This is a genomic window from Streptomyces sp. NPDC093109 (assembly GCF_040701725.1).
Classification (GTDB): Bacteria; Actinomycetota; Actinomycetes; order Streptomycetales; family Streptomycetaceae; genus Streptomyces.
This window is the reverse complement of sequence record NZ_JBFBEZ010000019.1, coordinates 112,898-160,047: the sequence shown is the minus strand read 5'-3', so window position 1 is coordinate 160,047 and position 47,150 is coordinate 112,898. Positions and strand designations below refer to the sequence as shown.

Below are 47,150 nucleotides of genomic sequence, written 5' to 3'. Positions count from 1 at the left end.
TTTCCCTTTCCGGCGGTTCCGACTCTATCAGATCCTTTCGGGCCTGATTCCCAGTCAGAGTGGGCTGTCATCCGGGCTGTTCGGCCCTTCCGACGAGTGAGACTTTAGCGGAATCTCGGGCTCCGACGCTAATCGGGGCCGCGTCCCTTCGAACGCGGATTCCTCATTTCGCAAACCCACACGCGAAAGCAGAGCGACCATGGTCGCTGCTTGTTGTGTGGTCCTGCGGAGTGGCTGTCCGGGGCCGACCTGGGCCGGTTCTCACGTCGGACAGCTCGGAGAACATTACGGATCCGTGTTTGCCGTGTCAACTCGGGGGTTCGGCGCTACTCTGGGGGCCATGAACGCGCGTATGTGTCGCCTTGAGTGGCGGGCCGCCTGACGGCGGCCCCTTGACGCATGTACGCGCGCAACGGCCGCCGCCTCGGCGGCCGTTCGTGTTTCTCCCTCCCCGGGAGTCCGGCCGTCGGTGGTGCCGGCCCCGGCTCCGATCACTGGAGGAAGAGGAAGAGATGACGCGGATCTTCAGCGGGATCAAACCGACCGGACATCTGACGCTGGGCAACTACCTCGGCGCTCTGCGGCGGTGGGTAGAAGTCGATCAGCACCGGGCGGACGCCCTGTTCTGCGTGGTGGATCTGCACGCGCTGACGGTCGAACACGATCCGGCCCGGGTGCGCAGGCTCAGCCGGCAGGCCGCCACGCTGATGCTGGCCGCAGGGCTCGACCCCGCGCTGTGCACCGTCTTCGTGCAGAGCCATGTGGACGAGCACACCCGGCTCTCGTATCTGCTGGAGTGCACGGCCACGGACGGCGAGCTGCGGCGCATGATCCAGTACAAGGAGAAGAGCGCGCGGGCGCGCGCTTCCGGGGAGAGTGTGCGTTTCTCCCTGCTGTCGTATCCGGTCCTGATGGCGGCCGACATCCTGGCCTACCGCACCGACGAGGTCCCGGTGGGCGAGGACCAGACCCAGCATGTGGAGCTGACGCGGGATCTCGCCGTGCGGTTCAACCAGCGGTACGGGCACACCTTCGCCGTGCCGAGGGCGACCCGGCCGGCGGTGGCCGCGCGCGTCATGGACCTGCAGGATCCGACGTCCAAGATGGGTAAGTCGCACGAGCCGGGCGCCGGAATCGTCTATCTGCTGGACGACGCGGACGTCGTACGGAAGAAGATCATGCGGGCCGTCACGGACAGCGGGCGCGAGGTCGAGTACGACCGCGAGGCCAAGCCGGGGGTGGCCAATCTGCTGGAGATCCTCGCCGCCTGCGATACGGGGTCCGGGCTGGATCCTGTGGAGCTGGCCGGGGCCTACGACTCGTACGGCGCCCTGAAGAAGGACACCGCCGAGGCCGTCATCGAACTCCTGCGGCCCCTGCGGGAGCGGCACGCGGCCCTGGCCTCGGACATCGGTGCCGTGGATCAGGTGCTGCGGGACGGCGCCGGCCGGGCCAGGGAGGTGGCCCGGCCCGTGGTCGACGCGGCCTACCGGGCCGTCGGGCTGCTGCCGGCCGCCCCCGTCGGATGAGGTGCTGAGGCGGGGCGGCCCCGCCCGGGCGGGGCCGTCTCAGCCGTTGCCCGTGGCCAGGGCGCGGCTGCGGTCGCGGGCCGCCTCGATGGCGGCGATGAGGGCCGCCCGTACGCCGTGGTTCTCCAGCTCCCGAATGGCGCTGATGGTGGTGCCGGCCGGGGAGGTCACCGCCTCGCGGAGCTTCACGGGGTGCTCGCCGCTGTCGCGCAGCATCACGGCGGCGCCGATGGCGGCCTGGACGATCAGCTCGTGCGCCTGGGCGCGGGGCAGGCCCAGCAGGATGCCCGCGTCGGTCATGGCCTCGACCAGGAAGTAGAAGTACGCCGGGCCGGAGCCGGAGAGGGCGGTGCACGCGTCCTGCTGGGACTCGGGGACGCGGAGGGTCTTGCCGACGCCGCCGAAGATCTCCTCGGCGTGGGCCAGGTGTGCGGCCAGCGCGTGGCTGCCGCCCGAGATGACGGACATGCCCTCGTCCACCAGGACGGGGGTGTTCGGCATGACGCGGACGACGGGGGTGCCGAGGGGCAGGCGCTCCTCGATGAAGGCCGTGGTGATGCCGGCGGCGGCGCTGATGACCAGGCGGTCGGCGGTGAGGTGCGGGGTGAGCTCGTCGAGGAGCCGGCCCATGTCCTGGGGCTTGGCGGCGAGGATGAGGATGTCGGCGCGCTTCGCCGCGTCGGCGTTGGTGACGGTCTCGACGCCGTAGCGGTCGCGCAGCTCCTCCGCGCGCTCGGCGCGGCGGGTGGTGGCGAGCAGATCGGCGGCTCGCCAGCCCGCGCGGATCATGCCGCTGAGCAGGGCCTCGCCGATCTTTCCGGTGCCGAGGACTGCGACTGTCTGGGGCATTGCGGGGTCACCTCGCCGGTGGGTACGGGTGCTGCTGTTCGTCCACGGCCCATCCTCGCACCGGGGTCGGACATCGGGCGTGAGGTGTCCGAGGAGCGGTACGCGGCGTGGGGCCGCGCGTCATGCCGTACGGCGGCGGAGGGTCGCCGCGCCGAGGACCAGGACGAGGAGGGCGCTCCCCGCGACGACGGCGCAGTCGCGGACGAAGTCGCCCGTGACGGTGGGGTGGCGCAGGACCTGGTTCATGCCGTCGACCGCGTACGACATGGGCAGGGCGTTGGAGATGGCCTCCAGTACGGGCTGCATGTTCGCGCGTGGGGTGAACAGTCCGCAGAGCAGGAGCTGCGGGAAGATCACCGCGGGCAGGAACTGGACGGCCTGGAACTCGGACGCGGCGAAGGCGGAGACGAACAGGCCGAGGGCCGTGCCGAGCAGGGCGTCGAGGAGCGCGACCAGGAGCAGTGGCCAGGCGGAGCCCGCGACGTCCAGGCCGAGGAACCGGACGGCGAGGCCGGTGGCGAGGGCGGACTGGACGACGGCGAGCGCGCCGAAGGCGAGGGCGTAGCCGGCGATGAGGTCCGCCTTGCCGAGCGGCATGGCGAGCAGGCGTTCCAGGGTGCCCGAGGTGCGTTCGCGCAGGGTCGCGATGGAAGTGACCAGGAACATCGTGATGAGCGGGAAGATGCCGAGGAGCGAGGCGCCGGTGGCGTCGAAGGTGCCCGGGCTGCCGTCGAAGACGTACCGGAGCAGGAAGAGCATCACGCACGGGACGGCGATCATCAGCGCGACGGAGCGCGGGTCGTGGCGCAGCTGGCGCAGGACGCGGGCGGCGGTGGCGAGGGTCCTGTGCGTCGACAGCGTGGTCATCGGGGGCTCTTCCGGGGTTCGTGGGGCGTGGGGCCGGGTGCGTCGACCAGGTGGAGGAAGGCCTCTTCGACGGTGTCCGTGCCGGTACGGGCGCGGAGGGCGTCCGGGGTGTCGTCGGCGAGGAGTTCGCCGTCGCGCATGAGCAGCAGCCGGTGGCAGCGTTCGGCCTCGTCCATGACGTGGGAGGAGACGAGGATCGTCGCGGCGCGCTCGGCGGCGATGCGGTGGAGGAGGTGCCAGAGGTCGCGGCGGAGTACGGGGTCGAGGCCGACGGTCGGCTCGTCCAGTACGAGCAGTTCGGGCGTGCCGAGGAGGGCGACGGCGAGGGAGACGCGGCCTCGCTGGCCGCCGGAGAGCCGGCCGGCGAGCGCGTCGGCGTGGGTGGTGAGGCCGACTTCGGCGATGGCGTTCGTGACCGAGTCGCGGCGGGCGGCGCGGCGGGTGCGGCCGGGGTCGAGGACGGCGGCGAAGTAGTCGAGGTTCTGCCGGACCGTCAGGTCGTCGTAGACGGAGGGTGCCTGGGTGACGTAGCCGATGCGGGCGCGCAGCGTGGCGTCGCCGGCCGGTCGGCCGAGGACGTCGAGGCGGCCGGTGACGCCGGCCTGGGTGCCGGTGATCGCGCGCATGAGGGTTGTTTTGCCGCAGCCGGAGGGGCCGAGGAGTCCGGTGATCCGGCCGGGCGGCAGGGAGAAGCCGAGGTCCCGCAGGACGGTGCGGCCACCGCGCCGCACGGTGAGGCCGTGGGCGCGGATGGCCGCCGTCGGCGTCGGCGCCGCCAAATTCATCATGTGATGAATAATGCGACCGCCGGCCGGGTCCGTCAAGGGCGTGGCCGGGCGACGGTCAGTTCCGTCACGTACGCCTCCGGGACAGTGCCGTCGGGGAACTCGGTGAGCAGCGCGGCCCGTTCGGCGGCGAGGAAGGCCGCCGTGGACCGCTCTCCGAGCAGCTGGAACACGGAGTGGCTGCCGAGGTTGGCGAGGTGGGTGTCGAGAGTGACGCGGCGGCCCCACGGCACCAGGGCCTCGGTGCGCTCCAGCGTCCCGGGGAGATCGAGTCCGCGCCCGGAGGCGCTGTGCGCGCCATGGGCGCCGTCCCGGGTCCAGCGGTGGATGCGTTCGCCCTGGGCGGCGATCCAGGGGACCTCGGCGTCCGAGATGTTCCACCAGAGCGCGAGCGCGCCGCCGGGCCGCAGGACGCGCAGGGCTTCGGGGACGGAGCGTGCCGGGTCGGTCCAGTGCCAGGACTGGGCGTACGTGATGAGGTCGGCGCTGCCGGCGGCGAAGGGCAGCGCGTCGCCGTAGCCGCGGACGAGCGGGACGCCGGGCAGGACGCGGCGCAGCCGGGCCGCCATACCGGGGCCCGGCTCGACGGCGACGGTCCTGGCCCCGCGCTCGTACAGCGGACGGGTGGCGATGCCGGTACCCGCGCCCACGTCGAAGACGTGGGCACCGCGGAGCGGACGGCCGGTCAGCTCCTCAAGGGTGTCGAAGAGCGCGGGCGGATAGCCGGGGCGGGCCGTGTCGTACTGGTCGGCCACGGCGTCGAAGGAGAGTGCGCGACGGGTCATGCGCCCATCATCCGGGCGGACGCCGTCGCCGTGAACGGCCCGGGCCGCACGCGCGCGTGGAGCACATCTCGCTCCACGCGCGCGTGGAGCGCCGTCAGGAGCAGCGCGCCGCCACGTAACCGCTCGATCCCGTGTAGACGTACGAGTCCGAGATGTACTGGCCGTTGGCGATGTTGTCCCAGATATTCGTCGTGCCGTACGGACCCGCGATCGTCTCGCCCGGCTTCTGGCAGTTGATCGACACGGTCGCGCCGTACGCCAGCACCCGGACGATCGAGTAGCCCGTACCCGGACCGCTGCGGACGTTGACCCGGTAGTTCGGGTGGACGGCGTACGTCGTGGCCGCCAGCGTGACCGTCTCCACTGCCGCCTCCGATGCCGCTGTCGCTCCCACTGCCGCTGCCGCTGCCGCTGCCGCTGCCGCTGTCACCGTCGCGTCGCTGACCTCTTCGACCGACATATTCGTTCCTCCCCCATAGAAGGTGTATGTCCTCGCGTCGGCACGCTAGCAAGCCATGGCCGGATCGCACGCACCATCGACTAGGCTCCGTGCGTCGCGCTCGCGCACGAATATCAACGGGGGTGGGCGGTGCCACCACTGCGCAATACCGGGCCGGCCCCGGAAGCGGAGCATCCAAAGTACGCCGGCGGCTATCTGCTCGAAGCGGCCCTGGGCTCCGGCGGTATGGGAGTGGTCCATCTGGCCACCTCCGCCTCCGGGTTGCGGCTGGCCGTCAAGGTCATCCATGGCCATCACGCCTCGGATCCCGAGTTCAGGGCGCGGTTCCGGCATGAGGTCGCCGCCGCGCGGCGGGTGAGCGGGGCCTTCACCGCGCCGGTCGTGGACGCCGATCCGGAGGCCGTACGGCCGTGGATGGCCACGCTCTTCATCGACGGTCCGACCCTGTCGGAGCGGGTGAAGCGGAACGGGCCGCTGGATTACGGGGAGTTGGTCAGGTTCGGCGCGGGCCTGGCCGAGGGGCTGCGGGACATCCACCGCGTCGGCGTGGTGCACCGCGATCTCAAACCGAGCAACGTCCTGCTGGCGGCCGACGGGCCCAAGGTCATCGACTTCGGAATCTCGCGCCGCGTGGACAGCGATCTGCGGACGGAGACGGGCAAGCTGATCGGCACGCCGCCGTTCATGGCGCCCGAGCAGTTCCAGCGCCCGCGCGAAGTCGGCCCGGCCGCCGATGTGTTCGCGCTGGGCGCGGTGCTGGTCCACGCGGCCACCGGGCGCGGGCCCTTCGACTCGGACAGCCCGTACATCGTCGCGTACCAGGTCGTGCACGACGAGCCGGATCTGACGGGCGTTCCCCAGGAGCTCATACCGCTGATCACGCGGTGTCTGGCGAAGGAGCCGGCCGACCGGCCGACGCCGGACGAGCTGATGACGGCGCTGCGCCTGAACGGCACGGGCGGTACGGGCGGTACAGGCGGTACAGGCGATACGGGCGGCACGGGCGGTTCTGACCGTACGAACGGCACGGACGGGGACGGTTCCGCGCGCAGCGCCGACACCGACACCAACACCCACGGCTCCGGCGCGCGCCCGGCGCACGGCGTGAGTCCCCTCGTACCGGCGCAGCGCTCTCCCGATACCGCCGAGTCCGCGCGCCCCTCGCTCGCCACCACCCACTCCCCGGCCGCCCCACCGCCCCGGACCGTCCGGTCCTCGCCGGCCCGCGCCCGCCGCCGGGTCCGCCGGATGGTCGCGGCCGGGATCGCGGCGGCGGCGCTGGCCACGGGCGGTGTGGTCGCCGTACGGGCGGCGGGCGACGACACGCCGACGGCGGTCGTCGATCCGGTCCGGCCGGCGCGGCCGAGCCAGGGCGTTCAGCCCTGGCACCGGAAGCTGCGCACCGGTGACGGCGCGGACAAGATGCCGGTCTGTTCGGCCGGAGGCACAAGCACGGGCACGGATGCGAGCACGGACGCGGACACGGGTGTCTACTGCACCGGCTCCGGCATCATGGCGGCGCGGCTCGACCCCACCGACGGAAAGGTGCTCTGGAGCGTCAAGAACACCAAGGCGGGAACGGGCACGGGCGCGGGCGCGGAGTCCGACGACGGCGCGCCGCCGGTCCTCTCCGGCGGGCTCCTGCTGGTCACCACGCCGGGCCGGGCCCGGCTGGCGGCCCTCGACCCCGCCACGGGCGCCGAGCGCTGGTCGGTCGCCCTCTCCTCGTACGCGATGCAGCGGTACACGGCCGACGCGGTGCTGCTCGTGACGTACGACGGTGAGGTGCGGGCGCTGGAGAGCGCGACGGGTACCGAGCGGTGGAAGGCCAGGCACGGCGGGATCGGCACGGTCTGGAGTACGGCGGGCGGGACGGACGGGGACGGGCCGCTGTACGCGGCGACTCCGTCGCCCGACGGCGCGACCACCGAGGTCAGCGCCGTCGATCCGGCCTCCGGCGCGGAGCGCTGGACGGAGCGGGTGACCGGCACGCTTACCCCGGCGGGCGCCTCGGCCGACGCGCTCTTCCTGCTGTCGAGCGGCACCGACGACCTGACCCGCGCGGTGGTACGGATCGACACGGCGACCCGTGCCGTACGGCGGATCCCGTTGGCCACTCCGGTCGAGCAGGCGCAGGCCACGGTGTTCGGCGACACGGTCTATGTCATGGGGTACACGGGATCGCTGCTCGCCGTGGACTGCGGCGGCGGCAGCGGCGGCAGCGCCGGTACCGGCGGCGACGGCGGCATCCGCTGGCGGCTGGAGTCCTCGGTCACCCGGGCCTCGCGCCCCACCGCGACGAAGGACCGCGTCTATGTGAGCGCGGGCGACGGGCGGCTGCTCGCCGTTGACGCCACGCGCGGGAAGCTGCTGGGGCAGACGAAGCCCCGGATGGGCTCGGACACCGGCACGGTCCCCGGGTCCCTGGCCGCACCCGTCGCCCTCGGCCGGCGGGTCTTCGCCACGGCGCCCGACGGGTCCGTCTTCGCCGTCGCCGGCCGCGATCCCGCGCGCTGGTAGCGGCCCCGGCCGGACAGAAACGCCGACCGCGCGCCTCCGTATCGGGGGCGCGCGGTCGGTGTCGTACGTGTGTGACTCAGCCGAGCCGGGAGACGTCCCGGACCGCGCCCTTGTCGGCGCTCGTCGCCATCGCCGCGTACGCGCGCAGCGCCGCCGAGACCTTGCGCTCGCGCTGTACCGGGGCGTACACGCCGTTCAACGCGTCGCGGCGGGTGGCGAGTTCCTCATCGGGGACGAGAAGTTCGATCGTACGGTTCGGGATGTCGATCCGGATCCGGTCGCCGTCGTGGACGAGGGCGATCGTGCCGCCCGAGGCGGCCTCCGGCGAGGCGTGGCCGATGGAGAGGCCCGAGGTGCCGCCGGAGAAGCGGCCGTCCGTGACCAGCGCGCAGGACTTGCCGAGGCCGCGGCCCTTCAGATACGAGGTCGGGTAGAGCATCTCCTGCATCCCGGGGCCGCCGCGCGGTCCTTCGTACCGGATGACGATCACATCGCCCTCGGCGATCTCCTTACGGAGGATCTTCTCGACGGCCTCGTCCTGCGACTCGCAGACGACGGCCGGGCCCTCGAACGTCCAGATCGACTCGTCGACACCGGCGGTCTTCACGACACAGCCGTCCACGGCGAGGTTGCCCTTGAGGACCGCCAGGCCGCCGTCCTTCGAGTACGCGTGGCCGACGTCGCGGATGCAGCCGCCCGCGGCGTCGGTGTCGAGCGTGTCCCACCGCTCGGACTGCGAGAACGCCTCGGCGGAGCGGACGCAGCCGGGGGCCGCGTGCCACAGCTCGACGGCCTCGGGGGACGGCGAGCCGCCGCGCACGTCCCAGGCCTCCAGCCAGTCCTTGATGCTCGGCGAGTGGACGGTGTGCACGTCCTCGTTGAGCAGCCCGCCGCGGTACAGCTCACCGAGGATGGCGGGGATGCCGCCGGCCCGGTGGATGTCCTCCATGTAGTACGTGCCGCCGGGGGCGACGTTCGGCGCGACCTTGGCCAGGCAGGGCACGCGGCGCGAGACGGCGTCGATGTCGTCCAGGTCGTAGTCCAGCTCGGCCTCCTGGGCGGCGGCGAGCAGGTGGAGGATGGTGTTCGTCGAGCCGCCCATCGCGATGTCGAGCGCCATGGCGTTCTCGAAGGCGGCGCGGGTGGCGATGTTGCGCGGCAGGACCGACGCGTCGTCCTGCTCGTAGTGGCGCTTGGTGATCTCGACGACCGTGCGGCCGGCGTTCTCGTACAGCGCCCTGCGGGCGGTGTGCGTGGCGAGGACCGAGCCGTTGCCGGGGAGGGAGAGGCCCATGGCCTCGGTCAGGCAGTTCATGGAGTTGGCCGTGAACATCCCGGAACAGGAGCCGCAGGTGGGGCAGGCGTTCTCCTCGATACGGAGGATGTCCTCGTCCGAGATGTTCTCGTTGACCGCGTCCGAGATGGCGTTGACGAGGTCGAGTTTTCGGACCGTACCGTCCACCAGGGTGGCCTTGCCGGCCTCCATCGGGCCGCCGGAGACGAAGACCGTGGGGATGTTGAGGCGCAGCGCGGCCATCAGCATGCCCGGGGTGATCTTGTCGCAGTTGGAGATGCAGATCAACGCGTCCGCGCAGTGCGCCTCGACCATGTACTCGACGGAGTCGGCGATCAGGTCGCGCGACGGCAGGGAGTAGAGCATGCCGCCGTGGCCCATCGCGATGCCGTCGTCCACGGCGATCGTGTTGAACTCGCGCGGCACGGCGCCCGCCGCCTTGATCGCCTCGGAGACGATCCGGCCGACCGGCGCGAGGTGGGTGTGGCCGGGCACGAACTCGGTGAAGGAGTTGGCCACCGCGACGATCGGCTTGCCGATGTCCGCGCTCGCTACGCCCGAGGCCCGCATAAGGGCACGTGCGCCCGCCATATTGCGGCCGTGGGTGACAGTGCGGGACCTCAGCTCGGGCATCGCCGTTCGCTCCTTCGACAGATCCTTCGGCAGAAAAGACTCTTTCCGAGCGTACGCCCCGGATCCAAGATCTGGACAAGGCGTCCGGAATGCGGGATGCGCGTATCAGGTCCCGGTACGGTCAGTGCTCGGTCAGATAGCGCTGGAGGGTCGGCGCCACCAGCGCGATGATCTCCTCGGGGTCCGCCGACGCGAGCGGCTCCGCCTTGATCACGTACCGCAGGAACGCCGTCCCGATCATGTGGGAGGCAGCCATCTCCGCGCGGAACTCCGGGTTCGGTACGTCCAGCTCCGCCGCGATCCGGCCGAGGAGCCGGCGCAGGACGAACGTCCGCAGGACCGTCGCCGCCGCCTCGTGGGTCAGCGCGGAGCGGATCACCGCCAGCAGCGGGGCGCGGGTCGCCGGGTTCTCCCAGACGGCGAGGAAGTGGCGTGCGAGCCGCTCGCCGATGTCGTCGCGCTCGGCAGCCAGGATCGTGGTGAGCATCAGGGCGGGCTCGAAGGAGACCTCGATGGCCGCCGCGAACATCTCGTCCTTGGTACCGAAGTAGTGGTGGACCAGCGCCGGATCGACGCCCGCCGCCTTGGCGATGCCGCGGACGGACGTCTTGTCGTACCCGCGCTCGGCGAACTGCGCGCGCGCCGCGTCGAGGATCTGCTGCCGGGCACCGGGGCCGGAGCCGGCGTCCTTGCGGGCGGGACGGCCGCGGCGGCGGGGGACGTCGCCCGGGGGGCCGTCGGGGGTGTCGCCCGGGGTCATGAGGGTTCGGACGCCCGCGACGGACGGGGTGACGGACGGGGTGACGTACGCGGTGCGGTACGGGGTGACGTACGGGGTGACGACGTACGCGCCGGAGCGGCGCCCAGATGCAGCCGGGCGAAGGCCAGCGCCTCCGCGAGATCCGCCTCGCGCTCCGCCGCCGACATCGCGCGCCGGGTGTTGACCTCGATCACCACATGGCCGTCGAAGCCGCTGCCCGCCAGGCCCTCCAGCAGCTCGGCGCACGGCTGGGTGCCCCGTCCAGGCACCAGGTGCTCGTCCTTCCCTGATCCCGAGCCGTCCGCGAGATGGACATGGCCGAGCCTGCCGCCCATCCGGTCGATCATGGACATGGCGTCGGTACGGGCGGTCGCGGTGTGCGAGAGGTCGACGGTGAAGTGCCGGTAGTCGTCCTTGGTGACGTCCCAGTCGGGGGCGTAGGCGAGCATCTCGCGGTCCCGGTAGCGCCACGGGTACATGTTCTCGACGGCGAACCGCACGTCTGTCTCGTCCGCCATCCGCCAGATGCCGGTGACGAAGTCACGCGCGTACTGCCGCTGCCAGCGGAACGGCGGATGCACGACCACGGTGTCCGCCCCGAGCCGCTCCGCCGCCTGCCGCGCGCGCTGGAGCTTCACCCAGGGATCGGTGGACCAGACCCGCTGGGTGATCAGCAGACAGGGCGCGTGGACGGCCAGGACGGGTACCCCGTGGTAGTCGGAGAGTCTGCGCAGCGCCTCGATGTCCTGGCTGACCGGATCGGTCCAGACCATGACCTCCACGCCGTCGTACCCGAGGCGCGCGGCGATCTCGAAGGCCGTCGCCGTGGACTCCGGGTAGACCGAGGCCGTCGACAGCGCGACCTTCACCGCGCTCACCGCCGGGTTGTGCACCACTGGTTCTGCCACGGAAGACAGCGTACGGGCACCTTCCGGCCGCCGGTCCTGGCGGCCCCGCCGCCGGTCTGGCTGCCGGACCGGGCGGCCGGGCCTGAACCGGTTCCTACACCGGGAGCTGGTCGAGGCGGCGCAGGATCACGCCCTCGCGCAGCGCCCAGGGGCAGATCTCCAGCGTCTCGACCCCGAACAGGTCCATCGCCGCCTCCGCGACCAGCGCCCCCGCCAGCAGCTGCGAGGAGCGGCCCTCGGAGACGCCCGGCAGCTCGGCGCGCTGGAGGGCGTTCATCGTGGCGAGCTTGGGGACCCACTCCTCCAGCGACGCGCGGCTCAGTTCGCGCTGTACGTAGAGCCCCTCGGCGGAGCGCGCGGCCCCGGCGAGCCTGGCGAGCTGCTTGAAGGTCTTGGAGGTCGCCACCACATGGTCGGGGGTGCCGAGGCGGGCGAATTCGCCGACGGTACGGGCGATCTCCGCCCGTACGTGCCGGCGCAGCGTCTTCACGTCGATGGGGTCGGGCGGGTCACCCGGCAGCCTGCCCGCCGTCAGCCGGCCGGCGCCCAGGGGCAGCGAGACCGCGGCGTCCGGCTCCTCGTCCATGCCGTACGCGATCTCCAGCGAGCCGCCGCCGATGTCCAGGACCAGCAGCTTCCCCGAGGACCAGCCGAACCAGCGCCGGGCGGCGAGGAAGGTGAGCCGGGCCTCCTGCTCGCCGGTGAGCACTTCGAGATCCACGCCGGTCTCGCTCTTGACGCGGCCGAGGACCTGGTCGGCGTTGGTGGCCTCCCGCACGGCCGAGGTGGCGAACGGCAGGACGGCCTCGCAGCCCTTGTCCTCGGCGGCCTGGAGCGCGTCGGCGATGGTCGACACCAGCCGGTCGACGCCCTCGGGGCCGATCGCACCGTCCTCGTCGAGGAGTTCGGCGAGCCGCAGCTCCGCCTTGTGCGAGTGCGCGGGCAGCGGGCGGGCACCGCGATGCGCGTCGACTGCCAGCAGGTGCACCGTGTTCGAACCGACGTCGAGGACTCCGAGTCTCATGGGCGGAACGCTACTGCGGTCGCGCGCATACGCTGGACCCGTGCCAAAGACGAAAAAGGCGAAGCCGGGCAAAGCTCAGGGCCCGAAGAAGCAGGACGAGCGGCGTCGGGAGGTCCGGGTCGCGGCTCCGGACGTGCCCGACGAGAAGGGTCTGGACTTCGCCCGCGCCTGGGTGGAGTTCCCCGACCCGGCGGACGAGGAACAGGTCTTCCGCTGCGATCTGACATGGCTCACCTCGCGCTGGACCTGCGTCTTCGGCAGCGGCTGCCAGGGCATCCAGGCGGGCAGGGCCGACGACGGGTGCTGCACGCTGGGCGCGCATTTCTCGGACGAGGAGGACGAGCAGCGGGTCGCGGAACATGTGGCGCGTCTCACGCCCGACCTGTGGCAGTTCCACGGCGAGGGGACGAAGACCGGCTGGACGCAGACCGACGACGACGGTGAGCGCCAGACGCGGCGCTGGAAGGGCTCGTGCATCTTCCAGAACCGGCCGGGCTTCGCGGCGGGCGCGGGGTGCTCGCTGCACATCCTGGCGCTGCGCGAGGGGCGCGAGCCACTGGAGACGAAGCCCGACGTCTGCTGGCAACTGCCGGTGCGCCGGACGTACGACTGGATCGACCGCCCCGACGACACCCGGGTACTCCAGGTGTCGATCGGCGAGTACGACCGGCGCGGCTGGGGCTCGGGCGGTCATGACCTCCACTGGTGGTGCACCTCGGCGACCTCGGCGCACGGCGCGGGTGAGCCGGTGTTCCGGACGTACCGGCCCGAACTGACGGAGCTTATGGGCAAGGAGGGCTACGACCGCCTGGTGCAGCTGTGCGAGCGCCGGATCGCGAACGGGCCTCCGCAGCTGGCTCCGCACCCGGCGGACCCGGTGCTTCCGCTGCTTCCCGTGCCGCCGGTGCCGCCGGCGGCTGCCGGGGCCTGACGCGCGGCGGACCAACAGCGCCCGGGCCCGACGCACCGAGGCGCTGTCAGTCCGACGGCGGCGGGTCGGCCGGGCCCGGCGCGCCGGAATCGGGCGGCGAGGGCGCGGGGCCTGACGGGTCCTGGCCCGGCGGGGACGAACCACCGGGGTCCGGCGCGGTCGCGGTGGGGTCCGCGGGCGTCGGCGGGGCCGGGTCGGTGGGGCGGGCGGTGCCGGGGCCCGAGGTGGCGGGCGGCGGGGTCGGCCCGCCGCCGGCGCCCCCGCCCGTACCGCCGGAGCCGCCGGGCCCCGCGGTGTGGCCGGGGCGGCCAGGTCCTGGCCGGCCCGTCGCCGGGGGCCTGACCCCGTACCCGTGGAGCTTGACGACCACTCCGGCCGGGTAGAGGGCGATCCGCGCGCTCCAGGGCCCTGACGGTTCGCGCCGGTGGTCGACGGTGACGCGGACGGTGGCGGACTCGCCGGGCGCGAGGGTCCCGTAGTGGCGGCTCAGGCGCAGCCAGGGGGCCTCGGTGCCGGCGGTCCAGGAGACCGGTTCGCCGCCGGACGCGCGGAGGATGATCAGCGTCGAGTCGACCGCGTCGCCGGCCGGCCGCGCCTCGACGGTGATCCGGCCGGGGTTCGGCCGGTCGGGGCCGACGGGCGGCACCCCGACGCCGTCGCTGATGATCTCGACGGAGACGCCGGGCGCGCGGCTGCCCTCGATGAAGCGGGAGCCCGTCCCGTCCCGGGTGCTGCCGGCGTTCTCGTAGTGCTCGTACGGCTCTTCCACGGGACCGTCAGGACCGTAGAGGCCGTCCGGGTCCGAGCCCGCCGGTCCGCCGGTCTCGCCCGCGGCGATCGAGGAGCCGCCGCGGCCCTCCCCGGTCTGCGGTGCGCCTCGGTACGCGGCCCAGAGCGCGAGCACGGGCGCGGCGACGACGGTCGCGACGACGGTGGTGGTCACGGCGCGCGCCCGCAGCCGGTCGCGGCGGGCCGCGCGGTCCTTGGGGTCCATGGGAAAACCGTTACGGCCGAAGCGCGGCCCCGCGGAACGGGCGCGGCCGGTCCGGGTCATGGCGGTGTACGCGGCGCTCCTGGGCGCGGTGACGAGGGGCAGCGTGGCGGTGGGCCCCGCGGTGGGCCCCGCGGTGGAGGCGGTCGCGACGGCGGCGTCCGCCGGGGTCCGAGAAGCCGATGGGGCCGATGGGGCGACCGGGACCGCCCTGGGCGCCGGGACCACCGGTCGCGAGCCCGGCCACGGGTCCGCCGCCCCGGCCCGCTCGGCGGCGCGGCGGCAGCGCGGGCAGTCGTCCACGTGCCGGACGAGTTCGCGCCGGAGCGCGGCCGAGAGCAGCACCTGGTCGTCACCGGTGAGCCGGGCGACCGACGGGCAGCCGCCGGTGTCGACGACGGCGAGCGCAGCGCGGGTGCGTTCCACCTCACAGGCGGCGGAAGCGAGGAGTTCGCGGGCGGCCGGCGGCTCCAGGGACAGGACGGCGGCGACCTCGCCGGGGCCGAGGCGGTGCCGTACGGCCAGCTCCAGGGCCTCGCGCTGTTCGGGTGTCGTCCCGGCGGCCTCGGGCCAGGCCAGCAGCGCGAGTTCGCGGTGGCGGCGCTCGGCGGCCTCGGGTCCGGCGGCGGACGTGGCCGCTGACGCGGATGACGCGGATGACGCGGATACGGCCCCGGACGCGGACCGGTCCTCGGCTCCGGCCCCTGCGGTCTCCCGCACCCTGTCGCGCTGCCCCGCGCGCCGCTCTCCACGCCCCCGCTCCGGCTCGCGGCTGCCCGAATGCGCCCCCTGACGGCCGCGCCGCCGCTCGGTCACCTTGCGCAGGCACGCCCAGCGCGCGATCGCGTAGAGCCACGCCCTGCGCTCCACCGCTTCGGAGGGGCAACGCCCGTACTGCCGCTCGGAGATGGCCAGGACATCGCCCAGCACCTCGGTCGCCGCGTCGTGGTCGCAGAGCACCGAGAGGCAGTAGGTGAACAGCCCGTCCAGATACGGCTCGTAGCGGGAGGGCGGGACCGGCGCCACCGTATGGGGCGCACGGCGGGGCGCGCGAGGTGCGCCGGTGGTGTGCGGGGAGGTGTCGGGGCTGCTGCTCATCACCCGGCGACGGTAGACAGGAGTGCCCGCACCCTTCACAGACCTTGAGTCAATTTCATCCTTACGGGTGAAGTTATGCCCCAAAAGGGGACACGGAGCCCGGCAAAGGAGGACACGCGCCCCCACCCGGGCGGGGCGCTGGACCGACTGGTCAAGCGTTGTCAGTGGGCCCCTATACGGTGACGTCATGGCTGTCCGTACGAAATCCGCGAAGGACCGGCCGTCCTACCGCTGCACCGAGTGCGGCTGGACGACCGCCAAGTGGCTCGGCCGCTGCCCCGAATGCCAGGCGTGGGGCACGGTGGAGGAGTACGGCGCGCCCGCGGTGCGGACGACGGCGGCCGGCCGGGTCTCCACCCCCGCGCTCCCGATCGGCGAGGTCGACGTCCGTACGGCCACCGCGCGCTCCACGGGCGTGCCCGAGCTGGACCGGGTGCTGGGCGGCGGTCTGGTGCCCGGCGCGGTGGTGCTGCTCGCGGGCGAGCCGGGCGTCGGCAAGTCCACGCTGCTGCTGGACGTCGCCGCGAAGGCGGCGGGCCCTGATCACCGCACGCTCTATGTGACCGGCGAGGAGTCGGCCAGCCAGGTGCGGCTGCGCGCCGACCGGATCAAGGCGCTGCACGACGATCTCTATCTCGCGGCCGAGACAGATCTCTCCGCCGTCCTCGGCCATCTCGACGCGGTCAAGCCGTCGCTGCTGATCCTCGACTCCGTACAGACCGTGGCCTCGCCGGAGATCGACGGCGCGCCCGGCGGGATGGCGCAGGTCCGCGAGGTCGCGGGCGCGCTCATCCGGGCGTCCAAGGAGCGCGGGATGGCGACGCTGCTGGTCGGGCACGTCACCAAGGACGGCGCGATCGCGGGCCCCCGGCTGCTGGAGCATCTGGTGGACGTGGTGCTCTCCTTCGAGGGCGACCGGCACGCCAGGCTGCGGCTGGTCCGCGGCGTCAAGAACCGGTACGGGGCGACGGACGAGGTCGGCTGCTTCGAGCTGCACGACGAAGGGATCACCGGACTCACCGATCCCTCGGGGCTCTTCCTGACCCGCCGCGACGAACCCGTGCCCGGTACGTGTCTGACCGTCACCCTGGAGGGCAAGCGTCCGCTCGTCGTCGAGGTGCAGGCGCTGACGGTCGACACCCAGATCCCCTCGCCCCGGCGCACCACCTCGGGGCTGGAGACCTCACGGGTCTCGATGATGCTGGCCGTACTGGAGCAGCGCGGCCGGATCAGCGCGCTCGGCAAGCGGGACATCTACAGCGCGACGGTCGGCGGGGTGAAGCTCACCGAGCCGGCGGCGGACCTCGCGGTGGCGCTCGCGCTGGCCTCCGCGGCGAGCGACACCCCGCTGCCGAAGAACCTGGTCGCGATCGGTGAGGTAGGGCTCGCGGGCGAGGTCAGACGGGTCACCGGCGTGCAGCGCAGACTCGCCGAGGCACACCGTCTGGGCTTCACCCACGCCCTTGTTCCGACCGACCCGGGGAAGATCCCTGCCGGTATGAAGGTCACAGAAGTCGCCGACATGGGCGACGCTCTGAGAGCGTTGCCGCGCCGGGGTAGGGCGGACGCCCCACGGGACGACAACGCTCGCCGGTAGACTTTGCCCTGGTCTCGCCCATCCGTACGAGCCGGAGGAGTGCAGTGGCAGCCAACGACCGGGCATCAGCTCCCGGAAAATCCGGCGCGGGCTCCGGCAACGAAGCGCTGATGCGCGCCACGCTGAGCGCTGTCGCGCCCGGTATGGGGCTGCGCGACGGGCTGGAGCGGATTCTGCGCGGCAACACCGGCGGTCTGATCGTCCTGGGTATGGACAAGACCGTCGAATCGATGTGCACGGGCGGCTTCGTGCTGGACGTGGAGTTCACCGCGACGCGCCTGCGTGAGCTGGCGAAGCTCGACGGTGCGCTCATTCTCGACAAGGACATCACCAAGATCCTGCGGGCCGGCGTCCAGCTGGTCCCGGAGTCCTCGATTCCCACGGAGGAGACGGGCACCAGGCACCGCACGGCGGACCGGGTGTCGAAGCAGTGCGGCTTCCCGGTCGTCTCGGTGTCGCAGTCGATGCGGCTGATCGCGCTGTATGTGAACGGTGAGCGCCGGGTGCTGGAGGAGTCGGCGGCGATCCTGTCGCGGGCGAACCAGGCCCTGGCGACGCTGGAGCGCTACAAGCTCCGGCTGGACGAGGTCGCGGGCACGCTCTCCGCCCTGGAGATCGAGGACCTGGTGACGGTCCGTGATGTGACGGCGGTGGCGCAGCGGCTGGAGCTGGTGCGCCGGATCGCCACGGAGATCGCCGAGTACGTGGTCGAGCTGGGCACCGACGGCCGGCTTCTCTCGCTCCAGCTGGAGGAGTTGATCGCGGGCGTGGAGCCGGAGCGGGATCTGGTCGCGCGCGACTACGTTCCGGAGCCGACGGCGAAGCGGTCCCGTACGGTCGAGGAGGCGCTCGACGAGCTGCACGCGCTGACCCATCCCGAGCTGCTGGAACTGCCCAATGTGGCGCGGGCGCTGGGCTACAGCGGTTCGCCGGAGACGCTCGACTCGGCGGTCTCGCCGCGCGGTTACCGGCTGCTGGCGAAGGTGCCCCGGCTTCCGGGCGCCATCATCGAGCGGCTGGTCGAGCACTTCGGCGGGCTCCAGAAGCTGCTGGCGGCGAGTGTGGACGACCTCCAGACGGTGGACGGTGTCGGCGAGGCGCGGGCCCGGAGCGTGCGCGAGGGGCTGTCGCGGCTGGCGGAGTCGTCGATCCTGGAGCGGTACGTGTAGCGGGCGCGTGGGCGCGTGCGTGCGTCAGGCGTCAGGTGCGTACCTGTGCATGAGAACGCCCCGGCCGGATCGAAGGATCCGGCCGGGGCGTTCTTACGTGTAGTCGTCAGTACTTCCAGCCGTCAGTCCTTCTCCAGGCGGATGGACGCCCGGCCCTGCTTGACCGTCGCGCCCGCCGTCTCGGCCTCCACCAGATAGGTGCCGGTGCCGACCGTGCCGGGGGCCTTGGTGGCGTCGCAGTTGGTCGTGCTCTTCCTGCGGTCCCAGGTGACGGTCCGGGTGATGGTGCCCTTGGCGGGTACCTCGAAGAGGGCGGTGCCGGTCTTCGGGCAGTCCTTGGAGGTCCAGACCTCGTCGTCGTCCGCGTTGGTGATCGTCAGTACGACGGCCTTCGGCCCGAAGTCGGCCTTGCAGCTGGTGTCGGAGGTGTTCATGACGGTCAGCCGGAACGCGGGCTTCTCACCGGGCGCGTAGGCGACCTTGGTGGCGGCGAGGCGCAGGGTGAGGGAGTCGGGGGCGCAGTCGGGGAGCGCGGAGCCGGTCGCCACCTGGCGGCCCGACCCGGTCGAGCCCGTGGACCCGGCGCCGGCCGAGCCGGTGCCCGTACCGCTCGTACCGCCCGAGGTGCCGTCGCCGGAGTCGCCACCGCTACCGCCACCGGAACCGGCGTTGCCGGGTTCCGACGAGGCGCCGCTGTCGCCGGAGCCGCCGCCGGAGCCGTTCTTGCCGCCGTCCTCACCGGCACCGGCACTGGCACCGCCGTCGCCGGAGCCGCTCGTGGCGTCGTCGCCGGAGCCGCCCGCGTCGTCACGGCCGCCGGGCTGCTGGCTGATGGCCGGACCGGAGCCGGAGGGGCCAGGGCCGATCGTCTTCGTGGGGTGCGCGCCGTCGGTGGTGTCGCCGGTCTTCTTGCTCCCACCGCCACCGATGCTGACGACCCATACGACCAGCAGGGCGAGCAGCGCGATCAGAGTCGCCGCTACAGCCCTCCGTCGCCAGTAGATGGTGGAGGGAAGCGGCCCGACCGGATTGCGCAAAGATCCCACGGCTCAAACTCTACGAGAGATCGGCGCCAACTCCCGCCCCCCATGCCGTCCGTCTTCGCAAGTTTTACGGATCATCATTCCGGCGAAGCGGCACCGGTGCCCCGCCGACGCTCCGTCAAAACCTTCTGAGGGACCGCGCATGCGGGGAACGCTTGGCGAACTCTGTACGTTCTCCCCATGGACAGCAGCGCAACCGCCGATCTCTATCGGGACATAACCGACTTCGCCCGCACGACCCCCTCCTGGTTCCAACACCTGGCCGAGCTGTGGACGGAGGCCGGACTGCTGTTGTTCGGCGTCATCTTCATCGTGCTCTGGTGGTCCGCCCGGCCGACCGGCTCACGCGCCGTGGCCGTGGCGGTGCTCGCCCCGCTCGCGACGGCCGTCGCGTACGTGTGCAGCGAGGTGCTCAAGACCGTCTTCACGGAGGACCGGCCCTGCCGGGCGGTCGCGGGGGCCGGGGCATCGCTCGTGACCTGCCCCCCGGCCGGTGACTGGTCGTTCCCCAGCAACCATTCGACGATCGCCGGCGGCGCCGCGATCGCGATCGCCCTCGCCCGGCCCCTGCTCGCCTATCTCACGGTGCCGATGGCGCTCCTGATGGCGTTCTCCCGGGTCTTCGTCGGCGTGCACTACCCGCACGATGTCGCCGTGGGTCTGGTGCTGGGCGGTGTGGTGGCCACGCTGGTCGTCCTGCTCGCCGCCGGTCCCGTGCAGAAACTGGTGGATACGATGCGCACGAGCCAGTCGGGGCCGGTCCTCTGGCTGGCCGGTACGGGCGCGCGCGCCGGGGCCGAGCGGGGCCGGCACAGCGCCGGCCGCCGCTGACCGCGCCACCGGACCGGACGCCACACGAACGAGTACGAGCAAGTACGAGCAAGTACGAACGAGACGAACGAGACGAACGAGTACGAGAAACCACACCTCGGGAGAGTGGGCGGCGGCGGAGCCGGGCGCGTGACAACCTCCGGCGTACGCCCGCCCGCTGCACCGTCCACGCTCCCGGTCGTGCCAGGATCGGTCGTGCCATGACTGCTACCCCCGCGCACACCCCAGACGCCGCGCACCTCCCGGACACTGCACGCGCCGCGGACACCACCTCAGCCTCCTGCCCGGCCCAGGCCCAGGCACCGGCACCCGACTCCGCCGCCGCCTCCGTGACCGTCGAAGCGACCGCCGCCTCCGTGACCGTCGAAGCGACCGCCGCCTCCGTGACCACCGCCTCCGTGACCATCACCTCCGTGACCGCCGAAGCGACCGCCCTCCACACCCCCGTCCTCGCCTGGTTCGAGACGCACGCGCGGGACCTGCCCTGGCGCCGCCCCGAGGCCGGCGCCTGGGGCGTGATGGTCAGCGAGTTCATGCTCCAGCAGACCCCCGTCAGCCGGGTGCTCCCGGTGTACGAGCAGTGGCTCGCCCGCTGGCCCCGCCCCGCCGACCTGGCCGCCGACGCCCCCGGTGAGGCCGTACGCGCCTGGGGACGCCTCGGCTACCCGCGCCGCGCGCTGCGCCTGCACGGGGCCGCGCAGGCGATAACGGAACGCCACGGCGGTGACGTACCCCGCCGGCACGCGCAGCTCCTCGCCCTGCCGGGCATCGGCGAGTACACCGCCGCGGCCGTGGCCTCCTTCGCGTACGGGCAGCGGCACGCCGTGCTCGACACGAACGTGCGCCGGGTCTTCGCCCGCGCCGTCACCGGCGTCCAGTACCCGCCGAACGCGACCACCGCCGCCGAGCGCAAGCTCGCCCGCGCGCTGCTGCCCGCGGAAGAGGACACGGCGGCGCGCTGGGCCGCGTCCTCCATGGAGCTTGGCGCGCTGGTCTGCACCGCGAAGAACGAGAGCTGCGCACGCTGCCCGATCGCCGCGCGCTGCGCCTGGCTGCTGGCCGGGAAGCCGCCGCACGACGGCCCGGCCCGGCGCGGCCAGACGTACGCCGGTACGGACCGCCAGGTGCGCGGCAAGCTCCTCGCCGTCCTGCGCGACGCGCCCGGTGCCGTACCGCAGCGGGCGCTGGACGCGGTGTGGGACGAGCCGGTGCAGCGGGCCAGGGCGCTGGACGGCCTGGTCGCGGACGGGCTGGTCGAGCCACTGGACGGCGGCCTCTACCGGCTGCCGCGCAGCTGATCCGGGACAAGCGAAGCGGATCCGGGACAATCCGGAACGCCTCCTTGAAACCTCCCGCCTCATAGCCGTTACACAACCGATGGACAGCCGTGCGCCCCCCGACGGCTGTCCCGCACAGCCTCGTGACAGACGCTCCGTAATTTCAGTGGCGTAAGGAAAAGCGCCGTCAGGGAACGGCGCGGATGGTCACGGGGTCGGAGGCGGTTGGCATGGCGCAGGGTGAGGTGCTCGGTTTCGAGGAGTACGTGCGTACCCGGCAGGAGGCGCTGCTGCGCAGCGCCCGCCGTCTCGTACCGGATCCGGTGGACGCGCAGGATCTGCTCCAGACCGCGCTGGCCCGCACGTACGGCCGCTGGAACAGCATCGCCGACAAGTCCCTCGCCGACGCCTATCTGCGCCGGGTCATGATCAACACCCGTACGGAGTGGTGGCGCGCCCGCAAGCTCGAAGAGGTCCCCACCGAGCAGCTGCCCGACGCGAGCGTCGAGGACGGCAGCGAGCAGCGCGCCGACCGCGCGCTGCTGATGGACATCCTCGGGGTGCTGGCGCCCAAGCAGCGCAGTGTCGTCGTGCTGCGACACTGGGAGCAGATGAGCACCGAGGAGACCGCCGCGGCGCTCGGTATGTCGCCGGGTACGGTGAAGAGCACACTGCACCGCGCGCTGGCCCGGCTCCGTCAGGAGCTGGAGAGCAGGGCGCAGGAGAGCCGGGCTCTCGAGAACCGGGAGTCCGCGGAGAAGTCCGGGGAAATGGGGCGGGAAAGGTGCGCGGCCTGACAGGCCCCGGTCGGCCGGGGGGCGGATCACTGGCGACAGGGGGCACGGTGATGGCCGGGCTCGCCGCCCTCGGCCTGTTCGCCGCCGCCTGCTCGACCGGCGGTACGGGAACCAGGGACGAGGGCTCGGCCCTGACCACGCCCGCCCAGCACGGCGCGCCCACGCCGAGGTCGTCCGGCGCCGGCGCGGCGAGCGCGAAGACCGTCGATCCGGTGGCGGTGCTCCGGGAGGATCCCACCATCAGCAAGCGGATCAAGGCCGAGCTGAAGCCGTGCTCGGGAGCCGGCTACCCGGTGGACACCTCGTACGGAAATCTCACCGGCGGCACCGTGCCGGATGTGGTGATCAACGTACTGACATGCGGTGACTCGGTGGGAATCGGGACGTTCGTCTACCGCGAGAAGAACGACGCGTACGAGAATGTCTTCACGGCCGAGGAGCCCGCGGTCTACGCCACGATCGACCGCGGCGAACTGGTCGTCACCCAGCAGATATACGCGCGCGGGGATTCGGTGACGTTCCCCTCGGGCGAGGACGTGGTGACATACGGCTGGGCCGACACCAAGTTCAGCGAGCGCTACCGGGTGCGCAACGACTACAGCAGAGCGGTGGGCAACGGCGACGGGAACGCCGACGAGTCCGCCGCGCCGAGTGAGAACTGAGAGCCGCGGGATGGCCGAGACCCACGTCCTGTTCGTCGAGGACGACGATGTCATCCGCGAAGCCACCCAGCTGGCGCTGGAGCGTGACGGCTTCGCGGTCACCGCCATGCCCGACGGGCTGTCGGGCCTGGAGGCGTTCCGCGCGAACCGGCCGGACATCGCGCTGCTCGACGTGATGGTGCCGGGGCTGGACGGCGTCAGCCTCTGCCGGCGCATCCGCGACGAGTCGACCGTGCCCGTGATCATGCTGTCGGCGCGTGCCGACTCGATCGATGTGGTGCTCGGTCTGGAGGCCGGCGCCGACGACTACGTGACGAAGCCCTTCGACGGCGCGGTGCTGGTCGCGAGGATCAGGGCCGTACTGCGCCGCTTCGGGCACGCGGGGCGGCCCGCCGGGGAGCCCGACGGATCCGACGGGCACGCCGAGCACGGCGTGCTGACCTTCGGCGATCTGGAGATCGACACGGAGGGCATGGAGGTACGCAGAGCGGGTGAGCCGGTGGCGCTGACCCCGACGGAGATGCGGCTCCTGCTGGAGTTCTCGGCGGCGCCCGGGACCGTACTGTCGCGGGACAGGCTGCTGGAGCGGGTCTGGGACTACGGCTGGGGCGGTGACACCCGGGTGGTGGACGTCCATGTGCAGCGGCTGCGCACCAAGATCGGCCAGGACCGGATCGATACCGTGCGCGGCTTCGGCTACAAGCTCAAGGCCTGACATCCACCCGGGACTTCCCAGGATTGGTTCGGGATCAGCGGGTTCTACGGGTTCTACGGGATCCATGCGAGAGGGAACGGGGAGCACGATGAAGCGGCTCGTCCTGCGCACCGGGGTCAGGTGGAAGATCAGCATCGCGATCGCCGCCGTCGGTGCGCTGGTCGCGGTGGCGCTGAGCCTGGTGGTGCACAACTCCGCCCGGGTCTCCATGCTCGACAACGCGCGCGAAGTGCAGCTGGAGCGGCTGCTGTTCGCGCAGCGGATGTACGACACGACCAAGGATCCGAAGTTCGGCACGAAGGTCAACGACCCCGCGCTCCCGCACGACCTGCGCCGGAAGATGAAGGAGGGGCGGCGCGCCACCTTCGTCCACGAGACGGCGGACGGGACGCCGGACGTCTGGGCCGCCGTGCCCATGTCCAACGGCTCGGTGCTCTCGCTGCACAGCAAGTTCGCCGACCGCAGCGCCTCGATCATGACGGATCTGGACCGCTCCCTGATCATCGGTTCGGTCGCGGTGGTCTTCGGCGGCTGCGCGCTGGGCGTGCTGATCGGCGGGCAGCTCTCGCGCCGGCTGCGCAAGGCCGCCGCGGCGGCGGGCCGGGTGGCGCAGGGGAACACGGACGTACGGGTCGGGGACGCCATCGGCGGGCTCGTCCGCGACGAGACCGACGAGCTGGCCCGCGCCGTGGACGCCCTGACGGACGCGCTGAACGAGCGCATCGAGGCGGAGCGCCGGGTCACCGCCGATATCGCCCACGAGCTGCGCACCCCCGTCACGGGGCTCCTCACGGCCGCCGAACTGCTGCCCCCCGGCCGCCCCACGGAGCTGGTACGGGACCGGGCGCAGGCGATGCGGACGCTGGTCGAGGACGTCCTTGAGGTGGCCCGTCTGGACAGCGCGTCGGAGCGGGCGGAGCTGCAGGAGATCGCGCTGGGCGAGTTCGTCGAGCGGCGGGTGTCGCTGCTGAACCCGGACATCAGGATCCAGGTGGTGCACGAGTCCTGGGTGAACACCGACCCGCGCAGGCTGGAGCGCATCCTGGGCAATCTGCTGGCCAACGCGGCCAAACACGGCGCGACCCCGGTCGAGGTCACGGTCGAGGGCCGGGTCGTGCGCGTACGCGACCACGGCCCCGGCTTCCCCGAGGCGCTGCTGCGCGAGGGCCCGAGCCGCTTCCGTACGGGCGCCACCGACCGCGCGGGCCACGGGCACGGCCTGGGCCTGACGATCGCGGCCGGCCAGGCCCGCGTCCTCGGCGCCCGGCTCACGTTCCGCAACGCGACGCCGGAGGGCTGGGCGGGCCGGAAGGGCGAGGGCGGCGCGATCGCGGTGCTCTGGCTCCCGGAACACGCGCCGACGGCGACGGGCAGCTTCCCGATGCTGCCGCACCTGAAGGCCTAACCGCGCCCCCGCACCGCTGACAACGGCAACGGCTCCCCGGCGCGATGCAAGCGCCGGGGAGCCGTTGTCGTTCTCGTTGTCGATGTCACACGAGGTCAGTGCCGTACGGGCGGCAGCGGGGTCACGCGGGCTGCGCGACCTTGCCGTCCGCCGCGGGCGGCGCCTGCGTCTCGCCGCTCTCGCCGGGACTCTGCGGTCCCGCGCCCCTGAGCGGGACCTCCTTGACGAAGAACGCCGCCACGAAGCCGATCACCGCGATCGACGCGCCCAGGGTGAAGGCCGCGTGCGTACCGGACGACACCGCGTGCTGGTACGCCTCCCGCGCCACGTCGGGCAGCTTCGCCAGGCTCGCCGCGTCCAGCTGCGCGGACTGCGAGGCAGCGCCGGCGGCGGAGCCACCGAGCTTGGACATCTCGTCCTGCACCCGGTTGGTGAAGAGCGCGCCCATGATCGCGGCGCCGAAGGAGCCGCCGAGCGTACGGAAGAGGGTGGTCGTCGACGAGCCGACGCCCATGTCCTTCATCTCGACGCTGTTCTGCGCGACGAGCATCGTGATCTGCATCAGGAAGCCCATGCCGGCGCCGAGCACCGCCATGTAGATGCCGGAGGTCAGCCGCGAGGTGCCGGTGTCCATCTGCGCGAGCAGGAAGAGCCCGACGACCATCAGCCCGCTGCCCATGATCGGGAAGATCTTGTACCGGCCCGTGCTGGTGGTGATCCGGCCCGCGACGAGCGAGACGAGCATCATCGACAGCAGCATCGGCAGGAGCAGCAGCCCGGAGTTGGTGGCCGAGGCGCCCTGGACGGCCTGCTGGTAGAGCGGCAGGAAGAGGACCGCGCCGAACATCACGAAGCCGACCAGGAAGCCGATCACCGACATCAGCGTGAAGTTGCGGCTGCCGAAGATGTGCAGCGGCATGATCGGTTCGGCGGTCTGCCGCTGTACGGCGACGAAGCCGATGAGCGAGGCGATGCCGCCGAAGATCAGCACGAGGATCACCGGCGAGGTCCAGTCGTACTCGGACCCGCCCCACGTGGTGACCAGCACGATCGCGGTGATGCCGACCGCCAGCAGCCCGGCGCCGAGATAGTCGACCTTGGCCTTCGACGGGTCCTTGGCGGGCAGATGCAGTACGGCAGTGATCATCACCAGCGCCACCGCGCCCAGCGGCAGGTTGATGTAGAAGCTCCAGCGCCAGCCGAGGTGGTCGGTGATGGTGCCGCCGACCAGCGGGCCGCCGATCATGGCGAGCGCCATGACGCCGGCCATCATGCCCTGGTACTTGCCGCGCTCGCGGGGCGGGATGAGGTCACCGATGATCGCCATGACGCCGACCATCAGACCGCCGGCGCCGAGGCCCTGGATGGCCCGGAAGCCGATCAGCTGGCCCATGTCCTGGGCCATGCCGCTGAGCGCGGAACCGACCAGGAAGACCACGATCGAGGTGAGGAAGACGCTCTTGCGCCCGTAGAGGTCGCCGAGCTTGCCCCAGATCGGCGTGGAGGCGGCGGTGGCCAGGGTGTAGGCGGTGACCACCCAGGACAGGTGTGCGAGCCCGCCCAGCTCGCCGACTATGGTCGGCATCGCCGTACCGATGATCATGTTGTCCAGCATGGCGAGCAGCATCGCGATCATCAGCGCGAGCAGCACCACGCGCACGCTGCGCGGCTGCGGCGGCTCCTGCGCCCCCTTGTCCGCCTTGCCTGCCGCGTCCGCCGCGCCTGCCTTGTCCGCCCGTTTGTCGATGTCGACCGAACGTGGATTGGTCGTACTCATCTTCCCCACTCCCCTGCACACCACCCAGACACTTACTTGCCGCCCGGCAAGTTGACTACACTGGGGGAAGGTAGACCCTTACTTGCCGGGCGTCAAGTAAGTTAATTCTCGGGAGACCAGCATGGGCAGCACCCAGCACCCGCGACGGGGCGACACCCGCCAGCGCATCCAGGACATCGCGCTGGAACTCTTCGCCGAGCAGGGGTACGAGAAGACCTCACTACGGGAGATCGCGGAGCAGCTGGATGTCACAAAGGCAGCGCTCTACTACCACTTCAAGTCCAAGGAAGACATCATCGTCAGCATCTTCGACGATCTGACGCGGCCGATGGACGAACTCATCGCCTGGGGCCGGAGCCGGCCGCACACGCTGGAGACCAAGCACGAGATCCTGCGCCGCTTCAGCGAGATGCTGGCGCACGCGGCGCCGCTCTTCCGCTTCTTCCACGAGAACCAGGCGAGCCTGCGCGATCTGCGCATCGGCACCCCGTTCAAGGACCGCATGATGGAGCTGCGCGACCTGATCCAGGAGCCGAACGCCTCCATGAGCGACCAGGTCCGCTGCGTGAGCGCGCTCTTCACGATCCACACCGGGATGCTCGCGCTCAAGGACGCCGAAGGAGACCCCGAGGAGAAGCGCGAGGCTGTCCTTGAGGTCTCCTTCGAGCTGATGAACCGGGCTCACGGCGTAACGAGCTGAGACGGCACGCACGCTACCGGTCGGACCCGAGGCGGGTCAGATCTTCACACCAACGGAGCGCAGGAAGTTCACCGGGTTGACCGCCGAGCCGTAGTTCGGGGTCGTACGGATCTCGAAGTGCAGGTGCGGGCCGCTGGAGTTGCCGGTGTTGCCGGACAGGGCTATCTGCTGGCCCGTCTTGACGGCCTGGCCGATCTTCACCTGGACCTTCGAGAGGTGCGCGTACTGCGAGTAGGTGCCGTTCGCGTGCTTGACGACGATGGCGTTGCCGTACGCGGGACCGTCACCGGCACCGTTGGGGCCGGCCTTGACGACGGTGCCGGCGTGGGCGGCGTGGACGGCCGTACCGATCGGCACCGCGAAGTCCTGGCCGGAGTGCTTGTGCGACCACCGGCTGCCACCGAGGCCGAAGCTGGCGCTCAGCGTGTACTTCTTGACCGGGCCGGTCCAGGTGGCGGCCTTGGCGGCCGTCTCCTTGGCGGGGGCCTGAGCGGCGGCCCGGTGCTGTACGGAGCCGACGGTGGACGCGACGGACGAGCCGGCGGCCACGTCACCACCGCTGGTCGCGGCGAACGCGGCCCCGGCCCCGACCACCGCGGACACCCCGAGTCCGGCAGCCAGGACACCGGCACGGGTACGAAGGGCGGACGGGCGGGCGAGACGGGACAGCTTGCGCTGCGACATACGCGGAAACCTCCGGGCGTAAAGGGACCCGGCAATCGAAAGCGTCGATGCGCCGGGCTTGCCTCACCTTGGTAACCCGGACCCCGCCCTATCCCAAAACACCCCATCTACGACACCAGGTCGTAGCAATCTCCACGGCCCTCCGGCCCTTGACGCTTCAATCACCCGCCCCCGGAACCTCCCGGCATATGCCAATCCGATCCACTCCACGGCCTCAGGAAGGGGTACGGACCGATGGCGCGGCCCAGCGGAGACAGCGAAACCCCGCCCACCGCCGAAGGTCCCCCACCCCTCCCGCCGCTCACCCCGGCCGGGGCCCGGGCGCGGCTACTACCACCCCTAGGGGGCCCGAAAACGCCTGTGCGCCTTGTCACGGCCACCGGGCCGGAAGGCCGTCCGTTTCGGGACGTAGGTCCTTGCCGGAAACGGCGGGTAGGGAAGGGCCCGGAACCCTAGGCTCGACGGGATCCGGACCCGCCGAACAGCGCGGGCAGCGCACGCTCAGGGGGCAACCAGCCATGACCACCGGCGCCGACGACCAGGACCACGAGTTCGACGGCATCGAACTCGCCGACGCCATCCAGTCCGTACGCGACCAGCTCCTGGACGCCGCCACCCGCGCCACCGGTCAGCCCATGGCCTTCGAGGTCGGCGACATCCAGATGGAATTCACGCTGGAGCTCCGCAAGGAGATCAAGGGCGGCCTCAAGGTGAAGGCATGGGTGGTGGAAGCGGGCGCGGACGGCGCCCGTACCTCGGCCCACACCCACAAGGTCGCGTTCACGCTGAAGCCGCAGGACGCCCGTACCGGAGCGCCGTGGAAGGTCGGCAACGCGGACCGGGGCAGCACGGCCGGCTTCGGCGGCGCGGGACGGTGACCCTGGCCCGGGTCGTCGCCGTACTGGGCGCGGGCCAGGGCACGGGAGTGCTGCTCACACCACGCCTGGTCCTGACATGCGCGCACGTACTGGGCGACGGGAACAGCCCCGCGATCGCCCATCCCCGGCGGACGGGAAGCATCGCCGCCGCCGTCCAGTGGCGGGACGACGACCTCGACGTCGCGACCCTGATCACCGACGAGGACATCATCGGCCCGGAGCCGGCCGCCCCGCTCGGCATACTCCGCGTCGGCACCCTCGCCACCGAGTCGCCCCTCCCGCACTGCGAGATCACCGGCTTCCCCGACATCCATCGGTACGGGGACGACGACGCGCTCGAACTCGACCAGTACCGCGCCACGATCCTCCCGGCGGCGGGCGCACTGCGCTCCGCGCTGGTCTGCGAGCTGGACAGCCCGGCGGCCGAGGACCGCGACGACGGCACAACACCGCTTGCCGGGCTCTCGGGCGCACCGGTCTTCGCGGGGAGGGTGCTGCTGGGCGTGGTCACTCAGGTCCCGAAGGGGCGGGGTCATCTGCGTGTCGAGGGCGTACCGATGGACCGGATCGTCAACAGGCTCCCGGTAGAGCTGTTCCCGGCGAAGCACGAATCGTTCACCAGCCACCACCCCCACGACCAGCGTTTCGAGGAGGAGTACGCCCGGGCCATCAAGGCCCGGTACCGCAAAACGCGGATCTTCGGTATCGACGAACTGGGTGCCGGCGAATCCACTTGGGACCTGGATACGGCGTATCTGAGTCTGGAGGCCGGCCGCCGGGGCCGCTCCCCCGGCCAGCCTCACCGGATCGAGGAACTGTTGGCGCAACGGCCCAGAGCGCTCCTGCGCGGCGAGGCGGGCGCCGGCAAGACGACCCTGGTGTGGTGGCTCGCGGCCCACGCCGCCTGCGGCACGCTGGGCCCCGAACTGGCCGACCTCAACGGCCTGATCCCGTTCGTCGTCCCCTTACGGACCCTGCACGCCCGTGGACTCGGCCCGCCGAGCCCCACCGCGCTCCACTCCGTCGCCCGGATCCTGACGGACGCCCCGCCACCCGGCTGGGCACGCCGTGTCCTGTCGTCGGGCCGGGCGCTCCTGCTGGTCGACGGCGTGGACGAGGTACCGGCGGGCGAGCGCGAGGAGGCTCGGGTCTGGCTGAGCGAGCTGCTCGACCTCTACCCGCACATCCGCTGCCTCACCACCGTCCGGCCGCTCGCCGTCGAGGACGACTGGCTCCACGCTGAGGAGTTCGACGAACTCCAGCTCCTGCCCATGCGGGACAAGGACATCCAGGCGTTCGTCACCGCCTGGCACCGAGCGGCCCGCCTCGAATGCGACAGATACGCGGACCAACACCGCGCCAACGCCGAACACGCCGAACTGGACAGCCTGGAAGCGGAGCTGAAGGAGCGGTTACGGCAGAACACCGCACTCCGCACCCTCGCTCAGACCCCACTGCTCTGCGCGGTCATCTGCGCCCTCCATCGCCGCAGGGGCGGCCTCCTACCGGACACCCGCTGGGAGTTGTACCGCGCCACCCTCGCGATGCTCCTCGGAAACCGGGACGCCCAGCGCAGGATAGGCAGCCCCGAAGGCATCGCCATGGGCTTCGAGGAGCACCAGGAGCTGTTGCAGTGCCTGGCGGTCTGGCTGGTACGAGGCGGGCAGGCCCAGCTCTCCCGCGAGGACGCGGAGCAGCAGATCGAAATGGCGCTGCGGCGACTGCCCAAGGTCAGAGAACAAGGATCGGCGGCGACGGTCCTCCGGCACCTGCTCAACCGCAGTGGCCTGATCCAGGAACGCGCGGACGACGAGATCCAGTTCATCCACCGCACCTTCCAGGACTATCTGGCGGCCCGCGCGCTCATCGAGGGCGGCTCGCTGCCCGAACTGCTCCAGAACGCCCACAACGAGCAGTGGCGGGACACGGTCCTGCTGGCGGTGGGCCACTGCCGTCCGCACGAGGTACGGAAACTGATCGAGGGCCTGCTCGCGGACGGGGCGGCCTCGTCCTACGGCGGCAGACGCGCGGACCTGTATGTCCTCGCGGCGCGCTGTCTGTTCGACACGGTCGTGGTGGACGAGACGGTGAGCGAACTGGTCACCGACCGCATCCGTACGCTGCTGCCGCCCCGGGACAGGGGGCACACAGACGCACTGGTATCGCTCGGAACCGCTGTGCTGCCGCTCCTCCCCGAACCATCCGGCCTTGCCCCCGAGGACGCGGAGGAGGTAGCCGAACTCATCTGCATGGTCGGCGGATCCAGCGCCATTCCCTATGCCAAACGGTTCTCCCTGCACGAGAGCGTGCATGTACGTTCCACCATCGCGGGGGGCTGGTGCGAGTTCCCGACGGAACGGTACGCGCGTGAGGTACTCGTCGGCATGTCTCTGACGGACTTGGTCATCGACGTATCCACTCTGGACCAACTGCGGCTGCTCCCCGTCCTGCCGTCCCCATCGACTGTCGGTGTCTTCGTCAACGCCACCTCCTCACAGCTGGGTGAGCATCTCCCCACCGTGGGATGCGAAACGCTGAACGTCTTCGACAACTCGATGCTTCGGGATGTGTCCTTCCTCCAGGGACTCACCGGCGTGCGGAGTCTCGATGTCGCCGGATGCCCCGCGCTGGATGACCTGTCCGGGCTGGCGAACACGTCGCTCACCGTTCTGCACCTGGAGGTGAGCCGCCTCCTCGGCGATGCAGCGCTCGACGCTGTCCACCGGATCCCGCGTCTCCGGCGTCTCAAGCTCGACTACGGCCAGTCGTCCCTCGGCCGTCTGCCCGCCGCCCACCCCGAGGTGAGCCATCTCCACCTGGACAGCGCAAGACCGCTCGACCTCTCGTCCCTGCGCGAGTGGTCCTCACTTCGGAGACTCCACCTGACCATCGGCTCGTGCACATGGCTCACCCACGGCTCCTCCGAAGCCGTCCCCGTTCCCCAAGTCACCTCACTCAGGCTCGACCTCACGGCGGACCATGCCGGAGTGGCCCACCTGGCCAAGGTGTTTCCGTCCCTCACCGCTCTCGAAGTCTTCACCCGAGTACGGGATCAGCCGCTGGACCTGCCAAAGGGGCTGCCCCGGACCGTATAACCGGTTCCGGGGCAGCCCCTTCGCACTGCTCAGCGTGGAGCGAGAACGCTCACGCCTCCTTCGTCAGGTTCGGGCCGCCGCCCGCTGCCTGCTCGATCGGGGGGACGTCCGGGAGGGGGGACTTCTCCTCGCCGCGGAAGGTGAACTCCTTGGCGTCGCCCTCGCCCGTCGTGTCCACGACGACGATGTGGCCGGGGCGCAGCTCGCCGAAGAGGATCTTCTCGGAGAGAATGTCCTCGATCGACCGCTGGATCGTCCGACGGAGCGGACGGGCGCCCAGGACCGGGTCGTAGCCCTTCTTGGCGAGGAGCGACTTCGCGGACGGGCTCAGCTCAAGGCCCATGTCGCGGTCGCGCAGTCGCTCGTCGACCTTGTCGACCATGAGGTCGACGATCTGGATGATGTCTTCCTCGGTGAGCTGGTGGAAGACGACCGTGTCGTCGACGCGGTTGAGGAACTCGGGGCGGAAGTGCTGCTTGAGCTCTTCGTTGACCTTGTTCTTCATACGGTCGTAGTTGGTCTTGGTGTCGCCCTGGGCGGCGAAGCCCAGGTTGAACCCCTTGGAGATGTCCCGGGTCCCGAGGTTGGTCGTCATGATGATGACCGTGTTCTTGAAGTCCACGACCCGGCCCTGGGAGTCGGTCAGGCGACCGTCCTCCAGGATCTGGAGAAGGGAATTGAAGATATCGGGGTGGGCCTTCTCGACCTCGTCGAAGAGGACGACGGAGAACGGCTTGCGGCGGACCTTCTCCGTCAGCTGGCCGCCCTCTTCGTAGCCCACGTATCCGGGGGGAGAACCGAAGAGACGCGAAACCGTGTGCTTCTCGCTGAACTCCGACATGTCGAGAGCGATCAGCGCGTCCTCGTCACCGAAGAGGAATTCGGCGAGCGTCTTGGAAAGCTCGGTCTTACCTACACCGGACGGGCCGGCGAAGATGAACGAGCCACCGGGGCGCTTCGGGTCCTTCAGGCCGGCTCGCGTACGGCGGATCGCCTGCGAGAGGGCCTTGATGGCGTCCTTCTGGCCGATGACGCGCTTGTGCAGCTCGTCCTCCATACGGAGCAGCCGGGAGGATTCCTCTTCCGTGAGCTTGAAGACCGGAATACCCGTGGCCGTCGCCAGGACCTCGGCGATCAGGTCCTCGTCGACCTCGGCGACGACATCCATGTCGCCGGCCTTCCACTCCTTCTCGCGCTTGGTCTTCGCGGCCAGCAGCTGCTTCTCCTTGTCGCGGAGAGAGGCTGCCTTCTCGAAGTCCTGGGAGTCGATGGCCGACTCCTTGTCGCGACGGACGCCCGCGATCTTCTCGTCGAACTCGCGGAGGTCCGGCGGCGCGGTCATCCGGCGGATGCGCATCCGGGAGCCGGCCTCGTCGATCAGGTCGATCGCCTTGTCCGGCAGGAAGCGGTCCGAGATGTAGCGGTCGGCGAGCGTCGCGGCGGCGACCAGGGCGGAGTCCGTGATGGACACGCGGTGGTGCGCCTCGTAACGGTCGCGCAGACCCTTCAGGATCTCGATCGTGTGCGGCAGCGACGGCTCCGCGACCTGGATGGGCTGGAAGCGGCGCTCAAGGGCCGCGTCCTTCTCCAGGTGCTTGCGGTACTCGTCGAGCGTCGTCGCACCGATGGTCTGGAGCTCTCCGCGGGCCAGCATCGGCTTGAGGATGCTCGCGGCGTCGATCGCGCCCTCGGCGGCACCGGCACCCACCAGGGTGTGCAGCTCGTCGATGAACAGGATGATGTCGCCGCGGGTGCGGATCTCCTTGAGGACCTTCTTCAGGCGCTCCTCGAAGTCACCGCGGTAGCGGGAGCCGGCGACCAGCGCGCCGAGGTCGAGGGTGTAGAGGTGCTTGTCCTTGAGGGTCTCGGGCACCTCGCCCTTGACGATGGCCTGCGCCAGTCCCTCGACGACCGCCGTCTTGCCGACGCCGGGCTCGCCGATGAGGACCGGGTTGTTCTTCGTACGGCGGGACAGCACCTGCATGACCCGCTCGATCTCCTTCTCGCGCCCGATGACCGGGTCGAGCTTGGATTCACGGGCGGCCTGGGTGAGGTTCCGGCCGAACTGGTCGAGGACCAGGGACGTGGAGGGCGTGCCCTCGGCAGGACCGCCCGCTGTGGCGGCCTCCTTGCCCTGGTAGCCGGAGAGCAGCTGGATGACCTGCTGCCGCACCCGGTTGAGATCGGCGCCCAGCTTCACGAGGACCTGGGCGGCGACGCCCTCGCCCTCGCGGATCAGGCCGAGCAGGATGTGCTCCGTGCCGATGTAGTTGTGGCCCAGCTGAAGGGCCTCGCGGAGCGACAGCTCCAGGACCTTCTTGGCACGGGGGGTGAAGGGGATGTGACCCGACGGGGCCTGCTGGCCCTGCCCGATGATCTCCTCCACCTGCTGGCGGACCGCCTCGAGCGAAATCCCGAGGCTCTCCAGGGCCTTAGCGGCGACACCCTCACCCTCGTGGATAAGGCCCAGGAGGATGTGCTCGGTGCCGATGTAGTTGTGGTTGAGCATCCGGGCTTCTTCCTGAGCCAGGACGACAACCCGCCGCGCGCGGTCGGTGAACCTCTCGAACATCGTTAATCGCTCCTCAGAGCGGTCAGGCAGTAAAGGGGTCGGTCCCCTCCCTGTCCTTCCGCAGCTTAGTCCCGCAAGCGGGGACCGCTCATTCCAACTGCTGACACCTGTCCCAGGCTCTCAGCCCCGAACGCCGGACACCAGCTCCAACCCGATGGTCCGAGACGATGTTCCCGCAGGCCAGGCAGATACCCTCGCCATCAGTACGCCGATGGCGAACGCGAGCCGCCCGAAACCGCGTGTCGCCCCTCTCCCACTAGGTAATGTCTTACCCGCAGTCACTGACAGTCCATGCGGCGCACCCCTGTTCCCTCAGCTACGGGCGAACACCCTTGCGCTGCGAAACGCTCCCGCACGCCCCCGGAACGGGCACTCTGCGCGCCACTCGCGCGACACAGCGTAACTCCGCGCCCTGTTCGGGAGTTGCTCCGGGCATGGCCCTCCCCGTCCCGCCCCCGCGCACGGCGCCCGAAGGCGATCCCGCACGCGGTGATTCCGCGCGCTGCGATTCCGCTCAGCGGGATCTCGCACGGTGGTACGAGGAGAGGCTCGGCTGGCCGACGGTGGCGGGGCCGCCGGTGGCGCTGCTCACCGGGGTGCGGTTCGACGCGCTGGAGCTGCCCGCCGACGCGGGCGCCGCGCTGCTGCGGCGGATCGGCCCGACGGGTCCCGTGGCGCTCCACGGGGACCGGATGCGGCTGCTGGTGGCCGCGGGCGGCGCGGACGAGCTGCCTGGCCTGCTCGACTGGCTGGAGTGGGGTGGCATCACCCTGGGGCTGACCGCGCTCGGCGCGGGCGGGCGCATGACCGCTCCCGCACCCCCGCGGTGGCCGTCCACCATCGCGCAGGGGGCCGCCGTGTGGCTGCGACCCCCCGTGCTCGGGCGCGAGAGGGAATCGACGCTGCCGGCGTTCGTCCCGTTCGGACGCGGCGGCAGCAGCGGGGGCAGCGGTGGGGGTGCCCCCGATCTCGTACGCCTCGTGGGCGCGGCGGCGCTTGAGTGCCACCGGGCCCGGTTGCTGCGCAGAAATACGTTTCGTACGAATACTCAGCCGTTGGCCTTCTCGTAGGCTTCGCGGATCTCGGCGGGAACACGGCCGCGGTCGTTGACGTTGTAGCCGTTCTCCTTCGCCCACTTGCGGATTTCCGCGGTGTCCTTGTTGCCACCGGCCGCGACACGGCCCTTGCCGCGGGTGCCCGCACCACGGCCGCCGGTACGCCGGCCGCCCTTGGTGTACGGATCGAGGAGACCCCGGAGCTTGTCCGCATTCGCGGTAGTGAGGTCGATCTCGTAGGTCTTGCCGTCCAGCGCGAACGTGACTGTCTCGTCCGCCTCGCCGCCGTCGAGGTCATCGACAAGAAGGACCTGAACCTTCTGTGCCACCGGATTTCCTTTCATCGAAAAATGCAGTACGCGGAAAGGAAACCGCTTTTCTCAGGAAAACACAAACCCCCGGTAGAGGTTCGGTCCTTCGGACACGCGGGAAACGTGCGCGATTCGGACATAGGGCTCTCGGCGCTCTCGGCGGCGTCCGGCGATCACAGGTGCAGAAGCATCCGGCTGTTGCCCAAGGTGTTCGGCTTCACCCGTTCGAGACCGAGGAACTCGGCAACACCCTCGTCATAGGAACGGAGCAGCTCTCTGTAGACATCTCCGTCGACCGGTGTCTCACCGATCTCGGTGAAGCCGTGCTTCGTGAAGAACTCGACTTCGAAGGTGAGGCAGAATACGCGGCGCACTCCCAGCCAGCGGGCGGTCTCCAGCAGCTTGTCCAGAAGAAGATGTCCGGCGCCCGCCCCCCTGGCCGCGGGATCCACGGCGAGTGTGCGCACTTCGGCGAGGTCTTCCCACATCACGTGCAAGGCGCCGCAGCCGATGACAGTAGCGTCGTCGTCGCGTTCCGCTACCCAGAACTCCTGGATGTCCTCGTAAAGGGTCACGGGCGCTTTGTCGAGCAGGATGCCTTCGCTCACGTAAGGGTCGACAAGGCGGCGGACCGCCGGCACATCCCTGGTCCTGGCCCGCCGGACGGTGAGGGCATTTGCCGCGGGATTGGGAGGCGGAAGGGCAGAGGACATGGCTGGACGCTATCGCCCCGTCCCGGACGGATCGTCGGCGCCCTCGACCGGCTGTTCGGATGCCGCTTCGGCGGGGGCTTCCGAGGGTGTCTCTTCTTCGACGTGCGCGCCGTCCGCGTCGTCGGCGTCTTCCGGCCGGTCGGCGCGCACCATACGGACCGCGTCCACCAGTGAGGTGCGCTGCTCCGGCGACATCATGCCGAAGAAGGCGACCAGAGCCGCGGCCGGATTGTCGCTCTTCGACCACGCTTCGTTCATCAGCGCCGCCGCGTAGGCGGCGCGGGTGGAGACCGCCGTATATCTATAGGCGCGGCCGTCCACTTCCCGGCGCACCCAGCCCTTCTGATGGAGATTGTCCATTACGGTCATGACGGTGGTGTAGGCGATGGACCGTTCCTGTTGAAGGTCTTCCAGGACTTCCCGGACAGTGACCGGACGGTTCCATTGCCAGACACGCGTCATGACGGCGTCTTCCAGGTCTCCCAATTGACGGGGCACAGCGCAACCATAGTGCGAGATGTCCGAATGGCCGGTTATTGACGTAACAAAAAGGACGTACGACGGAGAGTCCGTCGTACGTCCAGGTCATACGCCCGGGGCCTGACCCGAGCCCGGGCCCGAGCCCGACCCGAGCTCCTCAGACGCCGGGGGCGCCCGGGGCCGGGCCCTGCGCCCGGGCGGCTTCCGCGCGGGCGAACGCCGCGTCGACGGCGGCGTCCTCCTTGGCCTTGTTGGGACCGCCCTGGCTCTTGACGATCGTCACGACCAGGCCGATGAAGAAGGCCGCCATCACCACGGGCGGCAAAAGCGCGGATACATAGTCCATGCCGTCCAGAGTAGCTATCCGGCGGCGAGGCGCTCCGGCGGGGGCTTCGGGCGGCGGCGCGGCGGGAAGACCTCGGACGGCTTGGGCGCGGGGGGCCTGGGCGCGGCGGGATCGCGCGGGTCGCGCGGATCGCGCGGCGCGGCGGGGCGCTGGGGCTCCTTGGGGCGGCGCGGCTCGTCGGCGGCCCGGCCGCCGGGCAGGGCGAGGAGCCGGGTGCGGGGAGCGGGCGTGACGGGCGTGGCGCGGGCGTCGGCGGTGGCGCGGCCGGCGAGGCGGGCCCGTACCGACTCCTCGGCGAGCCGCAGGCAGCGGCCGAGGAGGGCCGCGGCGGTCGGGTGGCCGCGCAGGGCGCGCAGCGCGGTCAGATCGTCGGCGACGGGGACGTAACCGGCGCTCAGGGCGTCCTGGAGCAGCTCCAGATAGCCCGTGAGGGACCCGGGGAGGGCCAGGCGGTACCTCGCGAGGTCGGCCAGGAGAAAGTCGCGCAGCCGCCCGGCCTCGCGCATCGCCTCGTCCACGGACTCGGCGAGCCGCAGGCACGCGCGGACGTCGTCGTTCGGGAGCGGGGCGGGATGGAGGGCAACGGCGAGGGCACGTCGGAGCACACGCAGCTCGTCGGTGCCGAACGCCATGCCGCCGCGGGATCCGTATGGCGTGGGCATGCGGCGACAGTACGCGCCAAAGGGACAAAATCCTCTTAACGCCCTCTTCTGGCGCGGCCCCGGCCGCCGAACGGGGGACGGCGGCCGGAGGGTGCTCACATCCGGGAGACGTTGCGCTCGTACACCAGGCGCAGCCCGATCAGGGTCAGCCAGGGCTCGTGCTCGTCGATCACCGACGCCTCGCCGAGGACCATGGGCGCGAGGCCGCCGGTCGCGATGACCGTGACTTCCTCGGGGTCGTCGGCCAGCTCCCTGGCCATCCGGGTCACCACGCCGTCGACCTGGCCGGCGAAGCCGTAGAGGATGCCGGACTGCATCGCCTCGACGGTGTTCTTGCCGATGACGCTGCGCGGCCGGGCCAGTTCGATCTTGCGGAGCTGGGCGCCCTTGACGCCGAGCGCCTCGACGGAGATCTCGATGCCGGGGGCGATGACCCCGCCCGCGTACTCGCCGCGCGCGCTGACCGCGTCGAACGTCGTCGCCGTACCGAAGTCGACGACGATCGCAGGGCCGCCGTACAGCTCGACGGCGGCGACGGCGTTGATGATGCGGTCCGCGCCGACCTCCTTGGGGTTGTCCATGAGGATCGGTACGCCGGTCTTGATGCCGGGCTCGACGAGGACGGCGGGGACGTCGCCGTAGTAGCGGCGGGTGACCTCGCGCAGCTCGTGCAGGACGGAGGGGACCGTCGAGCAGATGGCGATGCCCTCGATGCCGTCGCCCAGTTCGTCGCCGAGCAGCGGGTGCATGCCCATCAGGCCCTGGAGGAGGACGGCGAGTTCGTCGGCGGTGCGGCGGGCGTCGGTGGAGATGCGCCAGTGCTCGACGATCTCCTCGCCGTCGAACAGGCCGAGGACCGTATGGGTGTTGCCTACGTCGATGGTGAGCAGCATCAGACGCCCGCCCCGGTACTCTCCACGGCGTCGGCCGGGTCGGCCTCGCGCAGGTCGAGGCCGATGTCCAGGATCGGTGAGGAGTGCGTCAGCGCGCCGACCGCGAGATAGTCCACGCCGGTCTCCGCGTACGCGCGCGCGTTGCCGAGCGCGAGCCGGCCGGAGGACTCCAGGACCGCGCGGCCCGCGACGATCGCCACGGCCTCGGCGGTCTCCTCCGGGGTGAAGTTGTCCAGCAGGATCAGATCGGCGCCCGCGTCGAGCACCTCGCGGACCTGGTGGAGCGTGTCGACCTCCACCTCGACCGGGACGTCGGGGAAGCGGTCCCGTACGGCCTTGAACGCCTCCGCGACACCGCCCGCCGCGACGACGTGGTTGTCCTTGACCAGGGCCGCGTCGGAGAGCGACATGCGGTGGTTGACGCCGCCGCCGCAGCGCACCGCGTACTTCTCCAGCGCGCGCAGCCCCGGGGTGGTCTTGCGGGTGTCGCGGACCTTGGCGCCGGTGCCTTCGAGAACGTCGGCCCACGCGCGCGTGGCGGTCGCGATGCCGGAGAGCCGGCACAGGAGGTTGAGCGCGCCGCGCTCGGCGGTGAGCAGGTCGCGGGTGCGGGTGGTGACGCTCAGCAACTTCTGGCCGGCCTCGACGCGGTCGCCGTCCAGGACGTGCCGCTCGACCTCGAACGCCTCTGTACAGACGAGGGACAGAACGGCCTCGGCGATGTGCAGGCCGGCGACCGTACCGCCCTCGCGCGCGGTGAAGTCGCCGGTGGCGACGGCGTCCTCGGGGACGGTCGCGACGGAGGTGATGTCCTCGCCGCCGTCGAGGTCCTCCTCGATGGCGACATGGGCGATGTCCTCGACCAGGACGGGGTCCAGCCCGCCGTCCAGGAGGAGCTGGGCGAGCGCGGGGTCGAGCCCGCACTCCAGCTCGGCGAGGCCGTCGGAGCCGCCGTCCCCGCCGCAGCCGCAGCCGTCGCCGCAGCCGCCCGCCCCGGCCGCCGCGGGGGCGGAGGCGGGGGCGCCGATCTGGATGAGCGGTACGTCCACGGGCTCGGGACGCGGATTGTCTTCGTACGTGCTCACGGTTTACGGCTCCCTGGGGGCGTCGGTGGGGATGAGTACGGGGCTGACGGGCGGGAAGGCGGCGGTGTCCGTACGGCGCGCCACGAGCCCGCGCCCGGGCGTCAGCCGGACGACGAGATGGCGGCGCCAGTCGGTGTCGTCGCGCTCGGGCCGGTCCTCGCGCCAGTGGCAGCCGCGGGTCTCCTCGCGCGCCAGCGCGGCGGCGACGAGCACGCGCGCGACGCAGAGGAGATTGGAGGTCTCCCAGGAGTCGACGCCCGGCTCGGCGGCCTTGGCGTCGGGGGCCAGGGGTTCGTACACGGCGGACTGGACGGCGTCCAGGGCGCGCGCGGCCTCCTCCAGGCTGCGGGCGGAGCGCAGGACGCTCGCGCCCCGGGACATGGCCCGCTGGATCACGATGCGCGCCTCGGGGGCGATGAGCGGCAGTTCCTCCGCGTTCGCGGCGTCCTCCGCAAGGACGTTCGCCGCGTCCTCTGTAAGGAGGCTGTGTTCCACCGGCTCGGGGCGCTCCGTCGCCGCGGTGTCCGCCGCCGCGGTGTCCGCCGCCGCGGTGTCCGCCGCCGCGGTGTCCGCCGCGACGATGTCCGCCGCGATGCGCTCGGCGAAGACCAGGCCCTCCAGCAGCGAGTTGGAGGCCAGCCGGTTGGCGCCGTGCACGCCCGTGCAGGCGACCTCGCCGCACGCGTAGAGGCCCGGGACGGTGGTCCGGCCGCTCAGGTCCGTACGGATGCCGCCGGAGGCGTGGTGGGCGGCGGGCGCCACCGGTACGAGCTCCGTGACGGGGTCGATGCCGTGGGAGCGGCAGGCCGCCAGGATCGTCGGGAAGCGGTGCTCCCACATGTCGGCGCCGAAGTGCCTGGCGTCCAGATACATGTGGTCGGCGTCCCGCTCGCGCATCCTGCGCATGATCGCCTTGGCGACGATGTCGCGCGGCGCCAGCTCCGCCAGCTCGTGCTGGTCGAGCATGAACCGGATCCCGTCGGCGTCCACGAGATGCGCGCCCTCGCCCCGTACCGCCTCGGAGACCAGCGGCTGCTGGCCCTCGGAGCCGGCGCCGAGGAAGAGCACCGTCGGGTGGAACTGGACGAACTCCAGGTCGGAGACCTCCGCGCCGGCCCGCAGCGCGAGCGCCACCCCGTCCCCGGTGGAGACGGCGGGGTTGGTCGTGGCGGCGAAGACCTGGCCCATGCCGCCCGTCGCGAGGACCACGGCGGGCGCGTGGACGGCGCCGACGCCGTCGTGCTGCCCCTCGCCCATCACATGGAGGGTGACGCCCCGGGTACGGCCGTGCCCGTCCGTCAGAAGGTCCAGTACGAGGGCGTTCTCGACCGTACGGAGGCCCGCCGCGCGGACCGCCTCGACCAGGGCCCGGGAGATCTCGGCGCCGGTCGCGTCGCCGCCCGCGTGGGCTATCCGGCGGCGGTGGTGGCCGCCCTCGCGGCCCAGCTGGAGCTCGCCGCCCGCGGCGAGGTCGAAGTGCGCGCCGGTGTCGATCAGCCGGTGCACTGCGGCGGGGCCATGGGTGACCAGAGCGCGTACGGCCTCCTCGTCGCAGAGTCCCGCGCCCGCGACGAGCGTGTCGGCCAGATGCTGCTCGGGGGTGTCGCCGTCGCCGAGCGCGGCGGCGATACCGCCCTGCGCCCAGCGCGTGGAGCCGTCGTCGAGCCTGGCCTTGGTGACGACGACCGTACGGAGTCCGGCGGCGGTGCAGCGCAGGGCCGTGGTGAGACCGGCGACGCCCGAGCCGACCACGACCACGTCGGCGTCGATCGCCCAGCCGGGGGCGGGGGCGGCCAGCCGTATCGCGGTGCCCGCTCCGGTCGGGGTGCCGGTCGCTGTTCCGGTCATGGGGTGGCTCCGAAGGTCAGGGTGATGTTGTCGATCAGCCGGGTGGTGCCGATCCGCGCGGCGACGGCGAGGATCGCCTCGCCGGTGTGGTCGTCGGGGACCTCGGTGAAGTCGCCGGGGTCGACGAGCGCCAGGTAGTCGAGGGTCAGCGGCGGTACGGCGCCGGCCGCCCCGTCGAGCACCGCGCGGGCCGCGGCGCGCGCGCCGGCGGCCGTGAGCGGGTCACGGGCGGCGAACAGGGCGCGGGAGAGGGTGAGGGCGGTGCGCCGCTCGGCCGGGGAGAGGTACCGGTTGCGGCTGGAGCGCGCGAGGCCGTCGTCCTCCCGGACCGTCGGTACGCCGACGATCTCGGCCGGGAAGTTCAGATCGCGGGCCATCCGGCGGACCAGCGCCTGCTGCTGGGCGTCCTTGTCGCCGAAGAACGTGACGTCCGCGCGCGTGAGGTGCAGCAGCTTGGCGACGACGGTGAGCATGCCGTCGAAGTGGCCGGGGCGCGCGGCGCCTTCGAGCCGCTCCCCCATGGGCCCGGCGACGATCGTGACCTGGGGCGCGCCGTCGGGGTAGACCTCGGCGGCGGACGGCGCGAAGACGGCGTCCGCCCCCGCCGCGCGCGCCAGCTCCAGATCGGCGTCCAGGGTGCGCGGATAGCGGTCCAGGTCCTCGCCCGCGCCGAACTGGAGCGGGTTGACGAAGACGGTGACCACGACGAAGCCGGCCGGTCCGACACGCTCGCGCGCGGCCCGTACCAGCGCGGCGTGGCCCTCGTGGAGCGCGCCCATGGTCAGTACGGCGGCGACCTGGCCGGGGCCGGCGGTGGCGCGCGCGTCGAGGAGCCGGTCGAGGTCCACGCGCGCGGTGGCGAGTCCGAAGGTCATCGGGTGCCCCCCGTGCCGCCTCCGCGGGCGTCGCCGAGGCTGTCCCCGCCGGCGAGGACACCGAGGAGATCCTCGGCCAGCTCGGGCTTGAGCAGTCCGTGCGCGAGCGCCCGGTCCGCGGTCGTACGGGCCATCGCGAGGTATCCGGCGACGGCGGCGGGCGCGTGCGCGCGCAACTCCGCGACGTGCGCGGCGACCGTACCGGCGTCCCCGCGCGCGACGGGTCCGGTGAGGGCGGCGTCGCCGGAGCGCAGCGCGTTGTCGAGGGCGGCGCCGAGCAGCGGACCGAGCATCCGGTCGGGGGCGGCGACGCCCGCCGTGCGGAGCAGCTCCATGGCCTGGGCGACCAGGGTGACCAGGTGGTTCGCGCCGATGGCCAGGGCCGCGTGGTAGAGCGGCCTGGCCTCCTCGGCGATCCACTCCGGCTCGCCGCCCATCTCGATGACGAGGGCTTCCGCGGCCAGCCGCAGCTCGTCGGGCGCGGTGACCCCGAACGAGCAGCCCGCCAGCCGCTGGACGTCCACCGGGCTGCCGGTGAAGGTCATCGCGGGGTGCAGCGCGAGCGGCAGGGCGCCGGCGCGCCGGGCGGGGTCGAGGACCTTGACGCCGTACCGCCCCGAGGTGTGCACGAGGAGCTGTCCCGGCCGTACGGCGCCGGTCTCGGCGAGCCCCTCGACCAGCCCGGGGAGGGCGTCGTCGGGGACGGTCAGCAGCACCAGCTCGGCGCGGGCGAGCACCTCGGCGGGGGTGACCAGGGGGATGTCCGGCAGCAGCGCCGCCGCCCGCCGTACGGAGGCGTCGGAGACCCCCGAGACGGCGACGGGCCGGTGTCCCGCGAGCCTCAGCGATGCCGCGAGGGCCGGGCCGACCCGGCCCGCTCCGACGACGCCGACCGTGAGCCGGGCGGGGCGGTCCCGGGGATCGAAGGGGTCCTGAGGTGGTGGATTCACGCGGCGGGGCCTTCCCGTTCCAGTCCGCAGGGGGTACCGGACGATTTCTCGCCATGCTACGCCAGCGTTTCGCGGAGTCACCGGGTTGTCCACAGGCTGTGGGGCACCGCTCACGGACCGCCCGGGGTCTCCCCGTTGACCGCGCCGTCCCCCGTCCTTACGGACGGGACGCACCCGGGCGGCCGAGCAGCCGCGCCAGCCGCGCGGCGAGGGTGGCGCCGGCGCCACCGCGACCGCCGCCGGACCCGCCGGACCCGCCGGACCTCTCGCGGTACTCGCGGATCGTACGGAGCGTCTCCCGGTCGTAGCGGCCCGGCGACGGCGGGACGGGCTCGCCCCGGAGCGTGGCGCGGTAGCTGTCGAGCATGTGCTGCTGAATCGAGTCCATGCCGCCCACCCTGTGCCGGTACGTGGGCGGCGGGCGCGTCGTTTGACCGCCCCCGTCAAACGAGCGCCCGTTGTCGGTGGCGGCGGGCACCATGGGGTCATGAGCGTGTTCATCGACATCACCGGACTGCCCCAGGAGCGGATCACCTTCGGCCTCTCGCCGCTGGCCGAGCTGGCCGCGGCCCTGCACGCGCTGTCCGAGCCCGCCCATCACCCCCGGCTGCACGGCTGGACCACCTCCATATCCGCCACGTTCAAGGCGGAGCTGGCCGAGCGGCTCCATGAGGCCGACTTCCTCTGGCGCGCGGCCCGCGCGGACATCCTGCTGCCGGCCGTACCGCGCGGCACGCTCACGGAGGAGCTGGACGACCTCGACCGGATGGCCGACGAGCGGTATGTCGCCGCCGCGCTGGAGATCTCCTGCGCCAGCCGGTACGGGGAGGGCGCGCCCTCCCCGCTCGTCGACGCGGGCGCGCGCGGGCGTGCCCTGGAGCTGGCGGCGGCGCGCGGGCCGCGCCAGGCCGCGTTCGTCCAGCGCATGCTTGACGACCCGCCGGCCGTCCGGGCCTGGATACGGCGGCTGCTGGAGGAGTGCGACGAGGTGTTCTTCTCGGACACCTGGCGGCGCGTCCGCGTCCAGCTCGCCGCCGACGCCCGCCACAAGACGGAGCTGCTGCGCCACAAGGGACTGGCGGAGGCCCTCAAGGCCGCCTCTCCCGCCCTGACGGTGGAGGAGGACGGCCTCCGCACCCGGATCGTGGTGGACAAGCTCGGCGCGGGCCGCACCACGGCCGCGGGCGCGGCGCTGACGTTCCTGCCGACCGCCTTCGGCTGGCCGCACCTGATAGCCCTGTACGCGCCGGGCTGGCAGCCGGTCGTCCAGTACCCGGTGCCCGCCGGTGAACCGGCCGGCGCCGCCTCGGTCGACACGGTCAAGCTGCGTCTGGAGGCGGTCGCCCACCCGATGCGGATGCGGCTCTGCCGCCACCTCGCGCGCGGTACGTACACGACGGGCGAGCTGGCCGACGCGAACGGGATCACCGCGCCCGAGGTGTCGCGCCATCTCGCCGTGCTGCGGAAGGCGGGGCTGCTGACAACGCGGCGCCGGGGCCGCTATGTGCTGCACCAGCTGGACGTGTCGGTGGTGGCGCGCCTCGGCAGCGACTTCCTGGAGGGGATGCTGCGCTGACGGCGGCCGGGCAGCGGTACGGGGCCGGTCGGCGTGGCGTACCGCGGCTCAGGGGCGTACCGCTCGCTCAGCGGGACGTACCGCCGCCCGCCCGCACCAGTCCGGTCTCGTACGCGAGGACGACGACCTGGACCCGGTCGCGCAGGCCGAGCTTGGTGAGGATCCGGCCGACGTGGGTCTTCACGGTCGCCTCGGAGAGGACGAGCCGGCCCGCGATCTCGCCGTTCGACAGCCCCTGCGCGACCAGCAGCAGCACCTCGCGCTCACGGGCGGTCAGCCGGCCCAGCTCCTGGTGCTGCGGCTGCGCGCCGCCCGGCAGCAGGGGCGCGAAGCGGTCGAGGAGACGGCGGGTGGTGGACGGGGCGACGACGGCGTCGCCGCTGTGCACGGAGCGGATCGCGGCCAGCAGTTCGGCCGGCGGCACGTCCTTCAGCATGAAGCCGCTGGCACCGGCCTTGAGCCCGGAGAACGCGTACTCGTCCAGATCGAAGGTGGTCAGGATGAGCACCTTCGGGGCGCCCGGCTCGGCGCAGATCCGCCGTGTGGCCTCGACCCCGTCGAGGCGCGGCATCCGGACGTCCATCAGGACGACGTCCACCGTCGTGGAGCGGAGGTTCTCGATCGCCTCCGCGCCGTCCCCGGCCTCCGCGACGACCTCCATGTCCGGCTGTGCGGCCAGCACCATGCGGAAACCGGTGCGCAGGAGCATCTGATCGTCGACGAGCATCACGCGGATCGACATATGGGGAGTCCTTGTCCAGTAGAACGGCGGGGAGGCGGGGGAGGCTGGGAGGCGGGGGCAGTGGGGCGGCGGGGAGGCGGGGAGGCGGGAGAAGCGGGAAACGGCCGGCTAGGACGCGGATTTCAGGGGCAGCAGCGCGCTGATCCGGAAGCCGCCGCCCGGCCGCGGTCCGGCGTCCAGCGTGCCGCCGACCATACCGATCCGCTCCCGCATGCCGATGAGCCCGTGCCCCCTGCCGTCGGCGCCGCCGTCCTCGTACAGTTCGTGCGCCGCGCCCCGGCCGTCGTCCTCGACGAGCAGCCCGAGCCCGTCGTCGAAGTAGACGAGCCGCACACTGGCGCCGACGTCGGGTCCGCCGTGCTTGCGGCTGTTGGTGAGGGCCTCCTGCACGATGCGGTACGCGGTCAGCTCCACTCCGCTGGGCAGCGGACGCGGGGTGCCCTCGATCCGGAAGTCCACGGTGAGGCCGGCCTCGCGCACCTTCTCGACCAAGTCCTCGATCTGGCCGACGTCCGGCTGCGGTACGTACCCGTCGCTGTCCTCGGAGTCGCCGGTGCGCAGCACGCCCAGCAGCCGGCGCATCTCCGCGAGGGCCTGCCGGCCGGTGGTCGAGATGGTCTCCAGGGCCTGCTTGGCCTGGTCGGGGGCGGCGTCCAGGACATACGCGGCGCCGTCGGCCTGGACGACCATCACCGAGACGTTGTGGGCGACGACATCGTGCAACTCGCGGGCGATCCTGGCGCGTTCCGCGGCGACCGCGACCTTGGCCTGGGCCTCGCGCTCCTTCTCAAGCCGGGTGGCGCGCTCCTCCAGCTGGTCGAAGTAGGCGCGGCGGGTGCGCAGCGAGTCGCCGAGCACCCAGGCGAGGACGAACGGCACGGTCATCACGACGGTGAAGAAGACCCGGCCCGCCGTGCCGGACTCCGGCAGGGGCCAGCGCAATTGGGCGACCGGGGTGGCGGCCACCCCGCCGGCCAG

At 71.8% G+C, this 47,150-nt stretch carries 43 protein-coding genes (1 of these 43 cut by a window edge); 16 read left to right on the top strand and 27 right to left on the bottom strand.

The annotated features are described in order from the left end of the window. Positions 1–512 precede the first annotated feature (512 nt). The gene (trpS, locus tag AB0389_RS20210; protein WP_366396793.1) at positions 513–1,529 is read left to right on the top strand and encodes a tryptophan--tRNA ligase; all 1,017 of its coding nucleotides are present in this window, start codon (positions 513–515) and stop codon (positions 1,527–1,529) included. A gap of 39 nt (positions 1,530–1,568) precedes the next feature. Here the strand turns inward: trpS and proC are convergent, their stop codons facing one another. The 5 genes from proC to AB0389_RS20185 form a co-directional block, all read right to left on the bottom strand. Next, positions 1,569–2,378, bottom strand: coding sequence for a pyrroline-5-carboxylate reductase (proC, locus tag AB0389_RS20205; protein WP_366396792.1), 810 nt, complete (start codon positions 2,376–2,378; stop codon positions 1,569–1,571). Between the two features lie 120 nt (positions 2,379–2,498). After that, positions 2,499–3,245, bottom strand: a complete 747-nt coding sequence (locus AB0389_RS20200) for an ABC transporter permease (protein ID WP_366396791.1) — start codon at positions 3,243–3,245, stop codon at positions 2,499–2,501. Beyond that, positions 3,242–4,033 (bottom strand): ABC transporter ATP-binding protein, encoded by a 792-nt coding sequence (locus tag AB0389_RS20195; RefSeq protein WP_366396790.1) that lies wholly within the window; start codon positions 4,031–4,033, stop codon positions 3,242–3,244. Before AB0389_RS20195 ends, AB0389_RS20200 begins: the two co-directional genes overlap by 4 nt. Positions 4,034–4,065: 32 nt before the next feature. Further along, a complete protein-coding gene (locus AB0389_RS20190; RefSeq protein WP_366396789.1) occupies positions 4,066–4,815 on the bottom strand; it encodes a class I SAM-dependent methyltransferase in 750 nt (249 codons plus the stop codon). A 94-nt stretch (positions 4,816–4,909) separates the two neighbouring features. Continuing rightward, a complete protein-coding gene (locus AB0389_RS20185; RefSeq protein WP_366396788.1) occupies positions 4,910–5,275 on the bottom strand; it encodes an SH3 domain-containing protein in 366 nt (121 codons plus the stop codon). A 129-nt stretch (positions 5,276–5,404) separates the two neighbouring features. Here AB0389_RS20185 and AB0389_RS20180 point away from each other — a divergent pair, with 129 nt between their 5' ends. Continuing rightward, positions 5,405–7,795, top strand: coding sequence for a serine/threonine-protein kinase (locus AB0389_RS20180; RefSeq protein WP_366396787.1), 2,391 nt, complete (start codon positions 5,405–5,407; stop codon positions 7,793–7,795). A gap of 76 nt (positions 7,796–7,871) precedes the next feature. Here the strand turns inward: AB0389_RS20180 and ilvD are convergent, their stop codons facing one another. The 4 genes from ilvD to AB0389_RS20160 all read right to left on the bottom strand — a co-directional run bounded on the left by ilvD (position 7,872) and on the right by AB0389_RS20160 (position 12,414). After that, positions 7,872–9,722: a dihydroxy-acid dehydratase gene (gene ilvD / locus AB0389_RS20175; RefSeq protein WP_366396786.1), complete on the bottom strand. Its 1,851-nt coding sequence runs from the start codon at positions 9,720–9,722 to the stop codon at positions 7,872–7,874. A gap of 121 nt (positions 9,723–9,843) precedes the next feature. Next, positions 9,844–10,482 (bottom strand): TetR family transcriptional regulator, encoded by a 639-nt coding sequence (locus AB0389_RS20170; protein WP_366396785.1) that lies wholly within the window; start codon positions 10,480–10,482, stop codon positions 9,844–9,846. Further along, positions 10,479–11,399 (bottom strand): sugar phosphate isomerase/epimerase, encoded by a 921-nt coding sequence (locus AB0389_RS20165; protein WP_366396801.1) that lies wholly within the window; start codon positions 11,397–11,399, stop codon positions 10,479–10,481. The genes AB0389_RS20170 and AB0389_RS20165 overlap by 4 nt, the downstream gene beginning before the upstream one ends. Positions 11,400–11,484: 85 nt before the next feature. Next, complete coding sequence (locus AB0389_RS20160; RefSeq protein WP_366396784.1) at positions 11,485–12,414, bottom strand: Ppx/GppA phosphatase family protein; 930 nt, start codon at positions 12,412–12,414, stop codon at positions 11,485–11,487. A 40-nt stretch (positions 12,415–12,454) separates the two neighbouring features. On the opposite strand from AB0389_RS20160, the gene AB0389_RS20155 reads away from it, so the two are divergent. Further along, a complete protein-coding gene (locus AB0389_RS20155; RefSeq protein WP_366396783.1) occupies positions 12,455–13,345 on the top strand; it encodes a hypothetical protein in 891 nt (296 codons plus the stop codon). 46 nt (positions 13,346–13,391) lie between these two features. Here AB0389_RS20155 and AB0389_RS20150 read toward each other — a convergent pair whose 3' ends face one another. Continuing rightward, entirely contained in the window at positions 13,392–15,434 is a 2,043-nt protein-coding gene (locus AB0389_RS20150; RefSeq protein ID WP_366396782.1) for a hypothetical protein, read from the bottom strand. A 187-nt stretch (positions 15,435–15,621) separates the two neighbouring features. Between AB0389_RS20150 and radA the strand changes: the two genes are divergently transcribed. Together radA and disA are read left to right on the top strand one after the other, a co-directional pair. After that, entirely contained in the window at positions 15,622–17,031 is a 1,410-nt protein-coding gene (gene radA / locus AB0389_RS20145) for a DNA repair protein RadA (RefSeq protein WP_366396781.1), read from the top strand. Positions 17,032–17,075: 44 nt separating this feature from the next. Continuing rightward, the gene (disA, locus tag AB0389_RS20140) at positions 17,076–18,200 is read left to right on the top strand and encodes a DNA integrity scanning diadenylate cyclase DisA (protein ID WP_366396780.1); all 1,125 of its coding nucleotides are present in this window, start codon (positions 17,076–17,078) and stop codon (positions 18,198–18,200) included. Positions 18,201–18,322: 122 nt separating this feature from the next. Here the strand turns inward: disA and AB0389_RS20135 are convergent, their stop codons facing one another. After that, positions 18,323–19,246 (bottom strand): hypothetical protein, encoded by a 924-nt coding sequence (locus AB0389_RS20135; RefSeq protein WP_366396779.1) that lies wholly within the window; start codon positions 19,244–19,246, stop codon positions 18,323–18,325. 177 nt (positions 19,247–19,423) lie between these two features. Here AB0389_RS20135 and AB0389_RS20130 point away from each other — a divergent pair, with 177 nt between their 5' ends. From AB0389_RS20130 to cseC, 6 genes are all read left to right on the top strand, one after another. After that, on the top strand, positions 19,424–20,074 hold the full coding sequence (locus AB0389_RS20130; protein ID WP_366396778.1) for a phosphatase PAP2 family protein: 651 nt from the start codon (positions 19,424–19,426) through the stop codon (positions 20,072–20,074). Between the two features lie 200 nt (positions 20,075–20,274). Next, the gene (locus AB0389_RS20125) at positions 20,275–21,372 is read left to right on the top strand and encodes an A/G-specific adenine glycosylase (protein ID WP_366396777.1); all 1,098 of its coding nucleotides are present in this window, start codon (positions 20,275–20,277) and stop codon (positions 21,370–21,372) included. 209 nt (positions 21,373–21,581) lie between these two features. Continuing rightward, complete coding sequence (locus AB0389_RS20120; protein WP_366396776.1) at positions 21,582–22,148, top strand: SigE family RNA polymerase sigma factor; 567 nt, start codon at positions 21,582–21,584, stop codon at positions 22,146–22,148. Between the two features lie 50 nt (positions 22,149–22,198). Continuing rightward, positions 22,199–22,810 carry a hypothetical protein gene (locus AB0389_RS20115; protein ID WP_366396775.1) on the top strand — a complete coding sequence of 204 codons (612 nt, stop codon included), beginning with the start codon at positions 22,199–22,201 and terminating at the stop codon, positions 22,808–22,810. A 10-nt stretch (positions 22,811–22,820) separates the two neighbouring features. Beyond that, the gene (gene cseB / locus AB0389_RS20110) at positions 22,821–23,525 is read left to right on the top strand and encodes a two-component system response regulator CseB (RefSeq protein ID WP_366396774.1); all 705 of its coding nucleotides are present in this window, start codon (positions 22,821–22,823) and stop codon (positions 23,523–23,525) included. 88 nt (positions 23,526–23,613) lie between these two features. Further along, positions 23,614–24,930, top strand: coding sequence for a two-component system sensor histidine kinase CseC (gene cseC / locus AB0389_RS20105; protein WP_366396773.1), 1,317 nt, complete (start codon positions 23,614–23,616; stop codon positions 24,928–24,930). 121 nt (positions 24,931–25,051) lie between these two features. Here cseC and AB0389_RS20100 read toward each other — a convergent pair whose 3' ends face one another. Continuing rightward, positions 25,052–26,707, bottom strand: coding sequence for an MDR family MFS transporter (locus AB0389_RS20100; RefSeq protein ID WP_366396772.1), 1,656 nt, complete (start codon positions 26,705–26,707; stop codon positions 25,052–25,054). Positions 26,708–26,828: 121 nt separating this feature from the next. On the opposite strand from AB0389_RS20100, the gene AB0389_RS20095 reads away from it, so the two are divergent. Beyond that, positions 26,829–27,407, top strand: coding sequence for a helix-turn-helix domain-containing protein (locus AB0389_RS20095; RefSeq protein WP_366396771.1), 579 nt, complete (start codon positions 26,829–26,831; stop codon positions 27,405–27,407). 36 nt (positions 27,408–27,443) lie between these two features. On the opposite strand, the gene AB0389_RS20090 is transcribed toward AB0389_RS20095, so the two are convergent. After that, entirely contained in the window at positions 27,444–28,091 is a 648-nt protein-coding gene (locus AB0389_RS20090; protein ID WP_366396770.1) for a M23 family metallopeptidase, read from the bottom strand. 518 nt (positions 28,092–28,609) lie between these two features. Between AB0389_RS20090 and AB0389_RS20085 the strand changes: the two genes are divergently transcribed. Together AB0389_RS20085 and AB0389_RS20080 are read left to right on the top strand one after the other, a co-directional pair. Next, entirely contained in the window at positions 28,610–28,969 is a 360-nt protein-coding gene (locus AB0389_RS20085) for a trypco2 family protein (RefSeq protein WP_366396769.1), read from the top strand. Next, the gene (locus AB0389_RS20080) at positions 28,966–32,064 is read left to right on the top strand and encodes an NACHT domain-containing protein (protein ID WP_366396768.1); all 3,099 of its coding nucleotides are present in this window, start codon (positions 28,966–28,968) and stop codon (positions 32,062–32,064) included. The genes AB0389_RS20085 and AB0389_RS20080 overlap by 4 nt, the downstream gene beginning before the upstream one ends. 49 nt (positions 32,065–32,113) lie before the next feature. On the opposite strand, the gene AB0389_RS20075 is transcribed toward AB0389_RS20080, so the two are convergent. Further along, positions 32,114–34,636 carry an ATP-dependent Clp protease ATP-binding subunit gene (locus AB0389_RS20075; RefSeq protein WP_366396767.1) on the bottom strand — a complete coding sequence of 841 codons (2,523 nt, stop codon included), beginning with the start codon at positions 34,634–34,636 and terminating at the stop codon, positions 32,114–32,116. Between the two features lie 434 nt (positions 34,637–35,070). Here AB0389_RS20075 and AB0389_RS20070 point away from each other — a divergent pair, with 434 nt between their 5' ends. After that, positions 35,071–35,706 carry an SCO3374 family protein gene (locus AB0389_RS20070; RefSeq protein ID WP_366396766.1) on the top strand — a complete coding sequence of 212 codons (636 nt, stop codon included), beginning with the start codon at positions 35,071–35,073 and terminating at the stop codon, positions 35,704–35,706. On the opposite strand, the gene AB0389_RS20065 is transcribed toward AB0389_RS20070, so the two are convergent. The 11 genes from AB0389_RS20065 to AB0389_RS20015 form a co-directional block, all read right to left on the bottom strand. Further along, positions 35,685–36,020 carry an Lsr2 family protein gene (locus AB0389_RS20065; RefSeq protein WP_366396765.1) on the bottom strand — a complete coding sequence of 112 codons (336 nt, stop codon included), beginning with the start codon at positions 36,018–36,020 and terminating at the stop codon, positions 35,685–35,687. The two genes, AB0389_RS20070 and AB0389_RS20065, sit on opposite strands and share 22 nt — an antisense overlap. Positions 36,021–36,175: 155 nt before the next feature. Further along, positions 36,176–36,715: an amino-acid N-acetyltransferase gene (locus tag AB0389_RS20060; RefSeq protein WP_114659859.1), complete on the bottom strand. Its 540-nt coding sequence runs from the start codon at positions 36,713–36,715 to the stop codon at positions 36,176–36,178. A gap of 9 nt (positions 36,716–36,724) precedes the next feature. Continuing rightward, the gene (locus AB0389_RS20055) at positions 36,725–37,213 is read right to left on the bottom strand and encodes a BlaI/MecI/CopY family transcriptional regulator (RefSeq protein WP_366396764.1); all 489 of its coding nucleotides are present in this window, start codon (positions 37,211–37,213) and stop codon (positions 36,725–36,727) included. Between the two features lie 139 nt (positions 37,214–37,352). After that, on the bottom strand, positions 37,353–37,541 hold the full coding sequence (locus tag AB0389_RS20050; RefSeq protein ID WP_366396763.1) for a hypothetical protein: 189 nt from the start codon (positions 37,539–37,541) through the stop codon (positions 37,353–37,355). A 14-nt stretch (positions 37,542–37,555) separates the two neighbouring features. Then, positions 37,556–38,173: a hypothetical protein gene (locus AB0389_RS20045; RefSeq protein ID WP_366396800.1), complete on the bottom strand. Its 618-nt coding sequence runs from the start codon at positions 38,171–38,173 to the stop codon at positions 37,556–37,558. Positions 38,174–38,298: 125 nt separating this feature from the next. After that, positions 38,299–39,096 carry a type III pantothenate kinase gene (locus tag AB0389_RS20040; protein WP_366396762.1) on the bottom strand — a complete coding sequence of 266 codons (798 nt, stop codon included), beginning with the start codon at positions 39,094–39,096 and terminating at the stop codon, positions 38,299–38,301. Then, on the bottom strand, positions 39,096–40,181 hold the full coding sequence (gene nadC / locus AB0389_RS20035) for a carboxylating nicotinate-nucleotide diphosphorylase (RefSeq protein WP_366396761.1): 1,086 nt from the start codon (positions 40,179–40,181) through the stop codon (positions 39,096–39,098). The genes AB0389_RS20040 and nadC overlap by 1 nt, the downstream gene beginning before the upstream one ends. A gap of 3 nt (positions 40,182–40,184) precedes the next feature. Then, positions 40,185–42,029, bottom strand: coding sequence for an L-aspartate oxidase (locus AB0389_RS20030; RefSeq protein ID WP_366396760.1), 1,845 nt, complete (start codon positions 42,027–42,029; stop codon positions 40,185–40,187). Next, a complete protein-coding gene (panC, locus tag AB0389_RS20025; protein WP_366396759.1) occupies positions 42,026–42,904 on the bottom strand; it encodes a pantoate--beta-alanine ligase in 879 nt (292 codons plus the stop codon). Before panC ends, AB0389_RS20030 begins: the two co-directional genes overlap by 4 nt. Further along, on the bottom strand, positions 42,901–43,854 hold the full coding sequence (locus tag AB0389_RS20020) for a DUF2520 domain-containing protein (protein ID WP_366396758.1): 954 nt from the start codon (positions 43,852–43,854) through the stop codon (positions 42,901–42,903). Before AB0389_RS20020 ends, panC begins: the two co-directional genes overlap by 4 nt. A gap of 157 nt (positions 43,855–44,011) precedes the next feature. Then, positions 44,012–44,242, bottom strand: coding sequence for a hypothetical protein (locus AB0389_RS20015; RefSeq protein ID WP_366396757.1), 231 nt, complete (start codon positions 44,240–44,242; stop codon positions 44,012–44,014). A gap of 99 nt (positions 44,243–44,341) precedes the next feature. Between AB0389_RS20015 and AB0389_RS20010 the strand changes: the two genes are divergently transcribed. After that, positions 44,342–45,430, top strand: a complete 1,089-nt coding sequence (locus AB0389_RS20010; RefSeq protein ID WP_366396756.1) for a DUF5937 family protein — start codon at positions 44,342–44,344, stop codon at positions 45,428–45,430. Between the two features lie 67 nt (positions 45,431–45,497). On the opposite strand, the gene AB0389_RS20005 is transcribed toward AB0389_RS20010, so the two are convergent. Together AB0389_RS20005 and AB0389_RS20000 are read right to left on the bottom strand one after the other, a co-directional pair. Then, on the bottom strand, positions 45,498–46,172 hold the full coding sequence (locus AB0389_RS20005) for a response regulator transcription factor (protein WP_366396755.1): 675 nt from the start codon (positions 46,170–46,172) through the stop codon (positions 45,498–45,500). Positions 46,173–46,280: 108 nt separating this feature from the next. Continuing rightward, a protein-coding gene (locus AB0389_RS20000) for a sensor histidine kinase (RefSeq protein WP_366396754.1) crosses the window boundary here: on the bottom strand, positions 46,281–47,150 show its 3' portion. 330 nt of this gene lie beyond the right edge of the window; 870 of the gene's 1,200 nt are visible here — the last part of the coding sequence; the start codon falls outside the window, past its right edge — the gene reads right to left on this strand; its stop codon occupies positions 46,281–46,283.

Coding starts and splice junctions, on each gene's coding strand:
- AB0389_RS20150 (WP_366396782.1), bottom strand. CDS start 15,434: ATGAGCAGCAGCCCCGACACCTCCCCGCACACCACCGGCGCACCTCGC.
- AB0389_RS20045 (WP_366396800.1), bottom strand. CDS start 38,173: ATGGCGTTCGGCACCGACGAGCTGCGTGTGCTCCGACGTGCCCTCGCC.
- AB0389_RS20125 (WP_366396777.1), top strand. CDS start 20,275: ATGACTGCTACCCCCGCGCACACCCCAGACGCCGCGCACCTCCCGGAC.
- AB0389_RS20050 (WP_366396763.1), bottom strand. CDS start 37,541: ATGGACTATGTATCCGCGCTTTTGCCGCCCGTGGTGATGGCGGCCTTC.
- AB0389_RS20005 (WP_366396755.1), bottom strand. CDS start 46,172: ATGTCGATCCGCGTGATGCTCGTCGACGATCAGATGCTCCTGCGCACC.
- AB0389_RS20200 (WP_366396791.1), bottom strand. CDS start 3,245: ATGACCACGCTGTCGACGCACAGGACCCTCGCCACCGCCGCCCGCGTC.
- AB0389_RS20015 (WP_366396757.1), bottom strand. CDS start 44,242: ATGGACTCGATTCAGCAGCACATGCTCGACAGCTACCGCGCCACGCTC.
- AB0389_RS20090 (WP_366396770.1), bottom strand. CDS start 28,091: ATGTCGCAGCGCAAGCTGTCCCGTCTCGCCCGCCCGTCCGCCCTTCGT.
- panC (WP_366396759.1), bottom strand. CDS start 42,904: ATGACCTTCGGACTCGCCACCGCGCGCGTGGACCTCGACCGGCTCCTC.
- radA (WP_366396781.1), top strand. CDS start 15,622: ATGGCTGTCCGTACGAAATCCGCGAAGGACCGGCCGTCCTACCGCTGC.
- AB0389_RS20070 (WP_366396766.1), top strand. CDS start 35,071: ATGGCCCTCCCCGTCCCGCCCCCGCGCACGGCGCCCGAAGGCGATCCC.
- cseC (WP_366396773.1), top strand. CDS start 23,614: ATGAAGCGGCTCGTCCTGCGCACCGGGGTCAGGTGGAAGATCAGCATC.
- AB0389_RS20190 (WP_366396789.1), bottom strand. CDS start 4,815: ATGACCCGTCGCGCACTCTCCTTCGACGCCGTGGCCGACCAGTACGAC.
- AB0389_RS20100 (WP_366396772.1), bottom strand. CDS start 26,707: ATGAGTACGACCAATCCACGTTCGGTCGACATCGACAAACGGGCGGAC.
- AB0389_RS20120 (WP_366396776.1), top strand. CDS start 21,582: ATGGCGCAGGGTGAGGTGCTCGGTTTCGAGGAGTACGTGCGTACCCGG.
- cseB (WP_366396774.1), top strand. CDS start 22,821: ATGGCCGAGACCCACGTCCTGTTCGTCGAGGACGACGATGTCATCCGC.
- AB0389_RS20030 (WP_366396760.1), bottom strand. CDS start 42,029: ATGACCGGAACAGCGACCGGCACCCCGACCGGAGCGGGCACCGCGATA.
- AB0389_RS20060 (WP_114659859.1), bottom strand. CDS start 36,715: ATGTCCTCTGCCCTTCCGCCTCCCAATCCCGCGGCAAATGCCCTCACC.
- trpS (WP_366396793.1), top strand. CDS start 513: ATGACGCGGATCTTCAGCGGGATCAAACCGACCGGACATCTGACGCTG.
- AB0389_RS20195 (WP_366396790.1), bottom strand. CDS start 4,033: ATGATGAATTTGGCGGCGCCGACGCCGACGGCGGCCATCCGCGCCCAC.
- AB0389_RS20160 (WP_366396784.1), bottom strand. CDS start 12,414: ATGAGACTCGGAGTCCTCGACGTCGGTTCGAACACGGTGCACCTGCTG.
- AB0389_RS20040 (WP_366396762.1), bottom strand. CDS start 39,096: ATGCTGCTCACCATCGACGTAGGCAACACCCATACGGTCCTCGGCCTG.
- AB0389_RS20010 (WP_366396756.1), top strand. CDS start 44,342: ATGAGCGTGTTCATCGACATCACCGGACTGCCCCAGGAGCGGATCACC.
- AB0389_RS20185 (WP_366396788.1), bottom strand. CDS start 5,275: ATGTCGGTCGAAGAGGTCAGCGACGCGACGGTGACAGCGGCAGCGGCA.
- AB0389_RS20085 (WP_366396769.1), top strand. CDS start 28,610: ATGACCACCGGCGCCGACGACCAGGACCACGAGTTCGACGGCATCGAA.
- ilvD (WP_366396786.1), bottom strand. CDS start 9,722: ATGCCCGAGCTGAGGTCCCGCACTGTCACCCACGGCCGCAATATGGCG.
- proC (WP_366396792.1), bottom strand. CDS start 2,378: ATGCCCCAGACAGTCGCAGTCCTCGGCACCGGAAAGATCGGCGAGGCC.
- AB0389_RS20115 (WP_366396775.1), top strand. CDS start 22,199: ATGGCCGGGCTCGCCGCCCTCGGCCTGTTCGCCGCCGCCTGCTCGACC.
- AB0389_RS20170 (WP_366396785.1), bottom strand. CDS start 10,482: ATGACCCCGGGCGACACCCCCGACGGCCCCCCGGGCGACGTCCCCCGC.
- AB0389_RS20130 (WP_366396778.1), top strand. CDS start 19,424: ATGGACAGCAGCGCAACCGCCGATCTCTATCGGGACATAACCGACTTC.
- AB0389_RS20075 (WP_366396767.1), bottom strand. CDS start 34,636: ATGTTCGAGAGGTTCACCGACCGCGCGCGGCGGGTTGTCGTCCTGGCT.
- AB0389_RS20095 (WP_366396771.1), top strand. CDS start 26,829: ATGGGCAGCACCCAGCACCCGCGACGGGGCGACACCCGCCAGCGCATC.